Source organism: Micromonospora nigra (assembly GCF_900091585.1).
Taxonomy (GTDB): Bacteria; Actinomycetota; Actinomycetes; order Mycobacteriales; family Micromonosporaceae; genus Micromonospora; species Micromonospora nigra.
The window spans coordinates 57,672-113,442 of the sequence record NZ_FMHT01000002.1 but is presented as its reverse complement, the minus strand read 5'-3'; the positions used below and the strand labels follow the sequence as shown (position 1 = coordinate 113,442).

The window sequence follows — 55,771 nt, the reverse complement described above, 5'->3', positions numbered from 1 at the left end:
TGCCCACGCTGACGACCACGAAACCGACCTCTACGAGCGGCAGCTGAAGGAGGTGCTGACATGCCGAGCCGACACCGTGCGGCGACTGCGCGAAGTGTGGACCACACACGACTACGATCCGCTGCTGTTCGCCCTAGGCGAGCAGCAGCGTGTCAAGGCCGCAGCCGAGGAGCGCATCCGGCTGTTGGTTGCCTATGCCCGCGAGTTCGTCAGCCCGCGCCCGTATACGCAGGAGGCGCTGGCCGCTGAAATGGAGGCATCACCATCAGCAGTGCGTGGAGCGTATGACCACCAGGATGTCGAGATCGTGGCCAGCGCCACCGGTCGGCGCACCACTGTGGTGCAGCAACCGGCGGCACCGGGCACGCTGAACGCGCTGATCAGCGAGCTCGAAGACCGAACCTCGGCCCCCGGCCGGGAGCACGTCGCCGGGGTCGCGCAGGCCTTGCTCGACCACGGTTGGACGCCCTACCCGCCGGTGCGGCGTACGCCGAACCCCAAGTACGCGAGGCGCTACGTACGCTGGGAGCGGCGGTGGCCGCACGGGACTGTCATCTCGCTGTACCAGGAGCCCGCTGGCTTCCTCGGCACCTACGCGAGGATGGCCCCTGACGACCCGCGTTGGTTCTCCGAAACCTATGGCATCAACGCCGACGGCGAGAAAGTCACTGCTTCCGACATCGCTACGGCGCTCGCCGCCTACATCAACCGGGTCAGCCAGCACGACGCCGAACGAGGTCGCCGATAACGAATCGGCCGCCCCGAGGGGGCACCCCGGCCCCGGTACACCAGACGGAGCCGTCACCGGACGACCTCCGACTGCCAGCCTCGCCACCCCCGCCCTGCAGCGGGCGGTGCGCCCCCATACAACGGTAGGTGATGCCGCCGGCATCAATCCCGGCGCATCGTCGGCCGGGTCCCTAATACATCTGGTGCTCGCGGTTGCCGCTCATGGGCCGCGATCGCCTAGCGGACGGGTATGAATGTGTGCCCAGCAGACCCGCCCGCAGCTCGTCGCCAGATGCTGCTCATGCTCTTGGTGCCAGAGCCGGTCGCTCACCACCCGGCGTTAACCCGTGTCCTTGCGGTGGCAGGATCGGGTACCTCAATCTTGACCGTTTTGTAGCGATTCACTCAGGACTTGGGCGGTCTCCTGGAGCAGCTCAGCGAGCTGTTGTGTTGAGCCGATGTCTTCATGCTCGGGAAGAGGGTTAAAGGCGGTAGCTGCCTCGACGATGCTGTCGACATCGGGCTGCTGTCCAAAGTCGATGGTCTTCTGCAGGTCGGCGCAGTGAGCGAGGGTTGCGGCCAAGCCTCGGGCGACCTTCACGGTCCATGCAGGCACGGCCACCAACTCGTCCGGGTCGTAGGCCCCCACAGCCGTGACTTCGTTGTCTGGATGGCACTGCTGGGCTATTGCGTAACTGGTCCTGGACATGGTCGTCTACCCCCGTAGTCATGCCCTAGCTTCGATATGGGTCGGTCCTGTAGCTTCCTTTGCACCAGCCATGAGGTCTGAGCTGGTCGAAGTTGGTGTACGGATGCCAAGAGGCGGGCTGGCGGCAACATGGCGCAACGGTTAGAGGGGCACGATGGAGGGACCGCCGCACCGCGGTCGCCTCTCATCGCGCCCCTCCACCCCCGTTACCCCTGTGAAGGTCACCGCTCCGCCCCTTCACGCTAGTTGAGCGATGGCCCGCCTGAGTCTAAGCTCAGGTAAGCTACGGATTCAACTGATGTGATGGTCAAACCACACCGGATCCACGCCGGTTGTCGCGGGAAGCTGGGGGAACGATGGCCGCGAGCGAGCCAGGCGAAGGCGTAGAGGCTAGCGTGGATCGATCGAGGTGGTCGCTAGCCGATAAGATCAATAACCTGTTTGACACGATTCGTCGACCGGATGGCACGCCCCACAGCAATGAAGAAGTTGCTGCGGCGATGGCGAAGTCGGCAGGGAACTCAACGATCTCCGCAAGTTACCTGTGGATGCTGCGACGCGGCGAGCGCGACAACCCGACAAAACGTCACCTGGAATCTCTGGCGAGCTTCTTCGACGTCTCACCGGCCTACTTTTTCGACGACGCGAAATCGCGCGCCATCGCTGACGAACTGGCCCTAGTCAAACTGCTTGCTGACGCAGGGGTTACCCGAGTCGCAACACGGCTGGGCGGCCTATCGCCGAAGAGTCTGAGTCATATCGCCGACATTGTGGAGCATGTTCGCGCTATCGAAGGGCTCGACACCTCTCCCCGGCGACCGACGGATCGAGAGTCCGGAAACTGATTCGGCCTACTCGAAGATGTCGCGGAGGCTAGCAAGCACCTCGCGATCGTGGCCGACGGCTCGACCCTCCTGCTCACGAGTTACTTGCTCCATAACAACAGAGGCGAAAACCTCCGCTTCGCGCTCCTCATGGGCATCATAGGATCCCCGGCCTAGGGCACGGCGAACGACTGCTGGACTCAGGTTTGGGAAGCTGAGATGCAGGCTTTCCCGCCCCAAGACGCCTTGGTGGTCGTAGACGAGGTGACCCAGCTCGTGCAGCACTATGTGATCGCGGTGCGTCTTCGTTGCCGCTTTGGCTACCATGACGTAGTCGACGGTGTCCGTCTCCACCCAAAGCCCACAAGGCCCGGTAGCATCAAGGCGGTCGACCTCAAGAATGACGATAGGCCGGTTGCGTTGCCGGCTAACGGCGGCGCATAGAGCGTCAGCTGAGAATGGCGAAGGCAGTTCAAGGTTCAGCTCGCGAAGCTTAGACCGCGCAGTCGATTTAGGCGACTTGGCACAACGCCCAGAACCTTTGCGAGCGGCGAGGCGGTTTGATATCGGCGTGGTGATCCGACGGAGAGTAGGCAAGATCAAAGCTCTCACCGGCCCTCTGCATTACGTGTCTGAAGACGAGCAAACTCCCTGCTCAAGGTGCACAACCAGGCTACATCTTCTCTCACCGATACTTGGGTGGCACCGGATGCGGGTCGGCCGGCAGGTTGTCCCAGACGCCGGGCGTTGAGTGCATGCTCGATCATCGCGGCCTCCACCCTTGCGTCTACTTGGTCCGCCTCGATCGACTGCTCCCCCAACTGCGCTCGTAGCCGCTGCTCAGCATCCGGGTCTCTGTAGGGGCGAAGCGCAAGGATCCCGTCCAGGATCTCGACTCGGCGTCGGTAGAGCCGATAGGACAAGGTGTCGGCACCCGACTCTTGCAGGGCGATGTCCGGAATCTCGGTCGTCAGCGCTTCCCACAGTGGCGTCAGTTTATTCAGTGCGCGGAACTCCCGCCATGTGGTCAGCGGTCCTCTCAGCCCGACGTGCCGTCCCCAGACCGGGATCGTCGATCCAATGACCACCAGCAGTACGGCACTAACCGCTGCTACAGCTCCCCACAGTTCGATCCACTCGGGAGTTTCGCCGGTGGAGTTCTGGAAGATCAAAAAGGCAATCCAGTGCATCCAGTACAGCGATCCGACGAGGACGCCCAGGGCGATAATCCTTAGCCCGATCCTCAAAGCCTCTCGGGTGCTCTTCATCGAGTAACTCATGAATAGGCGGGCGATATCCGCTTGCAGAATGTTAACCGCTACCAGGTATGTAATCCAGTAGTGATTGATGAAAGGCGCGTCAGCGTAAACGGTCGTAAACTTGGTCGTATTCGTCTCGGCGGGGATCCTAATGAAGAAGTATGTGGCTACCGCGAGCGTGGCAAGCACCAGCATGCCACGCCTCCACAGCATCCGGCGAGCCACAACCGGCTCGTTGCCGTATGCCAGGAAGATGAGGACAGCGGCGGCCTGCCATCCACTGATCAGGATTAACCAGTGCCCTACCAGCTCCGCAACGTTGGGGATGTTGAGGAGTGAGTAGGCGGCGTTGTAACCTGGCGGGTAAAAGAGCGAAACGGCGCCGGCCAAAGCGAAAAGTGATCGCCACCAAGCCCACGCGATCGTGCCCCGCGGATGACGGAGCAGGCTCCAAGAGCGGTAGCCGACTGCGGACCAGATCAGGATCAGCGCCAGCAGGCCTGCCCAGCCGGTCATGCCTTCATCTCCCCCGTGTTCGTCTCGTGAGGAGCGTCGTAGCGCTCCTCGCGCTTTTCATGGCACCGAACGCTCTAGGTTATGGATGCGTCCAGCGCTGCGCAATCGGACTAAAAGTCGCACTCTCGGGCTAAATCGGCTTTTGGGTCGTCCCTCCTGTAGGCGTCGTGGAAGTTCCATGATGCCATTGAATCATCAGCCCGGAAGTCACAAATCAGGCTTATTGCCGGTTTTGCGCTGAAGTTCCTTAAGCTTGCTAATTGCCTCTCTGGTTAGGCGATTTACTTCTTGAACCAGTTCGAGGTAACGCTCCACCTCGCCTCTAGTTGACGAGGGCAGACCTGGTTGAGAAAGCCAGTTCTGCCCGGGAAGCTCGAACATCTCGTACAGCTCAGGCAGGGACTCTTCCCACTGTCGCTCCAGCGTCGTCAAGTCCTCCGGCGACAGATCGGCCTGCGGCAGGAGACTCAAATGCGCCTGTACTGCGAACTTGCCAGCCTCCAGTTGCGCAGCTAGGAGGGGTAACGCAGTGATGGGCTGCTCATCGATTCCGTGCTGATTAGCCATAGGGTGGTTACCTCAATCCGAAGGAGGGGTGAGGCCCCATCCTACGATCGAGTAACTGATGGCCGCCGGCGCAGAGGTGCCGCCGCCCGGTGAGCTGAGTGACATTGGCAGGCCGAGCAAGCAAAGCGAACACACGAGCGGCGACGTCTGCATGCGCCCACGTTGCCTGGCAACCGCAGCGACCGTGATGCTTCCCGGTGGCGTGCGGGTTGAGCGATGCCGCCGGCATCAACCTCGCTAACGACGGGCCGCCGACGACTCAAGCCGAGACTCTGGCCGATGAGGATTTCCGCCGTTGATGCCGCCGGCATCAGTTCGGCGGTAGACCCTTACTGCGCCCCCATAGCTCACGTGGCACCCGCGACACTGTGCAGCACCTCATCCGTGGATACCGTAGACGCAAACGCAGGCGTTTGAGTCGGATAAGGGAGCAGGGCGGGGATATGCTGGTCAAGGGCTGTTCGGTTCGGTAGTGGATGACTGAGGCGGAGGCGCGGACAGCGTGCCGTCTGGCGGGTCTCGATATTCGGGGTCTGCGCCCGGTACGTATCCACAGCAACGCGGTGTTTCTTCTGCCCCGAGCTCGCATCATCGTGCGTGTCGGCCGAGGCGCCGATGCTGTGGGACGGGCCATGCGGGCGGTCGAGGTGACCCGCTGGCTGGTGCGTGAGGACTTCCCCAGCGTGGTGCCGGTTAAGGGGGTCGACCAGCCGATCATCGTCGACGGCGGCCAGGAGGAAGGCACCCCGGTCACATTCTGGGAACAGGCCGATATTTGCCCGAATCCGGAACCGGTCACCGGCGCAGAACTGGGCGGGCTGTTGCGACGGCTGCACAGTCTGGGGCCGCCGTTTGTCCTCCCGGTGTTCCGTCCGCTGGACCGGCTCGTCGCGGCCGTTCAGGCCAGCAGTTGGCTGCATGAATCAGACCGGCGGTGGCTCGATGCGAGGGCGGTCGAGCTGCAGCGCGGCCTTGACGCGGTCGAGTCCCGCTTGGGTGCCGGCCTAGTGCATGGTGACGCACAGTTAGGCAACGTCATCTCGGCCCGCACCGGTCGGTTGGTCGCTGATTGGGACAACGCTGCGACCGCGCCGCGCGAGTGGGATCTCATTCCGGCCGCCGCTGAGGAACGGTTCGGTGGGTCGCCGCAGTTGCTGACCCAGATGCTTACCGCGTATGGCGCGGACCCGACCCTGGAGACCGGCTGGGAAATCCTCCGCGACATCTATGAGCTGCGATCGGTTGCTGCGCACATCCGTCGCGCGCCATCCTCTCCGCCGCACGCACGCGAGGCTGCGCTGCGAATCGCGTCGCTACGCGCGGGTGACCGCTCCATCCGCTGGTCACCTGTCGGATGAGCGGGCAGCAACCTGCAGAGGCGTTCAGGCCGCCGCGGCGCGGAGGGTAACGATCAGTCGTTCCCGGAACGCCCGGACCGTAGGCCGGGCGGCGTGCGGCGCAGAGTGGGTCAGCAGTGAGCTCAGCCTGTCGAGCACGCGCGCGGAGGTGGCGACCTCAGCGGCCAAGTCGATCGCTTGATGGCCGTCGGTGGCGGCTTGATCTGGGTCGATTCCGGTGAAGCGGGCTGTGCTGAGGCAAATCTGGTCGAAGACGGTCGAGCGGGAGTAGCCGGGCGAACGTGCTTCGAGTGCGGCGAGGGCTTGTTCTTCTGCGTGTGCGGCGAGAGCCGGGATATGGCCGGCCGCGTCCTGCCACGCGAGGGCCGCGTTGCCGGCAAGTTCGGCTCGGCCGGTGTATGCCAGCAGGTCATCATCGCCAGGGTCCGCGTCGGCGAGCAGATCCTCGGCCAACCGGACCGCGTGCTTGAGCTCGCTGATCGAGGAGGGGCCGAGCGGGCCGAGCATCCGCGCACGCAGGTTCCACAGCATCGCCGCGGCGGCCGGGTACCGCCCGCGCGGCAGCAGCGCCAGGGCAGCGTCGACCAGTTGCAGTCCGGTGGCCGGGTGTCCTAGGTCGCGCATCTGCCGGGCCATGTCCGCCAGAAGGCTGACCTGCAGGAGCGTCGATCGCCGGTCGGTGGATTCGCGAGCGGCCTGCAACCCCAGGGTGAAGTACCGCTGGGCGGGGCCGGCCATCTGCACATCATGGCTCATCCAGCCCGCCATTCCGGCAAGCTCGGCGATCGCAGCGAGCATCCGGTTGCCCACCGCGTCGGTGTAGGACGTCTCGCGCAGCAGGTCGACGGCGTGTTTCAGCTGCCCGACCGCGGCCTCCCGGCTTAGGCCGCCGCCGATCGCCGCATCTTCGGCGCCGAACGCGGCAGTGGCAGCTTCGATTCTCGTGACAGTCGAGATGGTCAAGCGGTGCGATGTTGGCGCGGAGCTGTCCGGTAGCCGCCCCGCAGGCCCGGCAAGCCAGCGCAACAGCGGATCGCTCAACGCCTCACCCGCAGTGAAGGCAATCGCGTCGGTCAGAAGTGCGCGCCTGGTCAGCATGTCGCTCCCGATGTAGGCGGCCAACTCATCAAGCGTACGAGGGGCCACGCAGGGAACGAGGTGTGGTGCCGCCGGAGGGGCGCCGCCACGGGACTGAGGCCAGATCACGGCAACCGGGATCTCGACACCCCAGGCCCGGGACAGCACCTCGGCCACCACCTCCGGCTGCCGACAGGTCCCGCCTGACAGCCAGCGTTTCACCCCCACATGGTCATAGGACAGGTGAAGGCCGTACTCCTGGTTCGCCAGAGCATTGACCGCAGCGGCGAACTCGTCGAGCGAGGTAAAGCCACTTCCGTCGAGCAGCACCGCCAAGACCGGGTTGACGATACGTGAAGGCAGCCTCATGACGTTTCCCCCCACATACCTCAAGTAACCGGAGCGGAATCGTCCACAGAGTACCGGCGAAGACATCGACAGTGGGCGAACGCACCTTTCGCGCACCTTCCCGAGCGCCTTTCACGGTCTGGTAACCCCAGTCGGCCCGGTGCCACGCTCAGTCCACGGCCGCCGCGACGCAACGGCCGAGATCCAACCGCCGAACGACCTGCTGCATACGCGGAGCTCAACCACGGGCTACCAGTGCAAAGCGTGATCAGCACGGCGCACGCCCTTACCGCGCTCGGCGGAGGCACACCGGGTTGCGCTCGCGCATAAGGCGGTCGCATCCCGGAAGGCAGACCGGACGTCCGAGCTCACCCCCGAAGGAGACCTGGTGACAATCACCCTCCCCGACCTCGACGGCGCAGTCCACACTGTGCTCCCTGGTGTGGACGTGCTCGATCGGAAGGAAGTCGAACAGGCGGTCACGCAACTGGTGAGAGCACTCGGAGTGCCAATGGACACCGAGGTTGGCCGGATCACCCCGCGACGCATGGCCGACGCCCTGGTGCAGATGCTCAGCTCCCAGTCGTGGACGTTCACAACATTCCCGAACGACGAGGGTCAACACGACCTGGTCCTGACCCGCGACATCCCGTTTACGTCCCTGTGTGCCCACCACCTGCTGCCGTTCTCTGGCCACGCGCATGTCGGTTTTTACCCGGGCGAGAAGCTGCCCGGCCTGTCGAAGATCGCCCGGGCGGTGGAGATGTTCGCCGCCCGGCTGCAGGTGCAGGAGACCCTCGGGCAGCAGATCGCCGGGTTCCTGGAGGAGCAGCTGGCATGCGACGGCGTCGGCGTGGTCCTCGTGGCTGAGCACCTGTGCATGACCCGTCGTGGTGTCCGCGCCGCCGGCGCGGAAACGCTCACCGTCGCCACCCGCGGCCGACTGCAGCAAGACCAGGGCGCGCGTAGCGAGTTCTTTCATCTGGCCGTGCCGTCGGGCAGGACCGCATGAGCCGACCGGCACTGGCCAACTCGACCGCCATGAATGTGGCCGGACCAGGGATCTATCGAATCGGCAAGGCGTTCACGTTCGAGGGAGCGCACCTTCTGGGCGGGCTGCCCGAGGGGCATAAGTGCGGCCGACTGCACGGGCATCGGTACACGGTGGAGATCACGCTCGCTTCAAGGCAGCTCACCGGGCCGGGGTTTGTGGTCGACTTCGCCGAACTCGATCCGTTGAAACGACACCTGGACGGCAGCTTCGACCACCGCCTCCTCAATGACGCCATCAACGTCGAGCCGACCAGCGAGCACCTGGCGCACGTGCTTTTCGACTGGTGCGCGGCCCATCTCGCCCTGCCGGACGGCGTGGTCATCGAGGCCGTGCGGGTGCGCGAAACCGCGACCAGCTGGGCGGAATACCGCCAGGACGTCCCGTGACCGGGAAGAGAGCCATCTTGCCCACCGAGATCACCCCGGCCGGTGAGCGGGTGGGGGTAGCCGACCTCTTCTATTCCTTCCAGGGAGAGGGTGTGAACCTCGGCCGCCGCGCCCTGTTCGTACGCCTCATGAGGTGCAACCTGACCTGTGGGTATTCGCGCATGCCGCGCCGCCCGAACACACCCGCCGTTGGTGCGATGGTCTGCGATACCGAGTACACGTGGAACACGGCCAAGCACGACCTGGAGGCCGCGCCGACGATGAGCGCGGCCGAGATTTGGGACGCGCTGGTGCGGCTCGACCCCGCCACCGGCGATCCCAGCCTGGCACCGGTGGGTCTAGTCGTCGTCTCTGGTGGCGAACCGCTGCTACACCGAGGCACAGTCACCGCCCTCGCCCGACGCGCAACCGCCTTGGGTAAGGCCCTGGAGATCGAGACCAACGCGACCATCAATCCGGGGACCGAACTGATCGCGGCCGGCGCGCGCTTCAACGCTGGCTTGAAACTGGCAAGCTCCGCCGTTCCCTACAGCAAACGGGTTAAACCCCAGGTCATCAGGCAGCTACAGGCCAGCGGGCAGGCGCGGTGGAAATTCGTGGTAACCAGCCCTGATGACGTACGGGAGATCGCTGACCTGCAGCAGCAGTTCGGCCTGACGGATGTGTGGCTGTCTCCAGAGGGCACCAGTGTCCGTGTCGTCGCCGACCGGATGCGATGGCTGGCCGACGTCGCGCTGACCCGCGGCTGGAACCTCACCACCCGCCAGCACGTGCTGATCTGGGGTGATGAACGTGGCCGATGACGGCACCCCCCCGATGCTCGGCTGGGACGCCATCACCGCCACCGCCGACCGGATCGCGGACGAGGTCCGCGCCGACAGCGTGCCCGATGTGCTGGTAGGCGTGCTGCGCGGCGGCGTCATCCCCGCAGTGCTGCTCGCGCACGCCCTCGCCGTACGCACGGTACGCACCGTGGAAGTTCTGCACACCACTGCCGATGGCGTCGACGCGGTGAAGTCGGCCGCCCCGCAAGTCGCCAACCCGGCCAGCCTCGGCGACCTGACCGGCGCGGACGTGCTGATCGTCGACGATGTCGCCGGCAGCGGCGACACCCTCGCACGCACCGTCGAGCTGGTGCGAGACGCCGGGGCCGCACGGACACGCACTGCGACTTTCGTCTGCAACGTCGGCAACTGGCGGCGCCCGCAGGCCCCTGGGCAGGCGCTGACCTACATCGGAACCGTCGTCGACGGCTGGGTGATCTTTCCGTGGGAGCGCGCATGACCGGGGCGACTATTCGTTCTGCGCGCACCTGCGCCTCTCGCGGCGGCGGCCACAGCGCATTGGCGGGCACTGAATTCGGAACGGAGGGCGGTACGCGATGACCGGTGTTTCCCTGTTGTGGGCGCTGCGTTCGCCGTGCAATCTCGGCTGCCGCTACTGCTACTTCGGCACCATTGAGGAGCACCGGCAAGCCATGCCGGGTCAGCCCGGAGCGCTGTCGCACCTGGCGCGCACCGATCTGGACCTGGCCACCATCGCCGCGTTCGTGCAGACCCTGCGCGCATCGCGCGTCGAGCGGATCTTCCTTGCCGGCGGCGAGCCGCTCATTTGGCCGCCAATCATGGACGTGGTCGCCGAGATCAAGGCCGCCGGTGTCCAGGTGGTGCTGTGCACCAACGGCATCCCGCTCAACCGGCCGGAACTGGTCGACGCGATCCTCGCTACCAGGGTCGACGCCGTGTCCGTCTCGCTCGACTCCGCCGATGCCGGCTACAACGACCGGTGGCGTCCGGCCCGTAACGGCCTGCACGGCCATCGCGACGTCGTGGCCGGCGTCCAGGCCCTGGTCACCGCACGCGGAGGGGGCCGGACGCCACGGGTAGGCATCTACTCGGTGGTCACGCGGCAGAACATCGACGCGGTCACCGAGACCGCGGCCCTGGCCGCTCAGCTCGGCTGCGACTACTTCGTGCCGCAGCCGATCGCCCTTGATCCGGAGCACACGCTGCACCAGCAGCTGTCGCTCACAGCGTCTGATGCCGAGGCGCTGGCCGCAGCGTTCGCGCGGTTGTATGACGCGCCGCCGGTACAGCTTCCCCCGCCGGGCTACCCGGGTCAGGTCATGGACGCGGTCACCGCCGAGCTTCCCGGGTTCGTGCCCGGCTGCTTCGGCGGGACCGACCTGTTCTTCATCGAGCCCGACGGCAGCGTCTGGGACTGCCCCTCCACCTTGAAGATCCGCGCCACCACGGCTGGCGGCGGCCAGCGCTCGATCCGCGGTGCGAGCGCCAGCACCCTGTTCGGTCCCGGCGGCGCCTGCGCCGACTGCCACCTGTTCTCCGCCGACTGCGTCAACATGTGGCCGCTGATGGGCTTCGCTCAGTTCCTGCCCCCCGGTGTGCCGTCATGACGCCCGAGTATCCGCGCACCGCCGCGCCACCGGACCTCGCCGGGCTTGACGAGGCCGTCGTCGCAGACCTTGCCCGACTGCTCACCCGAATGCCCGACCCTGCCGGGAGTGCACACGGCGCGGCGTTGGAGAGAGAACTGGCCGCAACCACCGGTGTACGGCACGCGGTCGCGGTGTCCTCCGGCACTGCGGCGCTGCACACCGCACTGCGCGCACTGCACATCGGCCCGGGCGACGATGTCCTCGTCCCGGCGCTGTCGGTGATCATGTCGGTCGCCCCGGTCGTCCACGCCGGTGCCCGGCCGATTTTCGTCGACTGCGACCCCACCGGCACCGATCTCGACTACGACGACCTCAGCCGCAAGGTCACGCCTGCGGCTAAGGCGGTCCTGCCCGTGCATCTGTGGGGTCGGCCGGGCGACCCAGCCCGGCTCGCCCGCGCTGCGGCGGAGCACGGCCTGGCGGTCGTGGAGGACGCCTGCCAGGCGCAAGGCAGCCGCGCCGGCGGCCGACTTGCCGGCACCACCGGCGACGTCGGCTGCTTCAGCCTCAAAGACGGCAAGGTGCTCTGGTCCGGAGAGGGCGGCTACCTCCTCACCGACCGCGACGACATCGCGCAACGCGCCCGGTCCTTTCGCTCCCACCAGCAGCCGCCACCACCCGAAGACGGTCATCCGGCCGAGGTCGGCTACAACTACCGGCTCGCCGAGCCGCTCGCGCTCCTCGCCCGCGCCAACCTCGCCCGATTCGACACGCTGGCCGCCCGCCGTCGTCACCAAGCGTGCCTGCTCGCCGACCTGCTGACCGGCGCCCCCGGCATTGACGTCACCGACGTCCCCGCCCGCCGGGGCTGGAACGGCTACAGCTTCCTAGCAACCGTGACCCTGGACGAGCCCCGCGCGTTCTGCCAGCACCTTGCCCGTTGCGGGGTACCGAACAGCGTCGGCACGTTCGGTCTCATCCCCGCCGATCGACGCCCCGCGCTCGCTCCGTTCACCACCGCGCCTTGCCCCCACGCTGCCGCTGTCGTCGACCGGACCCTCGCCGTCATCCTCACCGACCACGACGACGAGCAGCGCATCACCGGCTACGCACAAACGATCATGAAGGAGGCCCGCCGATGGACACCCTGACCCGCGACGTGAGCCGATGGCCGCGAGCACCGCACCTGGGATCCGCGCCCGCCGGCGCCGGCCAGCCACGGACTGATGCCGCCGGCATCGCAGCGGCACCCACCAGAGGAAGTGACAGATGAGCGAGATCCTGCTCTTCTCCGCCGGACTGGATTCCTTCCCCGCCTGGCACTACCTGGGCAAACCGCGGACCTTGTACTTCGACAGCGGGCATTACGGTCGGCAGCAGGAGATCGACACCGTACAGGCGCTTGCTGCCGCACACGGCATGGACCTGGAGATCAGTAACGAGCTCGACCTGTCCCGCTGGGCCACGCCGCAGGGAGACCTGATCCCGTTCCGGAACGTGCTCTTCGCGATGCTCGCCGCGTTCCGCGCCGAAGTGATCTGGTGCGTCGGCGTCAAGGGCGACCACACCGCCGACAAGAGCCCCGAGGCGTTCGCGCGGATGAGCGAGATGCTGTCCACATTCGTTGACCGGCCGATCCGGGTCGACAGCCCGTTTTGGAACATGACGAAATCGGACATCGTCGCCTGGTACCTCAAGAGCGGTCTACCCGTCAACCACCTGTTGCAGACGTTCTCCTGCGCCACGCCAGGCAGCGCGTTCACGCACTGCGGCCGGTGTCCGAGCTGCTTGCGCCGGTGGATCGCGCTGACCAACAACGACATCACCGGCCACTTCGCCGCCCCGCCGTGGACCTGGGACCGGATCCGCACCTACTACGTGCCGGCGATGGCCAGCGGCGGCTACCCGCCACACCGCGTCGAGGAATTCCACCGTGCCATGGCCACCGTCGGCGCGCTCCCCTAGCCACCTTCGATGAGCCGCTGATCGAACCCCACCCATCGGCCGATGCCGCCGGCATCACCGATACGAGACCCCTGACCATCTGGGAGCAGCAGTGAACGTCTCCGGCCTGCAATTCGCCGCGAACATATCCATCCTCTACGGGCACCTCCCCCTGCTGGACCGGCCGGCCGCCGCAGCAGCCGACGGCTTCGACGCCGTCGAGTGCTGGTGGCCATTCACTAGCCCAACCCCCGAGGACCGGGAGGTCGACGCCTACGAGAACGCGCTCGACGACGCCGGAGTGCGCCTGATCGCGATGAACCTCGTGGAAGGTGACATGCGATCCGGGGACCGCGGGCTGCTGTCAATCCCACGCCGCCACGGCGAGTTCCTCGCCGGGATCGACACCGCCGTTGAGTTCGCCGCACGCACCGGCTGCCGCATCCTCAACGCCCTGTACGGCAACCGGAAACCCGACGTCGACCCCGCCCACCAGGACCAGCTAGCCCTCGACAACCTCGCCGCCGCCGCCACTGCCGCAGACACAATCGGCGCCACGATCGTGCTGGAGGCCATCAGCCCCCGGGAAGCCCCGGCCTACCCGCTCGGCGACGCCGCCGCGGTGGTGGCCGCCGCGGAAGCGGTCAACGCCCTCACCGGCCTGACCAACACCCGTTTCCTGTGCGACCTTTACCACCACGGCCGCTCCGGCGAGGACGTGCCCGCGCTGCTGCACCGGCACGCGGCCCGCATCGCCCACGTGCAGGTAGCCGACGACCCTGGCCGCGGCCGTCCCGGCTCCGGCGCGCTGGACTACCCGGCCTACTTCGCCGCCCTTCAGGACATCGGCTACCAGGGATGGATCGGGCTGGAGTACGAACCAACCCGTGACCCCGCTGTCGACTACGACTGGCTACCCGCCCTACGGCCGGCCCGATGACACGGGCGGAAGCAGGCATGCCGCACACCACCACACCGGCAACCGACGTGCACGCCGGACCAACGTGGCGGATCGCGTCACCGCGGGGACGCCTAGTCACGATCGAAGGAGTCTGGGGAGCGGGCAAAACCACGGCGGCCCAGCTCGTAGGCGCCAGGCTCCGGCGGGCCGGGTTCACCGTCCAGGTAATCCACTACGGCGGGGAGCCCGGCAGCATCGGCCGGCTGTCGGCCTTTCTTGAACGCTCGCCGCTGCGCGCGCGCACCGGGCTCGGCGGGTACGCCATGCCCCACCACAGCACCATCGACGTGCTGCTGCGCCTGTGCCGCGAGGCCCATCACCACGTCAGCTGCTTCCGGCCCGCCCTGGCCGCAGCTGACGTGGTCCTCGTCGACCACGGCGTCTACTCCAAGCTCGCCTGGGCGCTCGCGGTGCTCACCGAGACCGCCCCCGACACCGATCCCGCCCGCACACTGCAACATCTGCGGGCCGTGGTCGCGCCGTGGTTCTGCGAACCAGACGTGCCGGTGTACCTCGACACGCCGTGGCCGCTGGCCCGCGAGCGCGCCATCGCCCGGGGTCGCGGGGGCGGCGATCCTGCCGCCATCGAACGACTGCTGTTCCTGCCCCGGTACACCGCCGCCTACCGGCAGGTCCTTGCCGGCCACAAGGACCAGGTGGCCCGCGTGCGGGTCGGGCTGCGGGCGGCCGGGGATGTGGCCGAAGAGATCACCGGCCGGCTCCTCGGCGTGCTGCGGGCCGCACCGCTGTCCGCGACCGCACCGGGGGGCAGATGAGAATGCCGTCTTTTCTCGATGCGTTGCCGGACGACCGGCTGTTGCTGGATGTGTCCCTCTGGTCGGCTGACCTGTCCGCGCTCGGTGCTGAGGCCGCCCGGATCAGCCCGCACGCCGACCTGCTGCACATCGACGCCTCCGACACCCACTTCATTCCGGAGCCGCTGTTCTTCCCCGACCTCATCCGCGCGGTCCGGCCGTACACCGATCGGCCGCTGCACGTGCACCTGATGGCGCACCGACCGACCCGGCTCGCGTGCGCCTTCGCTGACGCAGGCGCCGACCTGATCACCGTGCACGCGGAAGCCACGGGCGCAGCCGAGGCCGTTCGCGCCATTCACGACGCCGGACGGGCAGCGGGGATCGCGCTGATGCTCGACACCGACCCCAGAAACATCCGTGGTCTGCTCGCCAAGGCCGACGCGATCGTGCTGATCGGCACCCCGCTGGGCACCAAGGGCACCACCATGCAGCCTGCCGCCCTGGCCCGGATCACCGCGATGCGGCGGCTACTGGACGCCCAGCAGCAGGCAATCCCCATCATCGCTGACGGCGGCATCCGCCAGGACACCGTCGCGGCGCTCGCCGCAGCCGGCGCCAACGGTGTCGTCCCCGGGTCGTTGCTCTGGGCGAGCCATGACCTGCCCGGCACCGCCGCGTGGATCCGCTCCCACCAACCGATGCCGCCGGCATCACCCGAAAGAGAAGGGCCACGATGACCAACTCACCTGATCTGACGAGTTGGACGGTCAGTCTCGACCTGTGGGGCACGTTGATCGTGCACGGCGACCGGGCGGCCGTAATGGACTGGCGGGTGGCTGAGTTCACGCGCATCCTGGACGCGTTCGGGCACGCCAGACCGATCACCCAGATCCGCCACGCGGTGACGGCCGCCGATCGCCTAGCGCTTCACCAGCAGCGCCACGGCGGCGTTCAACCTACCGCCGGCGAGCTGCTGGCCGGCATCCTCGAACCGCTCGCGGTCACGGCGACGACGGAGATGCTCTCGGTCCTCGAAGTCGTGCACACCCACGCGAGTCTGCGCGGTTGCCCGCGCCCGATCGACGGCACGCAGGACGCGTTGCGTGCGCTGATCGGCACTGGCGCGCGGCTCGTGCTGACCTCGAACACCTTGTCGACCTCTCCCCAGGTGCACCGGCAGCTGCTTGACGACCTTGAGCTGTCGCCGTTCTTCGCCGACATGCTGTTCTCCGGGGAGCTCGGCATCGCGAAACCACGGCCGGAGGTCTTCGCCACGGTGGCAGAACGCGCGCACACCACACCGGACAGAGTGATCCATGTCGGCGACGACTGGCTCACCGATGTCCGGGGTGCCCTAGACGCTGGCTGCCGGGCTGTGCACTACCGGCCGACCGGCCGTCCGGCCCGACCTGGCGTTCCCACCATCGCCGCTCTCAACCAACTCGTTGACGCGGTGTCCGCCACCAGCCAGCCGGCCGGTGTCCTGTCCTCCTCGGAGCCGCGATGACCACGACCACATCGGCTGCCGCGTTGACCGTGCTCCCTGAGCACGTCGGCGCCGGCTTCCGCCTGTCCGACCTCCTGACCCGCCACCGCGACGGCGGGAACGCGGTATTCCTCAGCGACGCCGTCCTGCACCACGAGACCAGGGACGATCCGCTCCTCTACACCGCCCACCGCGACGTCCTGCCACGCCGCCATGTGCTCCGCACCGAATGGTGCGCCGACCTGGTCGAATACCAGCCTGGCGTGCTGCCCGGCGGGGAACTGCACCGCTCGACCGGGCACTGGAACACCCCGACGCAGCTGGAAGTGTTCCAGACCCTGACCGGCCGCACCCTGATGATCACCGCTTGGCGGACCGCCGCCGGCCAGCCGAATCTGCGATACCAGGAGTGCCCCGCCGATGCGCTGGCCGTGATCCCGTTCGGCGGCTGGCACCTCACCCTCGCGCTCGACGGTCCGGCCGCAGTGTTCAACTTCTACACCGACCTGCCCACCGCCGGCCACGAGCCCGCCGATCGGGTCCACCTCGACGCGGACAAGTACCGGCGCGCTCCGGCCGTCGAGATCACCGCCGAGCGGGCCGCCGCCGGATTCCAGCTCACCGGCGCCGCGCTGGCCACATGGGGTCCGGCACAGCAAGCAGTTGAGCCCACCTGGTTACGCCAGGCCCTCGATGGCGCGAGCCTGCCGGAGTTCTATCGCACGGCGAACCAGTCCTCGCTGGCCGCCCTGACCCGGCAGGCGCACCGCCATTTGCCCGCGCACACGCCGTGCGATTGCGAAACGGAGAGCCGATGACCTACCCCGCAGGTATCGGCCCGGCCGCGGTCGCCGCCGCCGGCCGCGCCGCGACCTTCCGGTGCGGCAACGCCACCGTCGCCCTCGACACCGACAGCGCACAAGCGCTGGTCGAGGCCCGTCGAGTCCTGTACTCCTACGACGAGCAACCCGCCGGACCCACCAACTGGCACATCTACCTCACCCTCGATCCCGACGTCGCAAACAGCGCCGAGGCCACGACGAGCGGACGGCGCTTCGACATCGGCCCGCAGACGTACGCCTATGAACGCCTCCCCGGCCCGTCGGGCACCTTCTGGGTGCCCGACCGGGGAACGCTGCTGCATGCCGACCAGACGGCAAGGACGATCCAGGTCCGGTGCGCGACGGCGGACGCGATCGGACTGTGGGCACCGCGACTGGTGCGCCAGGCGATGACGGGGCAACTGCTGGCCGAGGGAATGGTCTATGCCCATGCCGCCGCGTTCACCTGCACCGGGCGCGGCATCCTGATCGCCGGGCACCGCGGGCGCGGGAAGACCACCACCTTGCTGGCCGGGCTGCACCACCTCGGCGGTGACTACGTGACCAACGACCGGCTGATGCTGCACGCGAGCGACAACGGCCTGCACGGCCATCCCTGGCCCATGCCGTTGCGGGCCGGCATCGGCACGCTCGCCGCCCTGCCGCACCTGCGCCACCGCGTCCCCGCCAGCCAGCAGGCCTTGACGACGGACGAGAAGTGGACCTTCCCGCACAAGGTCGTCATCGAGCCCGATGACTTCTCCGACCTGCTGCACCGAGGCGGCAAGGTCGCCACCCAGATGACCCCATCCATGATGATCTGGCCGCACCTCGACCCCAGCCGATCCGAGGTCAGAGTCGAGGGCGTCGACCCCACCGAGGTGCACCAGACGCTGCTCAACACCCGAATGTTCATGCACGACCCCGAACGTGGCACCAGCGCACATATCAACCACTGGCTCGTGCCCGGCCCGCCCGACGAGGTCACCAACGCCCACCTGCACCGCACCGCCGCCGCGCTGGCCACGCTGCCCTGCTACCGCGTCCACGCCGGCGCCGACCCCGCCGCCCTGGCAGACGCCATCGGTGCGCTCCTCGACGCCAGGAAGCCACTATGACCCCCGCTCCTGCCACCTTCTTTCCCGCCACCACCGACTGCCTGCGCGCGTACCGGCTGCTGCGCGCCGCCTGCGAACCCCCCGGCACCCCAGCCGACGTCGACCTGGTCGACGAGGACATACAGCCTCTCGGCGAAGTGCTGGAGTACGCCATCGTCGCCAAGATGCTCTGCCTGTTCGCCGACTGGCTCGACCGCCACGGCCACACGGCGGGCCTGGCCCGGCCGATGCAGCAGTTCCTGCGGGGGCAGCGGCGGCTCAACACTCACCGCTGGCGCGTTCACCACCGCGAAGCCGCCCGCGTCATCACGATCCTCACCGGCCGCCGCGTCCCGGCCGCCGCGATCAACGGGATCGCGCACGCGAGCCTGCTCTACCACGGCGACGGATCCCGCCAGTCCAGCGACGTCGACATCCTCATCCCCGCCGAGGCCGCCGACGACGCCGTAGACGCCCTGACCGGCTGCGGCTACTACGCCACCGGGCGCCGACCCACGGCCCTACACCGCGACTTCGACGACCCCCTGGTTCCCGGCCTCACCCTCGACCTGAGCACCCGGCTGGCGCACACCAGCGACCCTGCCGACATCGCATCCGTCCTCGCCCGCCGTACACCCGCGCCGCCGCACGCGGCGGACCTGGAGCCGCTACCAATCCTGAGCCGTGATGACGGATTCCTCCACACGCTCGCCCGCGTGGCCGCGCAGCGCCGCTGGCCAGCGCTGGCCGACGCTCTGCGCTACAGCGCCCACCACACCACCACAACAACTGCGGCCACCGTCGTACCCGTGCCGGCACAGACCGGATGGCAGGTGCTGCGATCCTGCTGGCCACAGCTGCCCGAACAGCCGCCGCTGTCCCAGCCTGGAGTCGGTGATGCCGGCGGCATCACCCCTCAGCCGCCGGCCATTGGAGTCTGGCGATGATCGTGCAGTTGGCCGGGCTGCCGGGCACCGGCAAGAGTTCGCTGGCCGCCGCCCTGCGCGCACACCTTGGCCACGGTTGCCTGGTGCTCGACAAGGACCGCGTCCGGGCAGCGCTCTACGAGGCCAGCGGCCAGGTCACCTACAGCCGGGACCAAGATGACTTCGTCGTCTCCCTGCTGCACCAGAGCGCCCGCGAGCACCTGACCCGACAGCCCGCCGCCACGGTGATCCTTGAGCGCACCTGCACCCGCCGCTACCAGATCGACGAGGTGGTCCGGCTCGCGGCCGGACTGCACCAGCCGCTGGCGGTCATCAGGTGCTGGTGCCCCGATCCTGTCGCGAGAGCCCGCCTCGACGTCGACCAGCAGCACGGCCACCATCCCGCCGCCGACCGAGGCTTTCCCCTCTACCAGCGACTGAAGGCGACCGCGGACCCCCTCATCGTCCCGGCGCTGCACCTACGCACCGACACCACGGCAGCGCGAATCCTCGCCGCCGCCATCGACTACCTCCAAAACATGGCCGCAGCCTCCACCGCGGAGGAAGGAGCCGTCCGATGACAACCGACGTCCCCGTCATGCTGGACATCGCACTCGCCGCCGTTCGCCGCGGCACCCGCCGGCTGAAGACCCAGTCCGTCCAACAGGTCATCGCCAAGGGCAACCGGGACGCGGCCACAGACCTCGACCACACGATCGAACGCGAGATCCTTGCATTCCTGGCCGAGCGCACCCCCGACATCGACCGGTTCGGTGAGGAGTCGGGCGGTAACCCGGCTACCCCGAACCGGTGGGTCTTGGACCCCGTCGACGGCACCCTCAACCTCATCCACGGCCTACCGCTCTACGGCATCTCCCTGGCACTCACCGACGGCATCCGGCCACTGCTTGGCGTGATCAGCCTGCCCACACTCGACCGCACCTACAGCGGCGCACCCGGCATCGGCGCCTGGTGTAACGGCGAGGCGATCGCACCATCTGCCATCAGCGTCCTACCGGACGCCATGATCGCGATCGGTGATTACGGCACCGGCGACGACGCGCCGGAACGCAACGGCGTCGCCGTCGCCCTGCACTCCGCGCTCGCGCCGATCGTGGGGAAGGTCCGCATGCTCGGCTCCGCGGCCGTCGACCTCGCGCTCGTCGCCGACGGCACCCTCGACGCCAGCATCACCCTGGGCAACCGGGACTGGGATATGGCCGCCGGGGTCGCGATCGCCCGCGCGGCAGGCGCGGCCGTTACCGACACCGACGGCAGCCCACACGACAGCACGGCACTCACCACGATCGTCACAGCCCCCCGGCTCACCGGGTCCGTCCTGAACATCCTGGCCACCGCCACCACCGGAACTCGATACGACAGGAGGGCCGCCTCGTGCTGATCGCCTTCGAGGGACTGCCCGGTGCCGGGAAAACCACTCAATCTCGCGCCCTCGCCGCGTTCCTGTCCCACCGCCGCGCCGTCACCTATCTGCCTGACAACCTCACTCGCGACGCCGCGCCGCTCGGCCGCACCCTGCTGAGCCTGTTCGACTCCGGCGACCCGTTCTCCCGGCACGACAGCGTGGTCACCGACACCTACCTCGCGGCCGCGATCCGCGCCGACACCTACGCCACCCACATCGCCAGCGCGCTTGGCACCGGATCCACCGTCATCGAGGACCGCGGCCTGCACACCCTCTACTCCTACAGCCTCGCCGGGCTGCTGCAGAAGCACCGGACCCCACCGCAGGAGGCGATCGTCTGGTTGCAGCAGGTCGGCGCACTCGCCGGTCCGGCCGCCGACCGGTCGGTGTGGCTGCGACTTCCCTCCGACGACGCCATCGCCCGCGCCGAGCAGCGTCAGCGCCACCCGTACACCGACGAGCAGCGCGCCTTCCTGCGCTACGTCCACGACGCCTACACAGCCCTCGCCGAGACCGCCCCCGACCTACGAGTCGTTGACGTCAGCGGACTGAGTACGGATGACACGCATCAGGCGGTGCTCGCGGCCGTCGACGACCTGATCCTGCCCTCCGCCGACCTCTCCCCTATCTCGTGACGTCCCTCCCCGCGTCATGCGCCCCGTGCCGAAGCCCTGCCACTACCGTCGGGGCCCTACAGTCCGTTTCGTTCCGCCGAATTGGAGCCCAAGATTTCATGGCCGTGCCGCTCATCGACGTTCCCACTGACCTACTCGCCGAGCTCCGCCGCGTGCGGGCCGGTGCCGATGACGACCTTGACGCCGCGCTGTCGGCGCTGGATCTGCGCCCCCTGACGGGGGGCATGCAGAACGACCTCTACCTGTGGACGTCCCCGCACGGCGAGGATGTGGTGATCAAGCTGTACGTCAAGACTGACCGGCAGCGTGTGGAGCGAGAGTGGGCGGCCCTCACCCTGCTCGCCCCGCACCAGCTCGGCACGGTCCCCGTCCCGCTGTGGCACGACGACGCGCCGCCCGAGCCGGCGATCGGTATGACCCGCCTCCACGGGCAGCCGCTGCTGGAGGCCGCGGACCAGCTGGCCGCCCTACGCGCCCTCGCGCGCACCACCGCGCAGCTGCAGGCGGTGCCCCTTACCGGTCTACTGGCAAAACTTCCCCGGATCGACACCGGCGAGCACTACATGGTCCGCTTGACGCAATCGTGGCCGGAGCTGCTGGCTGGCCAGCCCAACGACCCCCTCACCCCCGCCATGCAACAGCTGCTCGCGGCCTGGCAGCGCAGCGGGGACGCGGACCTGGTCGCCGCGCCGGCCGCGCCGATACTGTCCCGCGGCGACGCGAACCTGCTGAACTGGATGACGACCGACAACGGCGCCGCCTGCGTCGACTTCGAGTATGCCGGCTTCAGCAACGTGGCCTTCGACGCCGCCGACCTCATCGAGCACATCTCCGGCCGCGCCGTCTCGGACGGCATCTGGACGCAGTTGCTGCCCGATCTTGGCGTCACCGGCGCCAACCGGCGCCAATTCGGCGCGAACCAGCGCACTTGCGCGCTGCGCTGGCTGGCAGTCCTGTGGAAGCAGCGCGACCGCCGCCGCGAGGAGTTCACTATCCAGCGCGAGCGGGTTGAGCTGCTTTTCAGCAGCGCCAACCCGTACGCCTGACCTTGCTCGCAAGACTCCGTCAGCCGCGTTCACGCGGACCCTATGGTCCGCGTGAACGCCTCCTCCCAGATGGGCAGCACATGGGCATAGTCGTGAGTCGCAGCCAGGTCACGAGCTGCCTGTGCCATCGCCTCCAAACGCGATGGATCGTCGCGCAGCAGCGTGATCCGGTCGACGAAGCGCCGGGCCACCACAGGATCCGCCGGGTCCCCGTCGATCAGGAAACCGGTCGCGCCGTCCAGCACCCGGTCCGGCAGGGCGCCCGCCGGCGAACACAGGATCACATCACCCGCCGCCGCAGCCTCCAACGCCGCGATGCAGCACGTCTCCGGGTAGGTGGTGGGATACAGGTAAAATTGTGCGGTCAGCTGCAACTCGATCAGATCGGGTTTCGCGACCCGCCCAAGGAACCGCACGCCGTCGGCCGACATCGAGGCCGCGCGCCGGTACAGATCACCCGCCCGCCGCTCATCCTCGTCCGCGGTGATCCCCCGCAGCAGATGGCTCGATGCGACGAACAGCTCGGCGCCCGGATACGCCCGACAGATGGACGGCCACATGTCCAGAAGCGGCTCCAGCCCGCGCTTCGGATTCGCGGCGTGCAAGAACCTCCCCGGCGCCTTCGGTAACCTCCGCGCATAATGCGATACGTCTAGCCCATCAGCGGTGACGACCCAATTCGCCGTCTCAGGATAGCCGAAGTGGTCCAGGTAGAGACGCCGCTGGAAATCAGAGAACGCGATCAGGATGTTGATTTCTCCGCTCAGCACCTGATCAAGAAGGCTCTCGTTAGGTGTCTTTAACCCAAGTTTTGCCACTCTGACGGGTGCGTTAAACCTTCCAGGGTCCACTCTCTTCGTGCGTACCCAGAATATGATCACGTCCCGGTATTCTTCAGGGCGCAGAGAAAGTAGTGGCTGCCAACGCGCGCCCTGATCCTCAAGACGGGGACAGTCGGCAAAAACTCGCACCTCGTGCCCCCTCGCCGCGAGCCCCCTGGCGGCAAGAACAAGCGCGGTCTCATTCCCGCCCAGGCCCTTGATCTCAAGGTCAGAGGGCTGCACGGGCAGGTAGCCCGGATGCACGATATCAATTCTCATGTAACCCCCATTGACATGTAACACCGCGCGCTAGGTGTCCGTGAACGCCAAGTCCACAACCGAGAAAAAGATTGATAGAAGGCTACACATGAGGCGGCGGAGAAACAACTACTCTGCGAGACAGCGGAAATGAACGTCCTTATACTCGACCTTGACGACACGCTAGTTGACGACACTCTCGCCACCCGCGAATCGGTGGTCCAAGTGCTCGCCTCAGCGGGCATGGCCGCCGATGCCACAACAGTGGACCAGGCGTTGTCGCACATTCGTAAGATGTGGTCACGCCATCCCCATCGCCATACCGGGCCACTTACCTCCGTCAGCGGGTGGGAAGCGTTATGGCTGCCGAGGAGAGGCTCCGGGCTCCCCGCGACCGTAGAAGCTTCGCTGGACATGCACGCGATCCAGGTCTGGGCAACGATCATGGAATCGCTAGGTGGCAACCCGGATCAGGCGATCACGATGGCCCGCGACTTCCGAACCTGCCGCCGCCGCGCCCTCCGGCTGTTGCCAGACGTCGACTCCGGAATGGAGATGCTCGGGCGGAAGCACAGCATCTGGGTGGCGACCAACGGCCTGCCCGCTCAACAGCACATGAAGATCGCCGCCACGGGGCTAAAGCCGCTCCTCGACCGGATCCTGATCTCCGGTGAGATCGGGGTGACCAAGGCTGATCCCCGATTCGCTGCAGCAGTCGGACGACTACTGCGGCAGGACGGGCAGCAGCTCTGCCTAGTTGTCGGCGACAGCACCACCCAAGACCTGCGTCTGGCGGACAACGGCGGTTGGCCCGCAGCCCACATATGCCCGGAAGGCGAGTGCGCCGCCGGCACGCCTCATGGCCCGGCCGTGCATCATGGACCGTCGCTTGCCCAGGTGAGAATGCGCTGCGACTGCTGACCAGCAGCATCGACTGCCACACCACCACCTGCACTCCGCCACCTCTGAGCTGAGCAGCTCGGTCGCCTTGGGGAGATGTGATGCCGCCGGCATCATTCGACACCGGAGCTAGCTGGCGTGGGAGCGACCCTCGGTCAGGGGCTCTGATGGCGACCGCCCGCAGGCCGGCAGCCAGGCTGACACTGGTAGGCCGCTCGATGCTGGCGTCGACCTGCACGAAGGGTCCGTAGCAGCCTCCGGAGCGCAACAGCCCGGCCGGTAGAGACGTCTCCGGCAGATCCATGGTGTATCAGACCTGTAAAGTTTGACGGCTGCTGGCAAGTCGGATCGCGGCAGTGGCCGTATCACCGCGCTGGCCCGGGCGACGGCTCATCGGTTGCATGGTCACGCCGCCGGTCGGGCGCACGATCGCTTCGTCGGCTTCGTAACCGGCCTGGCCGAGGAGGGGTTCCCCGGTGGGGAGGGTGAGGGTCCAGCTCGGCAGTTCGATGAGGTCGAGTCGGCTGCGTAGGTGGACCATCAGAGCCCGGCCGCGACCGGATCGCTGGTGTGTGGGGCGCACGGCAAGGTAAGCAAGCTGGTAGTGAGCCTCGGTCGGCTGCCTGCTGGCGATGACGTCGTCCAGGGCGAGGAAGTTGTCGGCGTGCGGGCCGGCGGCGGTGGCGAGGCGGGTGGTGTAGCTGGCCGGTGGCGGGAGCGGCCGGTACCGGTGGAAGCAGACCGTGGCGGCGGCGATGTCGCTGGTGACGTGGACGTCGCCGTAGAACATGGCGTGTTCGACCCAAATGGCGGCGACATCGGTCAGGACACGGCCGCGCTGTTCTTCGTCGGGTACCAGCCACGCGGCGATAGGGGTGGGTTGGAAGGCCTCGGCGATCACCGCGGCGACATGGTCCTTCTCCACCCATCGGGCGGCCCGGATTCGGTGCGTCACGTCGTGCTCCTTGCTGCTTGTCGTCTCGCCGGGTTGGGTGGCCGGCGGCAGGGGACGGGGGGCCCGCTGCCGCCGGCCACGGAGGACCGGTCGCCGCCCTACCCCCTAGGTTCGGCGGCCGGTCGGCTTGTCACCGCAGGTGCGTCACTACTGCGGCGGTGGTGGGTGAGGTGGGGCTGTTGGTGGCGGCACGGCCACGGTCCAGCAGGAGGATGTAGGAGAACAGACCGGGCCGAGGCCCGCCGTCGATCCATTCCTTCGCCGCCAGGAGTTCGCCGGTGGCCGGGTCGATGACCAATGTCGAGGTGGATCCGTCGGCGGCAACCTGGAAGGACAGTCCGGGCCGGCCGGCGAGGTCGGTCGTCGTACCCCGGTACGTGATGTGGGGGACGGCCGCCAGGACGCGTAGGGTCGTCGCTCGCTGCCGCTGGTCGAGATGATGGCTGGTGGCCAGTCCGACGACACCGCCGGCCAGCATCCTCGGATAGGCGGGCTCGTCGACCAGCTTGGGCGGGGCCAGCAGTTTGGCCAGCTCGCCGGGGTCGGCCGGGACTCCCCCGGGCAGGTAGGAATGCAGCTGACCGACCCGGTACCGGAGCGAACGCTGCGCAGCCTGAATGAGATCCTGGCGTTCCTCGGGCGTGGGCTCGTGGTCGACGCCACGCAGGTCCGGTGCCCGACGGATGATCTCTCGGCCGGACCCGTCGGCGTCGTGCCGCCAGCGCCGTACGTCGGTGCGGACGATCGTGTTCGTCGCGCGTGCCCATGTCTGAAGGTGCAGGTAGGTGTAGGGCAGCCGGCCGGTGGTGTCAGCGGGTACGGCGCTGACGGTGCTGGCGAGCAGTTCCAGGCGCTGCGGCGCGGTGAGCCCGGCGGCGGTGGCGGCCGTGGATGATGAGCTCGCCGGCTGCTGCGCGGCGGGCGGGGTGGCGTCCGGCCCTGCGGTGGCCGTGCCGGCGTTCTGGCACGCGGTGAGCAGGATGAGGCTGCCGCCGAGTAGCGCGGCAAGTCGGCCGCGCGCCGGGAGGGTCACATGGGTCATGGTTCTCGCGCCTTCAGTTGCGCTCACGGGCATGAATGACCCGGCGCTCGTAGGAGCCCAGGAGTACGCGGGTGTCGGTCATGAGGTCACCGAATCGGTTCGCGTCCTCGTGCGTGATGTCGGTCAGGCTGGGACGCAGGTGGCTGACGATGTCCGCGAGCAGCCGGCACCCGGGGCCACCGCCGGTCCAGGTTTCGGTAGCGCTGTGGATGCAGTGCTGCACTATGCCCTGGTTCAACAGCAGGGTTTCGGGATTGGCGGTCCAGGTCGCGCCGTCCAGGCCGGTGAGGGCGCGGTGGACCTGCTGCATGACGGTGTAGATGAGGGTGCCGGACTCGTCGTCAGGTGCCCGGTAGATCCGGGGTGGGGTGGGAGTGATGTCGGCGAGGACGAGCCAGCCGCCCGGGCGCAGGCGGGCGACCATCTGCTCGATCACGTCTGCCGGGTCGCGCAGGGTGCCGTGGGGCCAACGGGCCACGATGTGGTCGTACCTGCCGCTCTGGCCGGGCAGGAGGTCTCGGTTCGGGTCGCGCTGCTGAACGTCGATGACGGCGGTGCCGGCGAGCTGACTGGTGTCGGCGTCGACGGCGGTGACGGACCCGTTGCGGCCGACGAGCTGGGCCAGGCGGGCGGTGATCTCGCCGGTACCAGCGCCGACTTCCAGCACCTGCTGGTTGGTCCGGATGTCGAGTCGGTCCAAGACCGTGCGGATACTCGGGTTGAGCAGCTGATGTAGCGGCCCGGAATGGGCCTGCAGAGTGGTTGTCATGGCGATCCTCCGGTTGTCGGCGAGGTGGGTGATGCCGGCGGCATCAGGCGGCGCGGGGTGGTGACGGTCCTCCCGGTCATGGTTGGTAGACCGCGGTGGCGGCGGGCACGTGCGGGTGCCAGCGCAACTCGACGCGGTGTGGTGTGTGGACGAGGGTGTGGTCGACCATGCGGAGCAAGTGCTGGCGGAGGTCCGCCCGGGTCGACTGGTACCACCGGTTGTAGGTGATGAGGGGCCGTTCGGTGGAGGTGCGCCGATCATGGGCGGCGGCGTCTCCGACGACGAGGGCCTCCAGAAGCCCGGCGTCATAGAGCGTGAAGCAGAAGCAGACGTAGAAGCGGCGTAGCGGGGTGGCGGAGTAGGGCTGGAGTGTCTGGCGGCAGGTGGTGCAGCTGGCCAGGTCGGTGAGCAACCACAGGCTGGTGTCGTCGTCGGTCATGGCGTCACCGGCCGCATGGTGATGGGTGGGGTGGTTGGCGACGGTGTTCGGGTCAGCGTCGCCAACCACCCGCCGCTACCCGCAGCGGGGTGTGCCGTGCGGGCGGCGGTGCCCACCGGGCGCGGCCGGGCCGTCGCGCCGGGTGAACGGTGGCGAGGCACGGGGGTGACCTCGCCGGGTCGGTGATGATCGAGGTTCGCAGTCATGACGGTGTCGATGTGGTCGTCGGGACGGTGAGCAGGTCGTGGAGTTCGGTGGGGTACTCGCGGATGTCTTCGGTGGCGAGGTGGCGGATGATGCGGGCACGGTCCAGGACGGCGATGTCGTGCGCGACCTGGCAGGCCAGGGCGAGGTTCTGCTCGGCGAGCAGAATGGCGGTGCCGGCGGCGGCGAGGCCGGTGATGATCGTCGCGAGCTGACCGACGATGGCGGGGGCAAGTCCCTCGGACGGCTCATCGAGCAGCAGCACGTCCGGGGCAGCGACCAACGCGCGGGCCAGGGCGAGCATCTGCTGTTCGCCTCCCGAGAGCTGATCAGGTCGGTGATGGCGCCGCTGCGCCAGTGCGGGAAACAGGTCGAGCACCTGGCGGACGTCGACGGTCCTGGATCGGGTGGGGTGTGCTCGGGGCAGGGCGAGGTGTTCGTCGACGGTGAGCCCGGCGAACAGGCGACGGCCCTGGGGGACCATGCCGAGGCCGGCACGGGCGCGACGGCGGGTGTCGCACCCGGTCAGGGCCTGCCCGTGCAGGACGATGTCGGTGCCGGGTCCGGCGGGGTGCAGGCCGACGATGGTGTTGATCAGGGTGGTCTTGCCGGCGCCGTTGCGGCCGACGACCGCGGTCACCCGCCCGGCCCGCACGTCGAGGGTGATGTCGGTGAGCACGGGCGCGCCGGTGTAGCGGGCGCTCAGGCTGCGCACCCGCAGGACGGGCGTCCCGGCCACGGCGGCGGCCGTGGACGGGCTGTCACGGGCGCTGCTCGCCGCGGGACTGCTCGGAGCGTCGGTGCCGAGGTAGACGCGTCGCACGTCGGGGTGTTCGCGGATGTCGGCGGGAGCCCCGGTGGCGATGTGCTGGCCGTGGTGCAGCACGGTGACGGTGTCGGCGACGGCGGCGACGAAGTCGAGGTTGTGGTCGACCAGCAGCACGGTGATGTCGTCCGGCAGCGCGCGGATCAGCTCGGCGAGGCCGGTGACCTCGCCGGTGGCGAGGCCGGCGGAGGGTTCGTCGAGCAGCAGCAGCCGCGGCCCGGCGGCCAGCGCGACGGCGATCTCCAGGCGGCGTTGATCGCCGTAGGCGAGCTCACCGGCGGGCCGGTCGGCGTGCGCGGTGAGGCCGACCTGGGCCAGCGCCGTGTGGGCGGCGGTCACGGCGCGTGGCTGGTGCCGTAGAGCGGCGAGGCGCTGCCCAGGGACGGCGAGCAGCACGTTCTGCATGGCGGTGAGCGGGCGGGCGACGGCCGGGTGTTGCCAGGTGCGGGCGATCCCGGCACGGGCCCGGCGGTGCGCCGGCCAGCGGCCGATGTCGTGTCCGGCGTAGAGGATGCGCCCGGAGGTTGCGCGCAGAGTGCCGGCGACGAGGTGCAGCAGGGTGGACTTGCCGGCGCCGTTGGGGCCGATGATCGCGTGCCGGGCCCCGGGCCGCAGCTCGACGCTGACCTCATCGACAGCCCGGCGGGCGCCGTAGGAACGGCTGACGGCCTCCAGGTGCAGGAGTGCGCCGGTCATGTCCGCCTCCCGGGGAATCGGATGGTGAGGCCGGCCAGGCGGTGCCGAGGCAGGTAGGCCAGCAGCAGAAACGCCAGGCCGAGCAGGGTGGGACCGTGGCCGCCGAGCAGGCCGCCGACCCAGTCCCGGGCCGCGACGAGGAGGACCGCTCCGGCGCAGGCGCCGATCATGCTGCCGGAGCCGATGAGCGCGGCAGCCAGGGCGAGGGCGGAGACGCCCATGGCCGCGTCGGCGGGCGATACGTACCGGGTGACCGCGATGGCCAGGGCTCCGGCCGCGCCGGCGATCCCCCCGGCGATCGTGTACGCGGCGAGCAGCAGACGGCCGGTGCGCTGCCCGGCCGCTTGCACCCGAGGCTCATGGGCGGCGATGCCGCGCAGCAGCAGAGCGAAGCGGGTCCGGATGAGGATGGCGACGGCGGTGCCGACGAGCAGGGCGCAGACCAGCACGTACAGGTACACCCAGCCGGGCCGCACCATCGGAGACAGGCCGGGCAGCGCCACGACGGGCGGGGCGTGGACACCTTCGCTGCCGCCCGATGCCCACTGGTTCGCGGCAGCGTGGACGAGCTCACCCAGACCGAAGGTCACCATCAGGAAGGTGGTGCCCCGGGCTCGCACGGCGAGGCAGCCGGTGACGGCGGCGGCCACCGCCCCGGCGGCGGAGGCCGCGAGGAGTTGGATGGGACCGAGGCTGGTCAGCGTGGCGGTGCTCGCGGCGGTGTACGCGCCGACGGCCAGGTAGGCGGCTTGTCCCAGCGGTGCCAGTCCAGCCCATCCCACCAGCAGTTGGGCGCTCATGGCGAGCACGGCCATAACCAGGGCGGTGGCAGCGAGGGAGACCACGTATGCGTTGACCAGCCACGGCAGCGCCACCGCCGCGACCAGGGCCAACGCCCCGGCCGCAGGCGTGCTCCACGGCGGCACCACCCAAACACGTCGGGTCGGGGTGTCGGTGACAGGAGTGGGGGTGAGGGTGGTGGTCATGCGGGCCGCCCCGGGAGTGCGGTGCGGTGCCGGACGGTGAGCGCGGCGAGCATGGCGGCGGCGAGGATGAACGCGGCAGCGCCGGGGACGACCGCGACGCCGAGGGTGAGGGCCTGCCCGACGCCGAGCGCGGCGAGCAGGGCACTGCGGATGCTGCCGAGCCCGCCGACGACGCAGACGATCAGCGAGTAGACCAGGATGGTGGTATCCACGCCGGGAGCCGGGCCGATGACCGGTGCGCCGAGCACCCCGGCGGTCACCGCGAGGACTCCCCCACCGACCAACACGGCCGCGCGGACGGCGCTCGTGCGCAGACCGGTGGCGGCGGCCATGCCCGGATCGGCGACCACCGCGCGCACGACCGCTCCGGCCCGGGACCGCTCGACGAGCCAGAACAGCAGCACCACCACCGCGAGGCCGATCGCGATGAACAGCAGACGGTAGATCGGGTACTGGTAGTCGCCCAGGCGGACCGAGCCGGCGGCCGCCCGGGGCGGATTGACCGAGCGCGGCTCTGCGCCGAAGACCGTGCTGAACTGGTCGGCGGCGATGTAGGCGATACCGAGGGTGGCCAGCACCTGGTCCAGCGGCCGATCGGTGAGGGGGCGTACGACGGCGGCGAGGCCCGCTCCCCCGAGGGCGCCCACCGCCGCGGCGGCGGCCAGGGCGAGGGCGAGGCCGGTCCAGCCGCCGTCGGCGAGGTGCCAGGCGAGGTAGGCGCCGGCGAGGTAGAGGGTGCCGTGGGCCATCGAGAACACCCCGGCCACGCCGACGATCAGCGTCAGGCCGGCGGCGATGGTGAACAGCAGCAGCCCGTACGCGACGCCGTCTAACGCGGTGATCGTGTAGGGGTTGACGAGCCCGCTCAGGCCCACGGCACTCCTCCTCTCCAACAGGGTTGGTCAGGCCCGGGCGGGGCGACGGCCGACGGTGGTGTGCATCAGGTAGCCCGACAGCATCAGATCGGGGTCCATCAGCACCTGCCGCAGCTCGGTCAGGTCCTCGCGGGTCATGCCGGCGGCGAGCAGTTCCGGCTCGCGCTGGATGGAGTTGCTGCGGTGCAGCAGGCAGATGCCGGTGCCGCCGCGCCACGACCGGGACTCGATGTGGCTGGTGACGTCGACCAGGCCGGCGCGCAGCATCGCCTCCGGCGCCCGCTTGGCCCAGCCCATGTCCGCCCCCCGGGACTCCCCGAAGGCGAGCAGGGCGTCGTGGAACTTCTCGATCAGCTCACTGGCGCGGGGGCTGGGGCTGCGGCGGATCATGTCCCGCCATGTGCAGTCCCAGTCCGCCACCACGAGCACCCCACCCGGAGCGAGGGCCTCCATCAGCCGTGCGAGGATCTGCTCCCGTTCGGGCAGGTGCATCAACACCAGCCGGGCCACGACCGCCTGCTGCGACCCGTCCAGTTCCATCTGGCGGATGTCGCCGGCCCGGACGGTGATGTTGGGGCTGGCCGGGATGTGGCGGGGGTCGAGGTCCACGGCGGTGACGTGCCCGCCCGGGGCGACCTGGTCGGACAGCCAGGCGGTCAGTGTGCCCGCCCCGGCGCCGACATCGGTGACGTTCCAGCCCGGCGTCAGCCCGGCATCGGTCAGGATCCGGCGGGTGCCGGAGTCGAGAATCTCGCCGAGGTATCGCAGCTGGTTGGCGGCCTCGTCGGTGGCGTTGTCGAACATGTACCCGGCGGTCTGCCCGCCGGTGGTGGTCGTGGTCATCGTGTCGATCTCTCCGTCTCAGGAGCCGAGGGTGGTCAACGTCTGCACGGTGCGGTTGACCCACACCTGCCCGTCCTGGGCGACCTCGCGCAGGTAGTACGCCTGCACAGGCGTGTGGTTCTGCGACCCGAACTGCCAGGCGCCCCGGGGCGAGTCGATAGACCCGACCCGCGACAGCGCCGCCGTCAGCGACCGTGAGGTCAGCTCACCGCTCGCCCCGCCCGTGCTGGCGGGCGACGCGGCCGGGCTGACCGCCGTGGCGTTGCTGGGCGTCGGCGACGTCGTGGTGCCAGGCGTGGCCGCCGGGGCATCGGGGCGGGCGAGCGCTTCGGCGATGGCCTTGTCCAGCACGAGCGCCGCGTCCCACCCGCAGACGTGATAGAGATTCGGCAGCTTCCCGTCGTTCGCCGCGGTGTAGCGGCGCACGAAATCCCGGTTGGCTGCGTTGTCCAGCGTGGTGGAGTAGTTCAGGGCGGTGTAGATGCCCTTGGCCTGCTGCCCCAGCGCCGTCAAGGACGGGCCTTCGGTGAGAAACCCCGAGGCGTACAGCGGTACATCCACGCCGTACTGCCGGTACTGCTTGACGAACTCCACCGCGCTGGCACCGGCGTAGAAGGTGTAGACCGCCGCCGCCCCGGACTCCTTGATCTTCGTCAGGTACGGGGAAAACTCCGTGGTAGGGGCCGGCGCCCATGGCGTCCACGTCGGCTCCCCGCCAGGGTTGGCCAGCTTCCCGCCCGCCTTGCGGAACGCGTCGACGAACCCGCCGATCTGGTCGCGTCCGCCGATGTAGTCCGGGCCGATCACCCACACCCGGCCCTCGCCCACCTTCTGCCGCAGGTAGGCGGCGATCGACGCGCCGGTCTCCTGGCTCAACCACGACGTCGACCACAGGTAGGTCGGGTCGGCGACCGTGGATGGCCGGCCGCCGGTGCCGATCAGCGGCACCCCGGATTCCTTCAGCAGCGGGTACAGGGTCTGTACCGTGTCCGCGGTGCCCCCGCCGACCAGGGCGAGGACCTTGTCCTGCTCGATCAGCTTGCGCGCCGACGCGAGCGCGGTGGCCTTGCCGTCGCCCTCGTCGGCCTCGATCACTCTGACCGGTCGGCCGCCGAGCTTGCCGCCCAGCTTGTCCAGGGCCAGCCGCCAACCGGCGGCCTGGTCGTCGCCGATCGCCTTGTAGGGGCCAGACTTCGGCACGATCAGCCCGATGCGGATCTCCTCGTTGGTGTTGTCCGAGCCGCCGAGGCTCGACCCGGTGCAGCCGGAGATGGCGAGAAGCAGGGCGGCGGTGGCGGCGGCGATCGCCAGTCGCCACCGAGATCGGCGGGTGCTTCTTTGAGGGGTCACGGGAGTGGGAGTCCTTTCGTCGAGGGGTGCGTTTCAGGAGGGAGCGGGCGTGAGTCGTGGCCGCTGGGTTCGGAGGCGATGAGGTGACTCCTTGCGCGCAGGGGTGATGCCGGCGGCATCACGTGGGGGCGATGACCGGCGCGGGCGGGAGTGACGAGGTGGTGCAGGATGGCCAGGACGGATGCGGGCTCGGTGGCGTCGCAGGTCAGCACTGGGACCTGGGCGGCCACCCCCAGGGCCTCGCGGATCTCGTGGCGGTTACGCGCACCGCCGAGCGGTCGGTTGATCGCGACGACGTACGGCAGGTGGCGGGCATCGAAGTAATCCAGCACCGGATACGAGGTAGGAAGGCGGGTAGCGTCGACCAGCACCACGGCCCCGACGGCGCATGCGGTGAGCTGGTCCCACATCCACCACCAGCGCCGCTGGTCGGGAGTGGTGCGCAGGGCGACTCTGACACCGCTGGGCAGCGTGGCGTAGCCGATCTCCCACACGCTGCCCGGGTCGCCTGCCAGCATCGCGTAGCCGTGGCTGGCGGCCCGCAGAAAGCAGGTTTTTCCTACTCCCGGGCCGCCGGCCACCAGGACCGTGATTACCGAGGCCCGGCCGTCGTTCGCGCCGGTGTCCCTGTCCATGCTCATCACCGCCAGCACCGGGTCAGCCGGCTACGCGCGGTCCCGGCTTGACCTGCTCACCGATGCGCGCTGCGAGCGCCGCCAGCTCGTAGGCGACCAGGGACGGGTCACAGTCGGCGCGGGCCAGCGCTGCCAGCGAGGTCCCGTCGGGCACCTGCTGCACCACGAGGATCCCGTCGCGCATCATCAACATCTGGAACTGCACCCCACCGGTCTCCAGCAGATCAGCGGCGCCTCGGGCCAGACTCACCAGACCGGACACGATCGCCGCGAGCTGGTCGCCCCGGTTCACGTCTAGCCCGGCGGTGCTGGCCAGCAGCAGGCCATCAGCAGATACCGCGACGACGTGCGCCACGGCCGGGATCTGCTTGGCCAGTCCGTCCAGCACTGTCGACAGCTGGGAACTGCGGGGGGTCGCGGCAGCAGTGGAGCTCATCAGCGTTCTCCTGTCGAGAGGGGGGAGATAGGAGGGGTGACAGATGCGGCCCGCAGGCCGCGTAGCGTGCCGGCGACCTGAGCGCGGATCGCCGCGGGATCGATCGGCGCGGAGGGCTCGGAGGGCGGGCGCTGCGTCGGCAGCCCGCCTGGGACCACATGCGCTTGCGGGCGGCGTCGAGGCAGACCGGACGTCGTGCGCCCGTCGGTGGCCGGCTCCGCGGTGGACGCCGCTGCCTGCCATCCCGCGTCGGCGGCGGTCCGGAACCCGCCATCGGCTTTGTCCTGCGGCCACAGCCAGGGCGACCGTGCCGCCATCTCGCGGAACACGGGGGTGTCCGCCGGCCGCGAGCTGCCCGCAGGCAACGGGAGCGGCCGTCGCTCGCGGCGCACGAGCGGCAGCTCCATCGTCGCGTCCGGCGACGGTGACGCCACAGTCGGAGACGGACGGGTAGGACCAGTCCAACCGGTGCCAGTTTGGGGTACCGACGGAGCTGCGGACGGCGCCGGCACAAGGGCCGGGTTGGCCGCTGGCGTAGGAGCAGGCAGGGGTCGCCGCTGGACCTGGCTCGGCACGATGATCTCGCGTACGTGTACCCGTGTTACGTACTCGGCCGGCACAATCACCTCGGCCGTGATCCCGGTTGGCTGGGTTCTGTTGAGGCGCACGCGCACTCCGAACTCGCGAGCCAGACGGGAGATCACCACGAGGCCCATCTGATCGGCGACCGCGACGTCCATCTCCGGGCTCGCCAGCAACTGGTTGGCGCGCTCCAACTGCTCGGGGGCCATCCCGAGACCGGAATCCGTGACAAGGATCTGCACGTCACGCCCAGACCACGCGGCGAACACCCGCACCTGGTCGGCGGAGAATCGAGTCGCGTTGTCCAGCAGCTCCGCGAGGATGGACTTGATCGCGTCGACCGCGCGCGCGTCGATCTCGACCTCGACCAGCCGATCCAGAATGATTCGTGCAAAACCCTCGATTTCCGACAACGCCGCGTTCGCCAGGTCGCCGAGCTCGACCGGTTGACGCTGCGATTGGCCCGGGCCGCCACCGGCGACAATCAGCAGGTTGATCCCATAGCGGCGCAGTCGAGTCGCCTGCTGATCAGCGGCGAACACCTTGGCCAGCCGGTCCGGGTCTTCCTCGTCGCGTTCGAGATTGTCGATGCTGCCCAGTAGTTGCTCGGTCAATGCCTGGACCCGCCGCCCGACCGAAGTGATCATGGCGCTGACCAAGGCGCGGCCTCGCGCCTGATCTACCGTCGCGTCAACCGCCGAGCGCAACACCAGGTTGAACGCGTCCGCGACCCGGCCCACCTCATCCTGGCCGACGACCGGCACCGCTACTCCGCCAGCGCCCTCGGCCAACCGCTGCGCCGCCGCGGGATCAGAGGTCGCTTGCAACCGTCCAACGAGGCCCGGCAGTTCCACGTCCGCGACTCGTCGCGCACCCTGTTCCAACATCGAAAGCTGACCGACCAGCGACCGTGCCACCCGCAACGCAGTCAGAACCGCGACCGCCAACATCACCGTCAGAACACCGGCCTGCAATACAGCCGCGCGGACCTGCTTCATCCACAGGTCATCGGCGGTAGCTCCGATGTCACCGCTCACTTCCGTCTGCACCTGGGCCAGCAGGCCAGCCCGAGTCGTCATCACCCGGCTCCACTGCTCGGCGCCACCCGGCAGTCGTACCGGCTCGTACACGCCGGTGCCCGACACCGCCCCATCCAGACGCACCGCGGCCAACACGTCTCGGCCGGTCAGCGTCCGTCCCAGCAACACCTGCCACGATGGCCGCGCCAAGGCGTCGAACTCGCGCAACGCCTCGTCCTGACTTGCCCGCGCGGCAACGACCTCAGCGTGCAGAGCGGGCGTCAGTCGTCGTGCCGCCACGGCTTGCAACACCGCTACCTGCTGCTGGCCTACCGCTTCACGAGCGCGAGACAACGCCGCCGATGCACGCATCTCATCCGAAAGCTGAGGGGTGACACCGCTCTGCGCTACAGCGGGCAGAAGGTCGTCCAGGTCGGCGACGATCCCCCGGTAGCCGAAGGCCACGGCCGACAGCGACACCAGCCCTTCTCCGCGCACTCGCTGCCGCTGAGCTCTCATATCCGCCAAGCCGGCGTCCACCCTGGTGAGTACCACCCGCACGGACTCCGGGAGATCATCGAGTCGGTCACGCCGCTCGCGGAACCGTGATACTGCTCGATCCGTGTCTTGGACGGCGCGCTCGAAGTCGGCAGAGGTGACCTTCGATCCTGGCAGCAGCAAACCCACGGCGGCGATGCGCTCGACCTGCAACCGCTGCGTCACCTCTGCGGCTGCTGCGCTAGCGCTGAACATGTTCCCGGCGCGACGCGCAGCTCCAGCCTCTTCAACCGAGGACCAGAGCCCGAATCCTGTCGAGAGCACCGCAGCCAGCACGGTCGGCACCACAATCAGTGCCGCTTTGGTCCGGACCGGCATGTCTGCCAACCGCCGCGCTCTCACCGCGGCGCCTTGCCTCGCAGCGCTCTGCAACCCCATCACCCCTGCGCTCATCCCGCTGTCGTCGAGCTGTAAGCCGCCGCTGCGAGGGCGGCTCACACCGTCCGCCGTCCGGCAGCCGTGGTGGAGGGCGAGATCGACCCTCCGCATGAGCTGCACCAGCCGCTGGATCTCTTCCGTACAAGGAAGCCAGCCGCGCCACCGAGGACCAGCCCGATGAGGAAGACGACGGACAGCACAGCCAGTTCCATGAAGATCCTCTCGACGCCGAGCCCTGGACCGACGGATCCGGCCAGCCCGGGACGGTGGAAAACCCCTGGTAGAAGGGCCGATGTCGGCCGGCCCGGGGGCTAGTCGTTCAGCGACTATCGATACCTTCGGTTGTTCATTACACTTTGGGCACGCCCAAAAATCAACCACCAAACTATGTGGACCCAAATTGGGCGGAGCGTCATGCGCGTGGGGCGAATGAGCAGGTGGTAGATGGTCTGCCGCTTCGGAACGGTCCTCGCATGCATGTTTTAATTGGGCAGAGCACACGCCCAAAATGAGCGAAGGGTGGGGTGAGGTGTCATCTGAGACGGTGGGCTCGGCAGTGCTGCGCCGCTACATCGGACGTCGGCTGGAAACGCTGAGGAAGCGTGCTGGCCTGACGCAGGAGCAGGCGGCGGAGGAGCTTCAGAAGGGGCGCACCACCATCGCGCGATGGGAGGAGGGCCACGAGAACGTCCGCTTTCGCGACGTGGACGTCAAGGCGTTGCTCAGCATCTATGGTGCCGGCGACGACGATCTCAAGGTTCTGCTCGCGCTGACGGCTGAGACCCGCAACGGCCGCCGCAAGAGCTGGTGGCACGACTACACCGAGACGGCGCTGCCAACGTGGTTCGGTCTCTACGTCACCCTGGAAGACAGCTCAGAGACGATCCGGCAGTACGAGTCGGAGCTCATACCGGGGCTTCTCCGGACCCCTACCTACGCCGAGGAGGTCGCTCGCGTTCCGCCGGGCTATGTCGCCGAAGAAGAGATTGCCCGCCGGGTGCAGGTCCGTGTGGAACGGCAATCGCTCCTGACTCGCCCCCGAGCCCCACATGTTCAGGTCATCCTCAATCAGGCTGTGCTGCACCGGCCGGTCGGCGGTAACCATGCCATGGCCCAGCAGCTGGACCACCTGCTGGAGATGGGTGTCAAGACCAACGTCTCGATCCGAATCGTGCCGTTCTCGGCCGGCGTCCATGGTGGCATGGCCGCCTGCGGACCCTTCACGCTCCTGGACTTCCCCGCCGGGGCAGACGGGGATCCCCTGGAGCCCCCGCTCGCGTACGCCGAGACGCTGACTGGTGCGATGTATCTACAGAAACCCGACGAGGTCAACGCCTACCGCCTGGCATGGTCTGACCTGGAGAAACGCGCCCTCAACCAGAAGGCGTCGATGAGAATGATCTCGGAAGCACAGAAGGGGTACACCCGTGGCTGACCCGTCCGGCGCCGTGTGGCGCAAGAGCACTCGTAGTGGCAACGGGGGCAACTGCGTCGAGGTGGCGAGCAACCTGCTCGACCAACAGAACGTGATTTTCGTCCGCGACAGCAAGGACCCCGAGGGCGGCCACCTCGCCGTCACCGCCGACAGCTGGACTGCCTTCACCCTCGCCCTGCGGGGCGGCACCGTAGCCTCGTAACCCGCCTCGACCACAGATATAGAAGATCCAACCAAAAGGGCCGGGAGCGGCAACCTCCTGTCCCATCTGCCCCTGGGTGAGCGATGCCGCCGGCATCCCTCACCCAGGGCCCGATGGCTCATGCCCGAGGCCCGAGCTGCATTGAGGAACGATCAGCAGGATCGTCCGCGCCCGCTGCGGGTCTCTAGGCGTTGTTGTCGATACTGATCTTGTCTCGCCAGCAGGCGTCCGTGAGCTTCGCCTTGTAGGAGCGCCCGTAGAGGCCGGAGATCCTGCGGCTGGCGTCGTCCTTTCCACTGGCCACGGTCACGCCGGTGACGGTGTCCCACACCTTCCAGGGCGACCCCTGGCAGGCGGGTCCAACGCGCACGTCGATGAAGTGGCCCGAGGAGTTGGCCGGGATGGAACCGGTCGTGCACGTGCGGTACCAGCCCCCGTAGAAGTACGGAGCCGTGCAGCTCGCCGATGCGGCGCTCGCCGGTCCTGCGGCGATTCCGAGCGTGGCCACGACGGTCACCGCGCTGAGGAGTGCAGCCGGCAGCACCCTCGCGGTGCCGATGTTCTTGCGGATCATTTTCTCCCCCGAAAGCGGAGGGGCCCGACCGTAAACGCGGGCGACGAGCGTGTCACCGGGCCCCGATGAAATCCGAATGTGCTCGTCCGAATCGCTTACGCGTATTCAGCTTCGCTGTCATCACTTGGTGTTCGCCAGCCACTGTTTCTAGCGCTCAAAGTGCTTGGTCTACTCCTTCAAGGCCAACTGGGAGTAGGCCAAACGAGCGCCGCTTGTGGTGTGAGAGCGCCATCTCGGAAGCTGACTCAGCGAGCTCCGGCTCGCCAATTTTCTGGGCTCGGGTTGGAATGGGGAGGGCCAGCATGCAGACGAAGGCCGAGTCGGCCGGACGGTGCCGCAGGAACTGGCGCATCCCCCGGTGAAGTCCCAGGCCGTCGTCGGTATGGCCCTATGCGCTGCCGCGCAGCTCATGTTGGGCGCGTCCATGGCAACGACGCGGCTGCTACTGGACTATCCGGTTTTCAGCGGTCAGGCGATAAGGTATGCCATAGCCGCAGTCCTCTTTCTTGCCGTGATCTGTGTCTCCGGGACACTGGGCGGTAACGGCCGCAGGACTTCGACGCCGAACGCCTCGCTGAGCCGCGCAGAATGGGCATGGCTCGCCGGTTTGTCCGCTACTGGACTGGCGGGATACAACGCCTGCCTAGTCCTAGCCCTGGGCCATGCGGACGCCGCCGTGGTATCGACGATTGTCGGCGCGGTCCCGCTGCTTGTCGCTATCCTGGTACCCGCAATTCGCCGGAAGGCCCCGAGCGTGCGCCTTCTTGCCGCAGCAGGGATCGTGGTCGCAGGATCGACGCTGGTGCACGGGACGGGGCAAGCGAGCGCCCTTGGCCTGATCGCGTCTGTCGGAGCGCTCCTCGGCGATGTCGCCTTTGCGCTCATCGCAGCCAGGCTCCTGCCCCGGATCGGACCGGTGAGGCTGTCGGCGTACAGCTGCGTCCTGGCCGTGCCCATGCTGGCGACGGCAGCGCTCGTCGCCGGTGAACCAGCCTCGTGGCGATTGCCCAGCCTCACCGAATGGCTCGTGCTCGCCTACCTCGGCGTCGCTCTGACCGGTGTCGGCTTCTGGTGCTGGTTTCGCGGGATTCAACTGGCGACCGTCGAGCGGGGCTCTCTGACCGTCGGCCTGGTGCCGCTCGCTGCGGTTATCACCATGACCGTCCAGGACCACGCCGCACCCCCCGTTGCGCAAATGGGCGGCATCGGCGTCGTCATCGTGGGCTTGATCGTCGGCATGTCGGCACCTCTGGCCGATTCTCTCCAGGCCCACCCGTCCCGTCGAGCATTCAAGGACACGTCGAAGGCGTGGGAGAGTGATGCCGCCGGCATCACCTGGCCTATTCTGCCGGCCGCGAAGCCCCTGCCTTCATCGCTCGCCGGTCAGGCAAGGCACCCTCGGGCGGCGGCCGACGACGGGGTGCCTAGCGCCGACGCTGCGGCGGCACCCGTACGTTGAGGAGATTCCACTGGCACCAACATGAGCATGCTAGCGGCGGAGCAACCTAGCGGTGAACAGGCAACGACCTCGACCTTCAACGGCGAGCCGGAGCCATCAACTCGGACACTTCGTACGGACACGCCGGCGTCATCAACGCTGGGGCGGTTCTGCCAGCGCCACCGCGCCAGATCGCTGGCGGCCATGACGTCGTGGATGACCTGAGTCAGCGCCGCGTTGTCCGGCTCGCGCATGTAGGCCAGCCGTAGTTGCGCCAGGAAGCCAGGCGCCCAGTCTCGATCCCACCGTTCCAGCTGCCGGCGAGCTGCGGGATCAGTGAACGCCCACCGCATCAGATTGGGCTCGTCACCTTTCAGCCAAGGGAACCAATCCTCTGCCCGGGCGTTGTACGCGCGCACGGTGAAGGCGCTGTCGATGAGGAGGCACGGGTGCGGCTGACGATCTACCAGTCGCAGTACCGCCGGGTTGATCGTTGCCCCTGCCGGGGATGCTCCCCCGCCGATCGACCGTCGTCCGGCCGCCAGGAAGAGAACTTCCCGCTCGGAGTCACTGAGCCGCATCACCGCAGCGACCCTGTCGAGGTACTCGTCAGTGTGCCGGCCGCGGCTGTGGCCGCGTTCCAGCTCGCCGTACCAGTAGGGGGTGCTCCCGACGACACGAGCGATGTCGTTCTGGCTGACGGACTGCTTACGCCGGGGTGGGTACTGGCTGAAGGAAGGGAGATCAGATGGGCGCAACCGTCGGCGCCAAGCTCGCAACAACGCCGCAACCTCCGCCTGCGGATCCCCAAGTTCGACTCCTGGGCCGTGCTCCGACCGACCTTCGGCGGGGGGCGTCACCCCTGCCCTCGCAGAGTGACGAGGGACCGAAAGCGACGGATCCACCCCGAGCCGCCGGCGAGCCAGAACCGTACTCGAAACTGGTCCGGCCGTCATCGCACTCTCCGATCCTCGCCTGCGCCAGGCGCTGACCCGGTACCGGGGACTGCGGTCATCAATGCAGTCGAAAGGTCAACCCCTGTCAGCTCCGTCGAGATGTCCCACAACCGTCGTGCGGCTTCCTCGTCGTGCGAGGCGTCACTGGAGCGGTCAGCACCAGCAGGTCCTCGTGTGTGCCACCACCGGCTCGGACCCAGGTAAGAACCAGATGGCACATCGCGCGTGGCAGCCGCGAGCATCGGCCGTGCCCCCTCCCACGCTGGCTGTGCCACGACTGACGCCAGCATCCGCAGCCCGAGGATCACGGCGCTGCGGCCACCGTAGCGACGGGCCGACGCAAGGAGTTGCGTATCCGACCAGCCCGGGTGACAGGCGATGCTCCGGCCAGGCACTCCAACGGCGGCGAGGCGCCGATGCAGTTCGTAGGAGAACAAGAGGTTGGCCAGCTTGCTCGCTGCGTAGGCCCGGTACGGGTTGTAGACCCGAGGACTGGGCCAGTCAGCCGGGTCAAGCCGGGCGACATGGTGAGCCATGCTGCTCACCGTGACAATCCGTGCGTCCGGCGATGCCAACAGCGCCGGAAGCAGTAGCCCAGTGAAGGCGAAGTGCCCGAGGTGATTCACTCCGAAGTGCATCTCGACGCCATCGAAGGTGTCCCACCGGGGTGCCCCCATCAGGCCGGCGTTGTTGACGAGGATGTCGAGCCGTCCGTGATCGTCGAGGATCTGACTGGCCGCATCGCGTACCGACCCCAAGTTGCCGAGATCCATGCGGACTCGCCTGATGGTCACGTTCGGCCGCACCGCCTCGATGGCCGATGCCGCAGCGGCCATCCGTCCGTAGTGCCGGCAAGCCATGATCACGGTCGCGCCGGAGGCGGCGAGCAGGCGAGCTACGTGATACCCCGTGCCACCGTTAGCGCCGGTCACGACCGCCACCTTCCCCCTCCCCCACCCGACAGCTCCCGTCGCGTAGGGCGACGCGCCTGGTGAGGGGCGGACGGGCGCCTGCTGGCTTACTGCTCCCATCCGGGTAGAGCTACTGCCGTTCGTCTCCTGGTTGCTCGTCAAATCCAAGATCATGCTCACCGCTCACCAACCGCCAATGTCGTCAGAGGGACCGCCCAGGATGAACGTGACCGCAGTGCCTCTTGAGGCGGTGCGTCTACGTCCTGCTTGGGGGTAAGCCCGGCCTCTGGGGCGGTTCAGAGGCCGGGCCCGCCGGCGGACGACCCCAATCGCGCCAGCGTGGGAAAGGTCGTCGCTCCTACGTCCTGCGTAGGTTGATGAGCGTCTCGTGCGCCATCTCGCCGAGCGCCTCGATGATCGCCTGATCGTCACCACCGGTTGGCAGAGCATCGGCGGTCCAGCCAACAGTCAGGTACACGTTGCCGTCGAGACAGGCCAACCGGGGCCCGAGCAAGCTGTCGACGTAGCCGTAGCTCTCCTGGCACCCGCTCGCCACCTGTCGGAGTGGGGCCTCCTCCTCCGCTACCATCCGCAGCCCGCGGAATTGCACGTCTGCGTGGTCGTTCACCTCGATCATGAGGTTCGCCGCACCGCTTGAGCCGAAGCCGACGACGCACCCCTTGATAGGGCCCTCCGTGACGTGCCGTCGAGGATCGGCAGTAGTACCGAACAGCTCCTCCAACGCCGTAACCGCGAACGCGTCACAGGGGCGCAGCGTCGAGCTGTACCGCCACGGCGTCACCCCTGAACTCGGCGAAGCAGTCGCTTCAGCACCTGCGGCCGGCCGTGCGGGTGCCTCGCTCTTAGAACCCGCGTCACGCTCGCCTCCCCTCGTCATCAGAATCGCCACTGCGACCAGCACCAGGATTACCGCGGCGGCGACGCCGAGCGCGCGTCGCGTACCCGCCCGAGCATGCGATCCCTCCGTCAATGGACAGCCTCCTTAAGCTCCGGGGTGATGCCGGCGGCATCACCTGGACGGTCGGCAGCGGGATCCCGCGAGCCGCGGGTCAGCGCGAGGGCGGCACCACTCAGGCACGCCACCGCCACGACAGCGATCGAGGGCCCAGCCCCGATCGCTGGGATCAGCGTCGCCACGACTGCTGTGCCGCCGGCCCCACCAGCGAATCCCGAGAAGTAGGCCAAGCCGACCGCAGTTCCTCGCCGGTCAGTGCGCAAGGTGGCCAGAGCGACGGTCAGCATCGGTTGTCCCAGGGTGAAAACCACCGACGAGGCGATCGTCGACATGATCACCAGCGGGCCTGCCGGCGCTAACGGTGTCACCCCCACGAACACCAGCGCCCCGGCAGCCAGCAGCAAGGCCCTCGACGACGGCATCCGCCGACGATCCAGGTAATGAGCCAGGACCACGCCTGCTACGGCACAGGGCACCAGCAGCATCCCGCTGGACAGCGGAGTCCATCCGTCGTTGGCCAGCAGATGTCCGGCGACGAGCACCACGGAGAACCGGGCAGCGTAGATGCAGCCAGCCAGCAGGCACACCCGCCTGAACTGGACCTCCCGTACCAGCGTGGCAGGTACGAACGCGTCTGACCGATGCCGCGCCCGAACCCAGAGGGCGATCCCGCTGGCGACCGCTCCCCCCAACAGCGCGACTGCTGTCGTCGGCCTCAGCAGAGTGATCTGCGTCAGCCCGACTGTGCATGCCGCGAGAACTGCCAGGAGCGCAGCTCCGACGCCGTCGAAGGCATTCGATGGCCTTCCGTCCCGGTGATGGCGCCGGGAAACCCACGGGACGACCAGCACCGACAGAACAGGCAACACCACGGCCGCGCGCCATCCCAGCACCACCGCGGCGAAGCCCCCTGCAAGCGTCGCCATGGACAGGAACACCGTCATCACCGCGCCCAGCGCCGTCGCCAGCGGCCTGCGATGCGCCGCATCGACGTGAGCAGCAATGGTGAGCACCACGGTCACCACGGCGGACGATCCGAGCGCCAGCACCACGCGACCGGCCACCGCAGCCCCGGGAGTTGCCGACAACAGACACGCGGCCGTTCCGGCGAGCATCAGCACTGAGCCCAGGCGAAGGCACGCCAGAGTTCCCCATCGTTCGGTCAACGGCCCGAACACGGCTGTGCCGACGCCGAGGGCGATGGCGTACCCCGAGAGCAGCCACACCGTGCTGACCGGACCGGCGGCCTCCGGAATGTAGGGCACCGCGACCGCCGCAGCGATGATCCCGAACGTCACGGGCCCGTAGATCGTCCCCAGAAGCAGGCCCAGGCGAGCGGGATGTACTTCGGAGCGAGCTGGTGAGGGGTTGGCGGTGATGCCGGCGGCATCACTGCGGCTCACGCCACACCTCCTGGCCGCGCCGGATATGCCCGATTGAAGACGGGGATGTCCTTGACCTCTTTGAGGTAGGCGGTGCCAGAGGTGGAGCCGGTGCCCGCCTCGTTGCCCAGCATCCGCACCGCGAGGGAATAGTGAGTGCGGCGCCACCCCGTCAGCGCAGCCGAGAAGGACGCCATGCTCTCGACGAGCTGGTCCTCGACAACCGCCGCGAATCGGCTTCGCTCCAGCTTGTCCACCTCGGACTGGACCGTGGCCTGCCCGGATAGCGCCCGGACCCGCACCCCTGGCGTGGACTGGTAGGCGACCGAGTGCAGCCGGGCCAGCTCCGGGCGGCGGCACAGCGACTCCACCAGCTTGTAGCTGTAGCTCTGGATGGCACTGGCACCCTCGGTCCACCGGCGGAAGTCACGAAACGCCTCCACCTGCATGGTGGCCAGCAACGAGAACAGCGGTGCACCTTCACGCAGGATCCCGGTGGCCGCATCCAACCGCGCACCACCGTGCACGCAGGCCCCATCGCTGAGGAGCTGAATGACCCCGCACAGGTCCACCGCCACCAGGGCGAACGTCGCTTCCCACGACTGGAGCACCCGTAGGAACAGATACTCGTCGTGAACCCGAGACACCGGCAACATCGACAGAACGACCGCCTGGCGCTCGTCCTCGTCCAGGAAATCCTCGACAGAACGCCACAGATCATCCGGTCGGACATCCTCAACGGCGCTCCACTGCTCCAACCCGAGGCGGGCAAGCGCGGGCTGGATCACACGCATGCCGAGCCTTAGCCGCTTACGCGTCAGCGCGGAAACGGGGCGACGTTCCGGCAACGGCTGACAGCGACCTCCCGCAGCCGCGCCCTCGAACCTCAACACATCAGCGACCAATGCCACGACCAGCCGATCACGGCATCGCAACGCAGCCGCCGCATCAACAACCAGGTCGCTGCGGTCGGCGTCCGGCAGAGGCAGCAGATCCAGCGCCAGATAGGTGCGGTAGTCGTACCGGCCGTCGGCCTTGTCGAGGAGCACGTTCAGAAACGAGCGCAGGAGACGGCCACCGGCCTCGGGTCCGCCCACGGAGTTGGCCGTTTCCCTTGCCTGCCTCAAGACCTCCAGCATGTGCGGCGCCACAAAGTGCTTCCCGCGCTCCTGCACGCTGGCGACCACTTCCCGATACGGGAAATCGTTGCCGGAGCGCTCCCCCATCAGCCACCGCTGCACCGCGTGCTCGCCGTTCATGCCACCGCCGCCTGCCGGCGTGTCCGCCTGCGATCGGCCGCGCGGCTGTCCGAGAACTCCCCCAGCAACCGGCATGCCGTCTCGACGTCCTCGGTGGTGGTGAAGGCGTGCATCGCGAGCCGGATGAGCCGGCCGCGTGGCGCGACTGCGACGTTCCGATCGGCCAGCCACCGCGCGGCGGCTTCCGGTGCGGGGTGCAGGACCGCCAGGTGAGCGCCGTGCTCCTGCGGCGTCGTCACGACCAGTCCTTGGGAGGTCACCAACTGGCGTGCGAGCCGCACCATCTGCGCCACGTGACGGCGGACCTGTCCGAGGTCCAGGTCAGCGACCATCGACAGGGCTGCGTTGGCCGCGTACACCGAGGGGACCGCTGGGGTCCCGACCTGAAACCGGCGCGCGCCGTCCGGCCAGTCCATCAGGCGAGAGTCGAAACGGTGGGGATCGCGGCGACCTTGCCAGCCGGTCAGCGCCGGTGTGCGTCCGCCCCTGGCGGCCCGCTCGTACAGGGCGACGACGCCCGGAAGTCCGAGGGCGTACTTGCCGAAACCGGCCACGAGGTAGTCGCAATCCCACTGCCGAACATCAAGCGGCTCCACGCCGAGCGCCTGGTACGCGTCGACGAACACCTCGGCGCCAGCACGGTGCGCTGCCTCGACGATGTCCTGTACCGGCAACCGGTGGCCGTGGGTGTAGGTGACCGCGGGGACCGACACCAGGGCCGTACGTCCGTCGATCGCCCGCAAGTAGTCGGTGAGACACACCCTGCCGTCTCGGTCGCCGACGAAGACCACCTCGGCTCCGCGTCGACGCTGCGCCAGCCAGGCGTGGGCGACCCCGGGGAACTCGGCACTGCACGTCACGATCCGAGACCGTGCCGTCCATCCCCGCGCGGAGGCTACCTGGTAGGCGGCCGTCGACGCGTCGGCCAGCAGCGCGATCTGGTGCTCCTGTGCCCCCAGCAACGCCGCTACCCGGTAACGCAACTGCTCCACCTGGTGCTCCCACGCCTGCCACGTCACAGCAGGGCTCTCCATGGCGGCGAGCATGGCCAACAGGGAAGACTCCACCCCCGGTGACCGGGGCGCGTGGCTGCAACTCGCGAGGTGCACACGCCCGATCAGCGACGGCAGCTCACGCCGAAGGTCAGAGGAGTCGATGGGGGTCTGGGCCATCACGCCGTACCTCCCAGCGAGGCCGGGCTGCCGACAACGACGGCGGTACGGACCGCCCACAGGCCGGGGAAGTACCTGTGGGCGGTCAGTCTGGCGAGGACACCGACCGGCGTGCCCTGAGTTCCCACCGCACCGTCACCGACGAGCCGGGCTGCAACGAGGTAGTGCCTCATCCGCCACAGGGCCACCGCTTCGTCCCAATCCAGCATCCGCTCAGCGAGCCGATAGATCGGCTGGTCAGCCCGCCACCGATACAGCTCGGCCACCGACACACCCCGCTCTGCACACAGCTGGTCGAAGGCCTGCGCCAGCTCTCGCCCGACCCGCCCGACGCTCACCCAGCCGGGCGACTGCGCACCCGACCCCGTGCCGAGCCGAGGCCGCATGACGGCGAACGCCGTCGGCGAGAGGTGCGCGAACATGTCGAGCTGGCCTGTCACCGTCCGGATCGCGTCGGCCGCCTGGTGGATGAGCAACTCACCCGGGCCCACCTCGCCCGAGCGCATCTGCCACACAGCCTCCTGCGAGGCCTCCACCGCCACGCGCAACCACAGCTCGGTGCTCTGGTGTGCCACCTGAAACAGCAGCTCATCACGATGAGCACGATCGGAAGCCGGCACCTGAAGGCCCAGCAATTCATCCACCCGCATGTACCGGGCGTAGGCGTCTAAGGGCTCCGACGCGCCCGCGCGATCATCCGCCAGCCTGGTAGCGGGGCCCAGGTCCTCGCCGGCCGGGCTGCTGGGTGGGCGCGGTGCCGTGGAGACACCCCCGCTGTCGGAACCCTGCCGTGCCATCATCAGTTCCCCCGTTGTCTTCGGCGTCGGACAAATACGCGATTCGCCGGTCAAAACCATGGAGCCTGGGCGAGGGGCCGCCGGTCCTCGCCAGCCTCAGACGCGGTGATCTCCCTACGCCGCGTCAGCCACTGCCGGGCTCGGCCACGGCCGGGCACCCACAGCAACAGAAGGCCGTAGCCCAGGACCGCTGCCCCTACCGCACCGCGCGGGCCCGCCGCCATCCGGTCGACTATCAGGAAAGGCAGCACGGCCGCCATCGCCAGCGCTCCGCCGGCCACTGCTCGTAGGCCGGTCAGGCTCCCCGACGCGGGAAGGGACATCCCCGCCAGTACCGAGACGAAGGCCAGACCCAGCAGGATCACGATCACGCCGGCATCCACAGCCACCGAGCCAGGCGGCGTGCCGGCATCCCAACCAGCGGCCAGATGTACAGCCCCGGCGGCGAACAGCGTGGAACCGGCGCAGCACACCACCGAGGCACCCCACACTGACCTCGGCGCCGGCCGGCGTAGCTGCTCTGCCCCACTGGTCACAGAGCCCTGCTGCGCCATCAAGTTGGACCCCCGTCACTGCTGATATTCGGCCCGGAGTTCGGTACGGTAATCGTGTCTGAAACATGAATACGGTACTGAGGTGAGGGATGTCAACACGATGAGGGCTGTCGGGCCGGTGATGCCGCCGGCATCACCAGGCATCGAGCGACCAATTGGAGGCAGTGCTGGGTCGACCCCATCGCCGGCCACTGCACGTTGCCTCAGCCTGCGCGGTACCTGGTCGTCGGGCGCCTCGCGCCGCGGACGCACCGGCGCTATAACTGGTCGACCTGTCGGCGGTCGTCGTGGCTAATCTGGTCGCCCGCACGACTGTTGCCCTGCCCGAGGGCGCTGAGTTGACGGTGTATGCGGCCAGCGCCAGCGATCTGCCAGCCGTGGTCGAACTTCACGAGGCGTGCTCAGCGCGCAGCCGATACCGACGCTACTTGGGCGGCGCGGTGCCCTCGCCAACCCGCCTCGCCCGACTGCTGGAGCCGCCCGGCGGGGTGACCCTGCTTGCCGCTACCTGCTCTGACGGGCCGCCGGCTGTGGTGGCGATGGCCAACCTAATCGCAGAGGGAGTGCAAGCCGAGGCTGCGCTGTTGGTGAGGGACGACTGGCAGCGACGAGGACTCGGCTCGGCCCTGCTGTTCGGTCTACTCAGGCATGCCCGCGTCAGCGGATACGCCGCCCTCGTGCTGCACATTCACGCGGAGAACACGCCGATGCTGCGCACCCTGAAGCGGCTCGATCGCCCGACCCTGATCGATCGGGACGGCGCCCTGGTCACCTTCACCGTGCCGGTGACCACCGTCGAGCGGGAGCGGCAGGCCCGGTGAGGCGGCCACCGAAAGATCCCAAGGTTGCAACACCCGTCGCCCTGCTCGCGGGTGGCGGCCGAACTGGTAACGGCACCAAGAGTGGGGGTTATGGCATGACCGACAGCGGCCTGCCGGTGATGGCGGCGGCCTCACGGCCAGATGAGCAGGCGAGTCATCCCACGGAAGCCGCAGCGGGGGCTCCCTCGTCCCAGGCTGGCGTCAGCCATGGCTGCCCGGCCCATCGGCCCAGTTCCCGCGATGAGACGTCCAACGCCGCGCCTGGTAGCCAGGACTCTGATCCGGCCACCCTTCTCACTGACGCGCAGGCATTTCTCACGCGATACTTCCACGAGACCGAGCGCGCTGGCTTGCGGAGCCGCCTGACACGGATGCGACGGGAGGTAGAGGCGAGCGGGACGTGGTGGCAGACCGCCGATGAGCTGGCTTTCGGAGCGAGACTGGCGTGGCGAAACGCGGAACGGTGCATCGGGCGTGCCCGGTGGAGCGCCCTGCACGTACGCGACCTTCGCGGGTGCAACCGGGCTCACCAGATCCGTACCGAGCTTGAGAATCACCTGAACTTCTCCACCAACGGCGGCGCCATCGTCCCGATGATCTCGATCTTCGCGCCTGCATCGACTGGCGAGCCTGCCGTACGGATCCGCAACCCGCAGCTGATCCGGTACGCGGGATGGACCGACGCCCACGGCAACGTGACCGGAGATCCCGCTCAGACTCGACTCACCGACCAGGCCCTGCAACTGGGATGGCGAGGACCGTCGAACCGAACACGGTTCGACGTGCTCCCCTGGATCATCGACGGCCTCGACATCGGCCCAGCGCTGTTTCCTGTACCCGCCTCCAGCGTCCTGGAGGTGGAACTTCGTCACCCGCAGCATCCCTGGTTCGCGCTGCTGGGGCTGCGGTGGCCGGCGCTGCCCGCGATCAGCGACATGACCTTACGGGTGGGAGGAGTCATCTATCCCTGTGCCTTCAGCGGCAGCTACATGGCCTCTGAAATCGCCAGCAGGAACCTCGCCGACCCGACGCGCTACAACCAGTTGCCCGCTGTGGCGCGCGGGCTGGGCCTCGACGTGCGGCGGGACCGGCTGTGGCGGGATAAGGCGCTACTCGTGCTCAACGAAGCGGTTCTGTGGAGCTTCCACGCTGCCGGGGTCCGCATCACCGATCACCACAGGGAGAGCATCACCTTCGCGCGGTTCACCGCCCGGGAGGAGGCCGCAGGCCGGCCGGTCTATGGGGACTGGTCGTGGCTCAACAGCTACCCCATGACGCCACAGGACCCCAGTTGGGGCCGCTACTACGCCTCACCACCGCCGCGTGATCCTGGCCTGCATGCCTCGGCACCCGTAGCCCCGTGACCACACGTCCCGGAACTTCTGCCCGGAGCGCGCGGGGCGCTGCGGGCAGGGACGGCGGCGATGGCCTGCGGCAACCTGGCCGGCGAACGGAAGCGGCTATCCCTCGTTGTGCCAACGCATGACGTCCACCGCGAGCAGCTCTACCACCGGTCGGTTCGTGAGCCCTCGACGACCGTGGGGCCGGCGTCCCTGGGGAGCAGGACGGTACGTGATCACCACGCCGTGAAAGCCGTCGACGTCGATCACAGTGATCCGGATACCGTCACCAGCGGCCGACGGCTGATAGGGGGCGCGGTCGAGAACGATGTCGCCGATGTGACGTAAGGCCGCCGCAGCGGTGGCCTCCCCATACTCGCCGAGCGCCTTCATGTCGGACAGAGCAGGTGTCCACGCGGCGAGGTCAGCGCTTCCGCGGGGCATGCCCCGCTTCTGGAGCACCTGAACGGGTAGCTCAGCCACCCCCGTTAGCCGCGCGAGTTCCAGGATCGTGGTGGGCTGAGGACCTGCGACGTGGTCCAGGCGCTCACGGACCCCAGCCGCCGCCTGCTTGTCCATCTCCCGCGCTAGCCGCTGGATCAGACCGTTCCACACCGCCAACGGCGCCAGCACCGCCTCGTTGGTGCCGTAGAGGCCGAGGTATACGACGTCCACGGCCTCGCCCGACCGCCAGGAGTCAAGGTACTTGTGCAGGCCGGCCCTGACGACCCCTACCGTCGCGGTGATCATTCGTCCCTTCCCTGTAGCCGTTCGACCTCGTCCGCGAATCCATCATCAGTGACCAGGGTGGCACCCACGACGCGGGGGGTGTGTCCAGAGGCTATGCACTCCCGCAGGCCGTGTTCCTCTCGTAGCCGGCGCAGCGTCGGCCACAGGAGACGATCATGCCAGTATGCGGGTCCGTCGCGGCTTCGGCGGGGCGACACCCGATCCGCGCCAAAGTCGTGCTGGTACGAACCGAGCAGAGCCCACAGCTCCCGAATCACCCCGGGATGGCGATACCAACAGGCAGCGATACCGTAGGTTGACGCCGTCAACTCGTAGGCTTCATTGAGCCAGTCGACGAAGCCTCGCACGCGGGTCAGCGCGGTCGCCTGGTCAGCGGGCGCAAGGTGATCGAACGACCAGATCGAGAAAGTGATGCCGTCGGCATCACGCCGCCCTGCCGTGCCGCCCCGTCTCAACGCCGGTGCCCATACCGTCGGTGGACGCGAACCGAGTCGCCGAGCCCTCCGCCCGGGCCTGGCGAGGACAGCGTTCTCCACTGCGACGAGACGATTGTCCACCGCCGCGACGGCCTGGCCGATCTCCAACAGAAGATCACCGTCATCCAGCAGGTCCTCATCCTCGCTCACGTCAGCCGTCCAGTCAGCCGCGCCACGGCCTCCGCACTCTGGGCGGCTTCCTCCGCCCACGGGCCCTCCCAGTACGGCTGGAACTCCACAACCACAGGCGGGGCTTGCCGATAGATCAACAGGCCCTGCGATGGCGCGAGTTCCCGGATCTGGTGTGGGTGCAGGATCGGTCGCTCACGATCGCTGGCGGTTCTCGACACCTCACCTCGCGCCACCGTGGTGGAGTTCACCGGCACCTCCATAACCCCGGCCAGTGAGCTCATCATGCTCAGCAGGTCAGGCTCGCTGGTGCCACCCATGACGATCTTCGCCGTCGCGGACCCGAATACTTCGGCCGCCCCAGCCTCACCCCACCGGTCCCGTGCCTGCCCGAGTCCTTGTCCGCCGATGGCGAGGGTGGTGCCTTGCCCGCCGAGGCGGGACATAAGGCTTCCCAAGCGGGGTAGCGGGGCCACATTGCCAACCTCATCGATGACGCACCGCAGCGGTGGATCGAGTCGGGCGGGCCACCGCCGCTCGGCGGCTGCTCTCGCCTGGCGCAGGATCTCGTTGACGAATGCGGTGACCAGCGGCGCGACTGTGTCGTTGTCGCCGCTCATCACGTACACCGTGTCGGTGGAATCGAGGAACCGGCCGATGTCGAACGCGTCCTGCGCCGCCGGCCGGCACGCTTGAAGCACCGCGGGGTCGGCGAACATGCTGAGCATGTCCGCCAGGGTCTTCTTGGTCGAGTCCAGCGGCCCGGTGCCGCGGTCGCCCGAGGTGGCTTCCTCCAGTGCCGTGGCCCATCCTGGCGCAGCGTTGGGGTGGCTGCGCAGGATCTCCCGGGCCGGCAGACTGGGGCTGTCCATCCGCAGCGCCCACTCCACCACGCTGCCCATGTCGCGGCTATCGAGGGCAGCGGCGTGCAGCAGGCACCGCAAGACGTCTCGGGCCTGCTTGACGAAGAACTTCGAGTTGGTGGTGTTCGCGTCGTCAGGCGTCGCGGCCGCGAACGCCTCCGCAGTCGAGATCGCTACTCGTGGCTGCTCGCATCCCCGCACCGGCGACCACCGCAGAGGCGTCGGCCAGCCGATCACGTCTCCTGGGTCGAAGACGTACACCGTGCCGCGAGCCTTGCGAGAGAGGTAGGTGATCGACAGCAAGTCGCCCTTGCTGGATCCGGCGACGCAGGGGCCCGGCGCGGTCCGCACGAGATCCGACAGCACACCGGCGGTCTTGAATGCACGTGGTGGTGCCATCACCGCGATCGAGTCCTCGTGACGTACGTACAGTCGCCGGCCCTCCCCCACCGACCGTGCCAGTGGGATGGCCACCTCTTCCATGGGGGCGTTGCGTCGATCGAGCAGGCCTGGGCGGGTCTGCGCCGCCGACCGGCGGGCGGCACGCTTGCCCAGGAACGGAGCCCATTGCCGGTGCCGGGCCAGCCCGTCGCGCTGACGGCGGCTGCGTCGCGTCGTCCATGCCACCGCGACGGCGGCCACCGCCGCCAGTTCCACGATGAACAGTGCCCAGATCAGTGCCGCTGGGGCGACCTGCCCCCCGACGTAGCCGGAGGCCGGGTTCGCCGGGGATCGCATGAACGCTTCCAAAGTGTCGCCGAGGCTTGGACGCGCAGACGCGCCGGTGAGTAGACCTGCCAGCCACACCGCGCTGTGCCAGGCGGCGAGAGCGCTGGCCAAGGACGTCATTACCCCGAACCACGGTCCGGCTCCCTGGCCGGACGGTGATGCCGCCGGCATCAGCGGGCACCCCCCTCGATGGTGCCGGTCATGGCCGCGTCGGTATCCGTCAAGGCGACCTCCGTTGACGACCGGAGGTGCTGCATCAGCAGCGGGGCGCCAGCCCCGATCCGCAGAAGGCAGACCCCCTGCTGGAGTGTCATCAGATCGCCCAGGAGATGCGGCGGCAGGGAGTACAGGCGCACGCACCGTGACGCGTCGTCCTCACGCGCCTGGGCGTACATGTACACCGTCTCGGCTTCCTTGAGCATGGCGACAGCGGGTGAATCCTCCGGAATGTCAGCCAGGTGGTGCAGCGCAACGACATTAGCCAGGCCGATGCCTCGGGCCAGCTTGCTGTTGCGCTGGAACAGGCGAGCGCCGACTCCTTCGGCGAGGTGCCAGCCCTCCTCGGCGACGAACGTGGTCTGCCACCCTCGCCGACGCCGTAGCAAGTTGGTCAGCCAGGTGTTGAGCACGGTCATGACAAGCGGAATCGCAGGACCCTCCGTGGGCAGCTGCGACAGATCGAAGCTGGTGAGGCGGTCGGCGAGGCCTACGTCCCGGCTCGTGGGGCCGTCGAACAAGCCGGCGAGGTCGTCACCGCAGACCCTCTCCAGATCGAATGCGAGACCCAGTGCGGCCTCCGCGAACCGGTCGCGGGCCGCGCTCGTGGCCACGTCCCCGAACATCTCCGTCGGAGGCGCCAACCGCAGCGCGGCGATGACGTCGTCAACGACCGCGATGCGGCCGGCCGCCTCCGCCTCGGACAGCGCTCGAATGTGGGCGGTGCGCAGCGCCGCGCCCTGCCACGAGTCAGGTTCGGCACCTGAAGCGGCGTGGACCACCGCGCGGAGCAGTTGCAGCTGGCCGGCAAGCTGAGTAGCGCTCTCGGCGGACACCCCGATCACCGGGTCCAGGAGGTTGATCCTGCTGCCACCCGCACCCACCTGGAACCGGATGGGCTGGCCACCTAGCTGCCGGCACAGCTCGCTGTACTCGCCCTCCCCGCCCTGATCTTTGCGGTCTGCCACCACGGTGCGCCGATTCCGAAAGGCTAACGGCCGGTAGACGTATACGGTCTTGATGAGCGCGGACTTGCCCTTGCCGACGTCGCCCAGCACCACGACGTTGGGTGAGCTCACCGTCTTGCGCTGGTAGGCGGTGAACGGATCGTGGTGGATAGGCTGGCCGGTCACCAGATCGATGCCGTTGAGGATGCCGTCGGTGTGGGTAGGCGGCGCGGAAATTGCCGTGCACAGCACCTCGCTCTGCCGGGTGGTGCTCAAGATTCCCGGGACGCGGGGCGCGTAGACGCCGAACCTGCCGAGCAACGGGGAGCGACGCCACCGCCACGGAGCCGGAGCTAGCATGTTCTCGGCGGCCGTCGAATCGGTTTCAGCATCTGGAGCCGCCGCCCCGGGTGATGCCGCCGGCATCACCCGGGGCGGCGCCGGCAGGGGTGGGGGCGGCGGCACCGGAGCCGGGGGCACCGCGGCCATGGGCCGAGGGGCAGGAGGTGATGCCGGCGGCATCACTGGTTGGCGGGGAGCCTCGGCGTTCGAGGGCTGAGCAGAGCGGGTCACGGTTGCGCCTCCATGCCTCGCCAGACTGGCCAAGTCGCTGGCATGGCCGTGTCGTGGCGTGTGTCGAGCCAGTCGAGGTGGCTGATCCCGCACTCGCCGGCGGCGTCGGCCAGCGCGGTCGAGGCGCGCATCACCTCGTCCTCACTTGCGGCGGACACGCACATATATCCCGTCCAACGCGCTCCGTGTATACCCGAGCCGGGTTGCAGATCCGCTAGACGTTGTGCCGACGCGGACAGCTGCACCGCCTGGGTGCCGTCGTCGACCGCGCCTCGGTGCAGCGCGGCGTCGCGGATGCCTCGATCCACAGTGACGTCCTCGCGGGCCCGGCGGCGTGCCTTCGCCGCCGGCTGCACCTCGACAAGCAGGCTGATCGT

General features: G+C 68.4%; 58 protein-coding genes (2 of these 58 only partly in view). 27 read left to right on the top strand and 31 right to left on the bottom strand.

All coding sequences use genetic code 11. The features are described from left to right. Nucleotides 1-748 carry the 3' portion of a hypothetical protein gene (locus GA0070616_RS00695; RefSeq protein ID WP_139128813.1) on the top strand. It extends 59 nt beyond the left edge of the window, so 748 of the gene's 807 nt are visible here — the last part of the coding sequence; the start codon falls outside the window, past its left edge; the stop codon is at nt 746-748. 357 nt (nt 749-1,105) lie between these two features. Here GA0070616_RS00695 and GA0070616_RS00690 read toward each other — a convergent pair whose 3' ends face one another. Further along, nucleotides 1,106-1,438 (bottom strand): hypothetical protein, encoded by a 333-nt coding sequence (locus GA0070616_RS00690; RefSeq protein ID WP_139128795.1) that lies wholly within the window; start codon nt 1,436-1,438, stop codon nt 1,106-1,108. Between the two features lie 356 nt (nt 1,439-1,794). Between GA0070616_RS00690 and GA0070616_RS00685 the strand changes: the two genes are divergently transcribed. Continuing rightward, on the top strand, nt 1,795-2,283 hold the full coding sequence (locus GA0070616_RS00685) for a helix-turn-helix domain-containing protein (RefSeq protein WP_091074796.1): 489 nt from the start codon (nt 1,795-1,797) through the stop codon (nt 2,281-2,283). Nucleotides 2,284-2,870: 587 nt separating this feature from the next. Here GA0070616_RS00685 and GA0070616_RS00675 read toward each other — a convergent pair. Then, the gene (locus tag GA0070616_RS00675) at nt 2,871-4,037 is read right to left on the bottom strand and encodes an MAB_1171c family putative transporter (RefSeq protein WP_091074794.1); all 1,167 of its coding nucleotides are present in this window, start codon (nt 4,035-4,037) and stop codon (nt 2,871-2,873) included. A 207-nt stretch (nt 4,038-4,244) separates the two neighbouring features. Next, nucleotides 4,245-4,604 carry a hypothetical protein gene (locus tag GA0070616_RS27410; protein ID WP_139128812.1) on the bottom strand — a complete coding sequence of 120 codons (360 nt, stop codon included), beginning with the start codon at nt 4,602-4,604 and terminating at the stop codon, nt 4,245-4,247. Nucleotides 4,605-5,080: 476 nt separating this feature from the next. Between GA0070616_RS27410 and GA0070616_RS00670 the strand changes: the two genes are divergently transcribed. Beyond that, on the top strand, nt 5,081-5,962 hold the full coding sequence (locus tag GA0070616_RS00670; RefSeq protein ID WP_091074792.1) for an aminoglycoside phosphotransferase family protein: 882 nt from the start codon (nt 5,081-5,083) through the stop codon (nt 5,960-5,962). Nucleotides 5,963-5,986: 24 nt separating this feature from the next. On the opposite strand, the gene GA0070616_RS00665 is transcribed toward GA0070616_RS00670, so the two are convergent. After that, complete coding sequence (locus GA0070616_RS00665; RefSeq protein WP_091074790.1) at nt 5,987-7,408, bottom strand: NsdA family TPR-like regulatory protein; 1,422 nt, start codon at nt 7,406-7,408, stop codon at nt 5,987-5,989. 367 nt (nt 7,409-7,775) lie between these two features. Between GA0070616_RS00665 and folE the strand changes: the two genes are divergently transcribed. The 18 genes from folE (at nt 7,776) to GA0070616_RS00575 (ending at nt 22,322) form a co-directional block, all read left to right on the top strand. Next, the gene (gene folE, locus GA0070616_RS00660) at nt 7,776-8,399 is read left to right on the top strand and encodes a GTP cyclohydrolase I (protein WP_245712589.1); all 624 of its coding nucleotides are present in this window, start codon (nt 7,776-7,778) and stop codon (nt 8,397-8,399) included. After that, nucleotides 8,396-8,827, top strand: coding sequence for a 6-pyruvoyl trahydropterin synthase family protein (locus tag GA0070616_RS00655; RefSeq protein ID WP_245712588.1), 432 nt, complete (start codon nt 8,396-8,398; stop codon nt 8,825-8,827). The genes folE and GA0070616_RS00655 overlap by 4 nt, the downstream gene beginning before the upstream one ends. A 17-nt stretch (nt 8,828-8,844) precedes the next feature. Beyond that, a complete protein-coding gene (locus tag GA0070616_RS00650) occupies nt 8,845-9,630 on the top strand; it encodes a 7-carboxy-7-deazaguanine synthase QueE (RefSeq protein ID WP_245712587.1) in 786 nt (261 codons plus the stop codon). After that, nucleotides 9,614-10,111, top strand: a complete 498-nt coding sequence (locus GA0070616_RS00645) for a phosphoribosyltransferase (protein ID WP_091074788.1) — start codon at nt 9,614-9,616, stop codon at nt 10,109-10,111. The genes GA0070616_RS00650 and GA0070616_RS00645 overlap by 17 nt, the downstream gene beginning before the upstream one ends. 97 nt (nt 10,112-10,208) lie before the next feature. Then, on the top strand, nt 10,209-11,240 hold the full coding sequence (locus GA0070616_RS00640) for a radical SAM protein (protein WP_091074786.1): 1,032 nt from the start codon (nt 10,209-10,211) through the stop codon (nt 11,238-11,240). Then, entirely contained in the window at nt 11,237-12,373 is a 1,137-nt protein-coding gene (locus GA0070616_RS00635; RefSeq protein ID WP_091074784.1) for a DegT/DnrJ/EryC1/StrS family aminotransferase, read from the top strand. Before GA0070616_RS00640 ends, GA0070616_RS00635 begins: the two co-directional genes overlap by 4 nt. A 118-nt stretch (nt 12,374-12,491) precedes the next feature. Next, nucleotides 12,492-13,187: a 7-cyano-7-deazaguanine synthase gene (locus GA0070616_RS00630; protein WP_091074782.1), complete on the top strand. Its 696-nt coding sequence runs from the start codon at nt 12,492-12,494 to the stop codon at nt 13,185-13,187. Between the two features lie 91 nt (nt 13,188-13,278). Further along, nucleotides 13,279-14,106 carry a hydroxypyruvate isomerase family protein gene (locus tag GA0070616_RS00625; protein ID WP_091074780.1) on the top strand — a complete coding sequence of 276 codons (828 nt, stop codon included), beginning with the start codon at nt 13,279-13,281 and terminating at the stop codon, nt 14,104-14,106. Then, nucleotides 14,103-14,903 (top strand): dTMP kinase, encoded by an 801-nt coding sequence (locus tag GA0070616_RS00620; protein ID WP_342672251.1) that lies wholly within the window; start codon nt 14,103-14,105, stop codon nt 14,901-14,903. The genes GA0070616_RS00625 and GA0070616_RS00620 overlap by 4 nt, the downstream gene beginning before the upstream one ends. 2 nt (nt 14,904-14,905) lie before the next feature. After that, nucleotides 14,906-15,622, top strand: a complete 717-nt coding sequence (locus tag GA0070616_RS00615; RefSeq protein WP_091074776.1) for an IMP dehydrogenase — start codon at nt 14,906-14,908, stop codon at nt 15,620-15,622. Then, nucleotides 15,619-16,392, top strand: coding sequence for an HAD family hydrolase (locus tag GA0070616_RS00610; RefSeq protein ID WP_091074775.1), 774 nt, complete (start codon nt 15,619-15,621; stop codon nt 16,390-16,392). The genes GA0070616_RS00615 and GA0070616_RS00610 overlap by 4 nt, the downstream gene beginning before the upstream one ends. Beyond that, entirely contained in the window at nt 16,389-17,189 is an 801-nt protein-coding gene (locus tag GA0070616_RS00605) for a hypothetical protein (RefSeq protein ID WP_091074773.1), read from the top strand. Before GA0070616_RS00610 ends, GA0070616_RS00605 begins: the two co-directional genes overlap by 4 nt. After that, on the top strand, nt 17,186-18,310 hold the full coding sequence (locus GA0070616_RS00600) for a hypothetical protein (RefSeq protein WP_091074771.1): 1,125 nt from the start codon (nt 17,186-17,188) through the stop codon (nt 18,308-18,310). The genes GA0070616_RS00605 and GA0070616_RS00600 overlap by 4 nt, the downstream gene beginning before the upstream one ends. Continuing rightward, complete coding sequence (locus GA0070616_RS00595) at nt 18,307-19,236, top strand: nucleotidyltransferase family protein (protein WP_091074769.1); 930 nt, start codon at nt 18,307-18,309, stop codon at nt 19,234-19,236. Before GA0070616_RS00600 ends, GA0070616_RS00595 begins: the two co-directional genes overlap by 4 nt. Continuing rightward, nucleotides 19,233-19,796 (top strand): P-loop nucleotide/nucleoside kinase family protein, encoded by a 564-nt coding sequence (locus GA0070616_RS00590; RefSeq protein ID WP_091074767.1) that lies wholly within the window; start codon nt 19,233-19,235, stop codon nt 19,794-19,796. Before GA0070616_RS00595 ends, GA0070616_RS00590 begins: the two co-directional genes overlap by 4 nt. Then, entirely contained in the window at nt 19,793-20,617 is an 825-nt protein-coding gene (locus GA0070616_RS00585; RefSeq protein ID WP_091074765.1) for an inositol monophosphatase family protein, read from the top strand. The genes GA0070616_RS00590 and GA0070616_RS00585 overlap by 4 nt, the downstream gene beginning before the upstream one ends. After that, entirely contained in the window at nt 20,611-21,276 is a 666-nt protein-coding gene (locus GA0070616_RS00580) for a dTMP kinase (protein WP_091074763.1), read from the top strand. Before GA0070616_RS00585 ends, GA0070616_RS00580 begins: the two co-directional genes overlap by 7 nt. A 104-nt stretch (nt 21,277-21,380) precedes the next feature. Then, nucleotides 21,381-22,322, top strand: coding sequence for a phosphotransferase family protein (locus GA0070616_RS00575; RefSeq protein ID WP_245712585.1), 942 nt, complete (start codon nt 21,381-21,383; stop codon nt 22,320-22,322). A 29-nt stretch (nt 22,323-22,351) separates the two neighbouring features. On the opposite strand, the gene GA0070616_RS00570 is transcribed toward GA0070616_RS00575, so the two are convergent. Then, nucleotides 22,352-23,422, bottom strand: coding sequence for a glycosyltransferase family 4 protein (locus GA0070616_RS00570; RefSeq protein WP_091074759.1), 1,071 nt, complete (start codon nt 23,420-23,422; stop codon nt 22,352-22,354). Nucleotides 23,423-23,551: 129 nt separating this feature from the next. Here GA0070616_RS00570 and GA0070616_RS00565 point away from each other — a divergent pair, with 129 nt between their 5' ends. Then, complete coding sequence (locus GA0070616_RS00565) at nt 23,552-24,322, top strand: HAD family hydrolase (protein ID WP_091074757.1); 771 nt, start codon at nt 23,552-23,554, stop codon at nt 24,320-24,322. A 289-nt stretch (nt 24,323-24,611) separates the two neighbouring features. Here GA0070616_RS00565 and GA0070616_RS00560 read toward each other — a convergent pair whose 3' ends face one another. From GA0070616_RS00560 to GA0070616_RS00505, 12 genes are all read right to left on the bottom strand, one after another. After that, the gene (locus GA0070616_RS00560; RefSeq protein WP_245712584.1) at nt 24,612-25,202 is read right to left on the bottom strand and encodes a GNAT family N-acetyltransferase; all 591 of its coding nucleotides are present in this window, start codon (nt 25,200-25,202) and stop codon (nt 24,612-24,614) included. 184 nt (nt 25,203-25,386) lie between these two features. Then, entirely contained in the window at nt 25,387-26,298 is a 912-nt protein-coding gene (locus GA0070616_RS00555; RefSeq protein ID WP_091074753.1) for a hypothetical protein, read from the bottom strand. A 13-nt stretch (nt 26,299-26,311) separates the two neighbouring features. After that, nucleotides 26,312-26,998, bottom strand: coding sequence for a class I SAM-dependent methyltransferase (locus GA0070616_RS00550; RefSeq protein WP_245712583.1), 687 nt, complete (start codon nt 26,996-26,998; stop codon nt 26,312-26,314). A gap of 145 nt (nt 26,999-27,143) precedes the next feature. Beyond that, the gene (locus GA0070616_RS00545; RefSeq protein ID WP_139128811.1) at nt 27,144-27,506 is read right to left on the bottom strand and encodes a hypothetical protein; all 363 of its coding nucleotides are present in this window, start codon (nt 27,504-27,506) and stop codon (nt 27,144-27,146) included. A gap of 202 nt (nt 27,507-27,708) precedes the next feature. After that, entirely contained in the window at nt 27,709-29,232 is a 1,524-nt protein-coding gene (locus tag GA0070616_RS00540; RefSeq protein WP_091074747.1) for an ATP-binding cassette domain-containing protein, read from the bottom strand. Next, entirely contained in the window at nt 29,229-30,218 is a 990-nt protein-coding gene (locus tag GA0070616_RS00535; protein ID WP_091074745.1) for a branched-chain amino acid ABC transporter permease, read from the bottom strand. The genes GA0070616_RS00540 and GA0070616_RS00535 overlap by 4 nt, the downstream gene beginning before the upstream one ends. Continuing rightward, nucleotides 30,215-31,093 (bottom strand): branched-chain amino acid ABC transporter permease, encoded by an 879-nt coding sequence (locus tag GA0070616_RS00530; protein WP_091074743.1) that lies wholly within the window; start codon nt 31,091-31,093, stop codon nt 30,215-30,217. Before GA0070616_RS00530 ends, GA0070616_RS00535 begins: the two co-directional genes overlap by 4 nt. A 27-nt stretch (nt 31,094-31,120) precedes the next feature. After that, complete coding sequence (locus tag GA0070616_RS00525; protein ID WP_091074741.1) at nt 31,121-31,936, bottom strand: class I SAM-dependent methyltransferase; 816 nt, start codon at nt 31,934-31,936, stop codon at nt 31,121-31,123. A gap of 18 nt (nt 31,937-31,954) precedes the next feature. After that, the gene (locus GA0070616_RS00520) at nt 31,955-33,286 is read right to left on the bottom strand and encodes an ABC transporter substrate-binding protein (RefSeq protein ID WP_091074739.1); all 1,332 of its coding nucleotides are present in this window, start codon (nt 33,284-33,286) and stop codon (nt 31,955-31,957) included. Next, complete coding sequence (locus tag GA0070616_RS00515; RefSeq protein WP_245712582.1) at nt 33,283-33,939, bottom strand: hypothetical protein; 657 nt, start codon at nt 33,937-33,939, stop codon at nt 33,283-33,285. The genes GA0070616_RS00520 and GA0070616_RS00515 overlap by 4 nt, the downstream gene beginning before the upstream one ends. Before the next feature lie 4 nt (nt 33,940-33,943). Then, a complete protein-coding gene (locus GA0070616_RS00510; RefSeq protein WP_091074737.1) occupies nt 33,944-34,357 on the bottom strand; it encodes a roadblock/LC7 domain-containing protein in 414 nt (137 codons plus the stop codon). After that, nucleotides 34,357-36,894: a sensor histidine kinase gene (locus GA0070616_RS00505; protein WP_425412909.1), complete on the bottom strand. Its 2,538-nt coding sequence runs from the start codon at nt 36,892-36,894 to the stop codon at nt 34,357-34,359. The genes GA0070616_RS00510 and GA0070616_RS00505 overlap by 1 nt, the downstream gene beginning before the upstream one ends. Before the next feature lie 508 nt (nt 36,895-37,402). On the opposite strand from GA0070616_RS00505, the gene GA0070616_RS00500 reads away from it, so the two are divergent. Together GA0070616_RS00500 and GA0070616_RS00495 are read left to right on the top strand one after the other, a co-directional pair. After that, on the top strand, nt 37,403-38,329 hold the full coding sequence (locus GA0070616_RS00500) for a helix-turn-helix domain-containing protein (protein WP_091074735.1): 927 nt from the start codon (nt 37,403-37,405) through the stop codon (nt 38,327-38,329). Continuing rightward, nucleotides 38,322-38,531: a DUF397 domain-containing protein gene (locus tag GA0070616_RS00495; RefSeq protein ID WP_091074733.1), complete on the top strand. Its 210-nt coding sequence runs from the start codon at nt 38,322-38,324 to the stop codon at nt 38,529-38,531. Before GA0070616_RS00500 ends, GA0070616_RS00495 begins: the two co-directional genes overlap by 8 nt. Before the next feature lie 184 nt (nt 38,532-38,715). Here the strand turns inward: GA0070616_RS00495 and GA0070616_RS00490 are convergent, their stop codons facing one another. After that, on the bottom strand, nt 38,716-39,105 hold the full coding sequence (locus GA0070616_RS00490) for a hypothetical protein (RefSeq protein ID WP_091074731.1): 390 nt from the start codon (nt 39,103-39,105) through the stop codon (nt 38,716-38,718). A gap of 331 nt (nt 39,106-39,436) precedes the next feature. Here GA0070616_RS00490 and GA0070616_RS00485 point away from each other — a divergent pair, with 331 nt between their 5' ends. Further along, nucleotides 39,437-40,564: a DMT family transporter gene (locus tag GA0070616_RS00485; protein ID WP_091074729.1), complete on the top strand. Its 1,128-nt coding sequence runs from the start codon at nt 39,437-39,439 to the stop codon at nt 40,562-40,564. On the opposite strand, the gene GA0070616_RS29350 is transcribed toward GA0070616_RS00485, so the two are convergent. The 8 genes from GA0070616_RS29350 to GA0070616_RS00450 all read right to left on the bottom strand — a co-directional run bounded on the left by GA0070616_RS29350 (nt 40,489) and on the right by GA0070616_RS00450 (nt 48,367). Further along, a complete protein-coding gene (locus GA0070616_RS29350) occupies nt 40,489-41,124 on the bottom strand; it encodes an MmyB family transcriptional regulator (protein WP_425412908.1) in 636 nt (211 codons plus the stop codon). The genes GA0070616_RS00485 and GA0070616_RS29350 overlap by 76 nt on opposite strands. Nucleotides 41,125-41,495: 371 nt before the next feature. Beyond that, complete coding sequence (locus GA0070616_RS00480; protein WP_091074823.1) at nt 41,496-42,530, bottom strand: oxidoreductase; 1,035 nt, start codon at nt 42,528-42,530, stop codon at nt 41,496-41,498. Between the two features lie 238 nt (nt 42,531-42,768). Next, complete coding sequence (locus GA0070616_RS00475) at nt 42,769-43,401, bottom strand: hypothetical protein (protein WP_139128809.1); 633 nt, start codon at nt 43,399-43,401, stop codon at nt 42,769-42,771. After that, complete coding sequence (locus GA0070616_RS00470; RefSeq protein WP_175439925.1) at nt 43,398-44,789, bottom strand: MFS transporter; 1,392 nt, start codon at nt 44,787-44,789, stop codon at nt 43,398-43,400. Before GA0070616_RS00470 ends, GA0070616_RS00475 begins: the two co-directional genes overlap by 4 nt. After that, the gene (locus GA0070616_RS00465; protein ID WP_091074723.1) at nt 44,786-46,027 is read right to left on the bottom strand and encodes a tryptophan 2,3-dioxygenase; all 1,242 of its coding nucleotides are present in this window, start codon (nt 46,025-46,027) and stop codon (nt 44,786-44,788) included. The genes GA0070616_RS00470 and GA0070616_RS00465 overlap by 4 nt, the downstream gene beginning before the upstream one ends. Continuing rightward, complete coding sequence (locus tag GA0070616_RS00460) at nt 46,024-47,199, bottom strand: aminotransferase class V-fold PLP-dependent enzyme (RefSeq protein WP_091074821.1); 1,176 nt, start codon at nt 47,197-47,199, stop codon at nt 46,024-46,026. Before GA0070616_RS00460 ends, GA0070616_RS00465 begins: the two co-directional genes overlap by 4 nt. Further along, nucleotides 47,199-47,903 carry a tryptophan 2,3-dioxygenase family protein gene (locus GA0070616_RS00455; protein WP_281187659.1) on the bottom strand — a complete coding sequence of 235 codons (705 nt, stop codon included), beginning with the start codon at nt 47,901-47,903 and terminating at the stop codon, nt 47,199-47,201. Before GA0070616_RS00455 ends, GA0070616_RS00460 begins: the two co-directional genes overlap by 1 nt. A gap of 143 nt (nt 47,904-48,046) precedes the next feature. Beyond that, the gene (locus GA0070616_RS00450; RefSeq protein WP_091074721.1) at nt 48,047-48,367 is read right to left on the bottom strand and encodes a hypothetical protein; all 321 of its coding nucleotides are present in this window, start codon (nt 48,365-48,367) and stop codon (nt 48,047-48,049) included. 470 nt (nt 48,368-48,837) lie between these two features. On the opposite strand from GA0070616_RS00450, the gene GA0070616_RS00445 reads away from it, so the two are divergent. Further along, complete coding sequence (locus GA0070616_RS00445; RefSeq protein ID WP_245712581.1) at nt 48,838-49,371, top strand: GNAT family N-acetyltransferase; 534 nt, start codon at nt 48,838-48,840, stop codon at nt 49,369-49,371. 95 nt (nt 49,372-49,466) lie between these two features. After that, nucleotides 49,467-50,735, top strand: a complete 1,269-nt coding sequence (locus GA0070616_RS00440; protein WP_091074716.1) for a nitric oxide synthase oxygenase — start codon at nt 49,467-49,469, stop codon at nt 50,733-50,735. A gap of 96 nt (nt 50,736-50,831) precedes the next feature. Here GA0070616_RS00440 and GA0070616_RS00435 read toward each other — a convergent pair whose 3' ends face one another. The 5 genes from GA0070616_RS00435 to GA0070616_RS00415 form a co-directional block, all read right to left on the bottom strand. After that, nucleotides 50,832-51,461 (bottom strand): hypothetical protein, encoded by a 630-nt coding sequence (locus tag GA0070616_RS00435; RefSeq protein WP_091074714.1) that lies wholly within the window; start codon nt 51,459-51,461, stop codon nt 50,832-50,834. Continuing rightward, nucleotides 51,458-52,087: a hypothetical protein gene (locus tag GA0070616_RS00430; protein WP_091074713.1), complete on the bottom strand. Its 630-nt coding sequence runs from the start codon at nt 52,085-52,087 to the stop codon at nt 51,458-51,460. The genes GA0070616_RS00435 and GA0070616_RS00430 overlap by 4 nt, the downstream gene beginning before the upstream one ends. Next, a complete protein-coding gene (locus GA0070616_RS00425; RefSeq protein ID WP_091074710.1) occupies nt 52,084-53,778 on the bottom strand; it encodes a type IV secretory system conjugative DNA transfer family protein in 1,695 nt (564 codons plus the stop codon). Before GA0070616_RS00425 ends, GA0070616_RS00430 begins: the two co-directional genes overlap by 4 nt. Before the next feature lie 50 nt (nt 53,779-53,828). After that, nucleotides 53,829-55,097 (bottom strand): hypothetical protein, encoded by a 1,269-nt coding sequence (locus tag GA0070616_RS00420; RefSeq protein ID WP_245712579.1) that lies wholly within the window; start codon nt 55,095-55,097, stop codon nt 53,829-53,831. Between the two features lie 293 nt (nt 55,098-55,390). After that, nucleotides 55,391-55,771, bottom strand: the 3' portion of a protein-coding gene (locus GA0070616_RS00415; protein WP_342672250.1) for an SCO6880 family protein. 1,158 nt of this gene lie beyond the right edge of the window; only the last 381 of its 1,539 coding nucleotides appear in the window; the start codon falls outside the window, past its right edge; it ends in the stop codon at nt 55,391-55,393.

What these genes read in the sequence shown, in the direction of transcription:
- GA0070616_RS00655 (WP_245712588.1), top strand. Translation starts at nt 8,396, where the DNA reads ATGAGCCGACCGGCACTGGCCAACTCGACCGCCATGAATGTGGCCGGA.
- GA0070616_RS00685 (WP_091074796.1), top strand. Translation starts at nt 1,795, where the DNA reads ATGGCCGCGAGCGAGCCAGGCGAAGGCGTAGAGGCTAGCGTGGATCGA.
- GA0070616_RS00425 (WP_091074710.1), bottom strand. Translation starts at nt 53,778, where the DNA reads ATGACGTCCTTGGCCAGCGCTCTCGCCGCCTGGCACAGCGCGGTGTGG.
- GA0070616_RS00490 (WP_091074731.1), bottom strand. Translation starts at nt 39,105, where the DNA reads ATGATCCGCAAGAACATCGGCACCGCGAGGGTGCTGCCGGCTGCACTC.
- GA0070616_RS00525 (WP_091074741.1), bottom strand. Translation starts at nt 31,936, where the DNA reads ATGACCACGACCACCACCGGCGGGCAGACCGCCGGGTACATGTTCGAC.
- GA0070616_RS00670 (WP_091074792.1), top strand. Translation starts at nt 5,081, where the DNA reads ATGACTGAGGCGGAGGCGCGGACAGCGTGCCGTCTGGCGGGTCTCGAT.
- GA0070616_RS00665 (WP_091074790.1), bottom strand. Translation starts at nt 7,408, where the DNA reads ATGAGGCTGCCTTCACGTATCGTCAACCCGGTCTTGGCGGTGCTGCTC.
- GA0070616_RS00630 (WP_091074782.1), top strand. Translation starts at nt 12,492, where the DNA reads ATGAGCGAGATCCTGCTCTTCTCCGCCGGACTGGATTCCTTCCCCGCC.
- GA0070616_RS00565 (WP_091074757.1), top strand. Translation starts at nt 23,552, where the DNA reads ATGAACGTCCTTATACTCGACCTTGACGACACGCTAGTTGACGACACT.
- GA0070616_RS00600 (WP_091074771.1), top strand. Translation starts at nt 17,186, where the DNA reads ATGACCTACCCCGCAGGTATCGGCCCGGCCGCGGTCGCCGCCGCCGGC.
- GA0070616_RS00540 (WP_091074747.1), bottom strand. Translation starts at nt 29,232, where the DNA reads ATGACCGGCGCACTCCTGCACCTGGAGGCCGTCAGCCGTTCCTACGGC.
- GA0070616_RS00505 (WP_425412909.1), bottom strand. Translation starts at nt 36,894, where the DNA reads ATGGGGTTGCAGAGCGCTGCGAGGCAAGGCGCCGCGGTGAGAGCGCGG.
- GA0070616_RS00675 (WP_091074794.1), bottom strand. Translation starts at nt 4,037, where the DNA reads ATGACCGGCTGGGCAGGCCTGCTGGCGCTGATCCTGATCTGGTCCGCA.
- GA0070616_RS00620 (WP_342672251.1), top strand. Translation starts at nt 14,103, where the DNA reads ATGACACGGGCGGAAGCAGGCATGCCGCACACCACCACACCGGCAACC.
- GA0070616_RS00570 (WP_091074759.1), bottom strand. Translation starts at nt 23,422, where the DNA reads ATGAGAATTGATATCGTGCATCCGGGCTACCTGCCCGTGCAGCCCTCT.
- GA0070616_RS00605 (WP_091074773.1), top strand. Translation starts at nt 16,389, where the DNA reads ATGACCACGACCACATCGGCTGCCGCGTTGACCGTGCTCCCTGAGCAC.
- GA0070616_RS00500 (WP_091074735.1), top strand. Translation starts at nt 37,403, where the DNA reads ATGAGCGAAGGGTGGGGTGAGGTGTCATCTGAGACGGTGGGCTCGGCA.
- GA0070616_RS29350 (WP_425412908.1), bottom strand. Translation starts at nt 41,124, where the DNA reads ATGCGGCTCAGTGACTCCGAGCGGGAAGTTCTCTTCCTGGCGGCCGGA.
- GA0070616_RS00555 (WP_091074753.1), bottom strand. Translation starts at nt 26,298, where the DNA reads ATGACCCATGTGACCCTCCCGGCGCGCGGCCGACTTGCCGCGCTACTC.
- GA0070616_RS00640 (WP_091074786.1), top strand. Translation starts at nt 10,209, where the DNA reads ATGACCGGTGTTTCCCTGTTGTGGGCGCTGCGTTCGCCGTGCAATCTC.
- GA0070616_RS00435 (WP_091074714.1), bottom strand. Translation starts at nt 51,461, where the DNA reads ATGATCACCGCGACGGTAGGGGTCGTCAGGGCCGGCCTGCACAAGTAC.
- GA0070616_RS00590 (WP_091074767.1), top strand. Translation starts at nt 19,233, where the DNA reads ATGATCGTGCAGTTGGCCGGGCTGCCGGGCACCGGCAAGAGTTCGCTG.
- GA0070616_RS00690 (WP_139128795.1), bottom strand. Translation starts at nt 1,438, where the DNA reads ATGTCCAGGACCAGTTACGCAATAGCCCAGCAGTGCCATCCAGACAAC.
- GA0070616_RS00510 (WP_091074737.1), bottom strand. Translation starts at nt 34,357, where the DNA reads ATGAGCTCCACTGCTGCCGCGACCCCCCGCAGTTCCCAGCTGTCGACA.
- GA0070616_RS27410 (WP_139128812.1), bottom strand. Translation starts at nt 4,604, where the DNA reads ATGGCTAATCAGCACGGAATCGATGAGCAGCCCATCACTGCGTTACCC.
- GA0070616_RS00465 (WP_091074723.1), bottom strand. Translation starts at nt 46,027, where the DNA reads ATGAACGGCGAGCACGCGGTGCAGCGGTGGCTGATGGGGGAGCGCTCC.
- GA0070616_RS00645 (WP_091074788.1), top strand. Translation starts at nt 9,614, where the DNA reads ATGAACGTGGCCGATGACGGCACCCCCCCGATGCTCGGCTGGGACGCC.
- GA0070616_RS00595 (WP_091074769.1), top strand. Translation starts at nt 18,307, where the DNA reads ATGACCCCCGCTCCTGCCACCTTCTTTCCCGCCACCACCGACTGCCTG.
- GA0070616_RS00615 (WP_091074776.1), top strand. Translation starts at nt 14,906, where the DNA reads ATGCCGTCTTTTCTCGATGCGTTGCCGGACGACCGGCTGTTGCTGGAT.
- GA0070616_RS00545 (WP_139128811.1), bottom strand. Translation starts at nt 27,506, where the DNA reads ATGACCGACGACGACACCAGCCTGTGGTTGCTCACCGACCTGGCCAGC.
- GA0070616_RS00440 (WP_091074716.1), top strand. Translation starts at nt 49,467, where the DNA reads ATGACCGACAGCGGCCTGCCGGTGATGGCGGCGGCCTCACGGCCAGAT.
- GA0070616_RS00460 (WP_091074821.1), bottom strand. Translation starts at nt 47,199, where the DNA reads ATGGCCCAGACCCCCATCGACTCCTCTGACCTTCGGCGTGAGCTGCCG.
- GA0070616_RS00480 (WP_091074823.1), bottom strand. Translation starts at nt 42,530, where the DNA reads ATGGGAGCAGTAAGCCAGCAGGCGCCCGTCCGCCCCTCACCAGGCGCG.
- GA0070616_RS00610 (WP_091074775.1), top strand. Translation starts at nt 15,619, where the DNA reads ATGACCAACTCACCTGATCTGACGAGTTGGACGGTCAGTCTCGACCTG.
- GA0070616_RS00585 (WP_091074765.1), top strand. Translation starts at nt 19,793, where the DNA reads ATGACAACCGACGTCCCCGTCATGCTGGACATCGCACTCGCCGCCGTT.
- GA0070616_RS00635 (WP_091074784.1), top strand. Translation starts at nt 11,237, where the DNA reads ATGACGCCCGAGTATCCGCGCACCGCCGCGCCACCGGACCTCGCCGGG.
- GA0070616_RS00535 (WP_091074745.1), bottom strand. Translation starts at nt 30,218, where the DNA reads ATGACCACCACCCTCACCCCCACTCCTGTCACCGACACCCCGACCCGA.